The 44,128-nt window shown below is 65.3% G+C and carries 38 protein-coding genes and 1 pseudogene; 25 read left to right on the forward strand and 14 right to left on the reverse strand.

The genetic code is table 11. The features are described 5' to 3' along the window. Positions 1–531: 531 nt before the first annotated feature. Positions 532–1,329 carry a sigma-70 family RNA polymerase sigma factor gene (locus QMG52_RS17195; RefSeq protein ID WP_283561650.1) on the reverse strand — a complete coding sequence of 266 codons (798 nt, stop codon included), beginning with the start codon at positions 1,327–1,329 and terminating at the stop codon, positions 532–534. 255 nt (positions 1,330–1,584) lie between these two features. Here QMG52_RS17195 and QMG52_RS17200 point away from each other — a divergent pair, with 255 nt between their 5' ends. The 3 genes from QMG52_RS17200 to QMG52_RS17210 are packed head-to-tail and all read left to right on the forward strand — an operon-like array spanning position 1,585 to position 3,955. Then, positions 1,585–2,619 (forward strand): iron-containing redox enzyme family protein, encoded by a 1,035-nt coding sequence (locus QMG52_RS17200; RefSeq protein ID WP_283561651.1) that lies wholly within the window; start codon positions 1,585–1,587, stop codon positions 2,617–2,619. 6 nt (positions 2,620–2,625) lie between these two features. After that, on the forward strand, positions 2,626–3,714 hold the full coding sequence (locus tag QMG52_RS17205) for a glycosyltransferase family 2 protein (protein WP_283561652.1): 1,089 nt from the start codon (positions 2,626–2,628) through the stop codon (positions 3,712–3,714). Continuing rightward, a complete protein-coding gene (locus QMG52_RS17210; protein ID WP_283561653.1) occupies positions 3,707–3,955 on the forward strand; it encodes a CDGSH iron-sulfur domain-containing protein in 249 nt (82 codons plus the stop codon). Before QMG52_RS17205 ends, QMG52_RS17210 begins: the two co-directional genes overlap by 8 nt. 94 nt (positions 3,956–4,049) lie before the next feature. Here QMG52_RS17210 and QMG52_RS17215 read toward each other — a convergent pair whose 3' ends face one another. The 3 genes from QMG52_RS17215 to QMG52_RS17225 form a co-directional block, all read right to left on the reverse strand. Then, a complete protein-coding gene (locus QMG52_RS17215; protein WP_283561654.1) occupies positions 4,050–4,406 on the reverse strand; it encodes a hypothetical protein in 357 nt (118 codons plus the stop codon). 287 nt (positions 4,407–4,693) lie between these two features. Beyond that, a complete protein-coding gene (locus QMG52_RS17220; RefSeq protein ID WP_283561655.1) occupies positions 4,694–5,317 on the reverse strand; it encodes a response regulator in 624 nt (207 codons plus the stop codon). A 4-nt stretch (positions 5,318–5,321) separates the two neighbouring features. After that, positions 5,322–6,500, reverse strand: coding sequence for a sensor histidine kinase (locus QMG52_RS17225; protein WP_283561656.1), 1,179 nt, complete (start codon positions 6,498–6,500; stop codon positions 5,322–5,324). A 269-nt stretch (positions 6,501–6,769) separates the two neighbouring features. Between QMG52_RS17225 and QMG52_RS17230 the strand changes: the two genes are divergently transcribed. Next, the gene (locus QMG52_RS17230; protein ID WP_283561657.1) at positions 6,770–7,384 is read left to right on the forward strand and encodes a GlcG/HbpS family heme-binding protein; all 615 of its coding nucleotides are present in this window, start codon (positions 6,770–6,772) and stop codon (positions 7,382–7,384) included. A gap of 32 nt (positions 7,385–7,416) precedes the next feature. Further along, a complete protein-coding gene (locus tag QMG52_RS17235) occupies positions 7,417–8,283 on the forward strand; it encodes an ankyrin repeat domain-containing protein (protein ID WP_283561658.1) in 867 nt (288 codons plus the stop codon). A gap of 32 nt (positions 8,284–8,315) precedes the next feature. Here QMG52_RS17235 and QMG52_RS17240 read toward each other — a convergent pair whose 3' ends face one another. From QMG52_RS17240 to QMG52_RS17250, 3 genes are all read right to left on the reverse strand, one after another. Continuing rightward, positions 8,316–8,777: an aspartate racemase/maleate isomerase family protein gene (locus QMG52_RS17240; RefSeq protein WP_283561659.1), complete on the reverse strand. Its 462-nt coding sequence runs from the start codon at positions 8,775–8,777 to the stop codon at positions 8,316–8,318. Between the two features lie 445 nt (positions 8,778–9,222). After that, positions 9,223–12,801, reverse strand: coding sequence for a PKD domain-containing protein (locus QMG52_RS17245; protein ID WP_283561660.1), 3,579 nt, complete (start codon positions 12,799–12,801; stop codon positions 9,223–9,225). Between the two features lie 715 nt (positions 12,802–13,516). Continuing rightward, positions 13,517–14,500 (reverse strand): sigma-70 family RNA polymerase sigma factor, encoded by a 984-nt coding sequence (locus tag QMG52_RS17250; protein WP_283561661.1) that lies wholly within the window; start codon positions 14,498–14,500, stop codon positions 13,517–13,519. A 375-nt stretch (positions 14,501–14,875) separates the two neighbouring features. Here QMG52_RS17250 and QMG52_RS17255 point away from each other — a divergent pair, with 375 nt between their 5' ends. Together QMG52_RS17255 and QMG52_RS17260 are read left to right on the forward strand one after the other, a co-directional pair. Next, positions 14,876–15,343 (forward strand): YkgB family protein, encoded by a 468-nt coding sequence (locus tag QMG52_RS17255; protein ID WP_283561662.1) that lies wholly within the window; start codon positions 14,876–14,878, stop codon positions 15,341–15,343. Between the two features lie 151 nt (positions 15,344–15,494). Further along, the gene (locus QMG52_RS17260) at positions 15,495–17,345 is read left to right on the forward strand and encodes a glycoside hydrolase family 15 protein (protein WP_283561663.1); all 1,851 of its coding nucleotides are present in this window, start codon (positions 15,495–15,497) and stop codon (positions 17,343–17,345) included. Positions 17,346–17,414: 69 nt separating this feature from the next. On the opposite strand, the gene QMG52_RS17265 is transcribed toward QMG52_RS17260, so the two are convergent. From QMG52_RS17265 to QMG52_RS17275, 3 genes are all read right to left on the reverse strand, one after another. Next, a complete protein-coding gene (locus QMG52_RS17265; protein ID WP_283561664.1) occupies positions 17,415–17,600 on the reverse strand; it encodes a class I SAM-dependent methyltransferase in 186 nt (61 codons plus the stop codon). 379 nt (positions 17,601–17,979) lie between these two features. Beyond that, the gene (locus QMG52_RS17270) at positions 17,980–18,504 is read right to left on the reverse strand and encodes a peroxiredoxin-like family protein (RefSeq protein WP_283561665.1); all 525 of its coding nucleotides are present in this window, start codon (positions 18,502–18,504) and stop codon (positions 17,980–17,982) included. A gap of 328 nt (positions 18,505–18,832) precedes the next feature. After that, the gene (locus tag QMG52_RS17275; RefSeq protein WP_283561666.1) at positions 18,833–19,012 is read right to left on the reverse strand and encodes a hypothetical protein; all 180 of its coding nucleotides are present in this window, start codon (positions 19,010–19,012) and stop codon (positions 18,833–18,835) included. Between the two features lie 480 nt (positions 19,013–19,492). Between QMG52_RS17275 and QMG52_RS17280 the strand changes: the two genes are divergently transcribed. From QMG52_RS17280 to QMG52_RS17300, 5 genes are all read left to right on the forward strand, one after another. Then, positions 19,493–19,846, forward strand: coding sequence for a VOC family protein (locus tag QMG52_RS17280; RefSeq protein ID WP_283561667.1), 354 nt, complete (start codon positions 19,493–19,495; stop codon positions 19,844–19,846). Between the two features lie 297 nt (positions 19,847–20,143). Continuing rightward, complete coding sequence (locus tag QMG52_RS17285) at positions 20,144–20,671, forward strand: cytochrome P450 (protein WP_283561668.1); 528 nt, start codon at positions 20,144–20,146, stop codon at positions 20,669–20,671. A gap of 12 nt (positions 20,672–20,683) precedes the next feature. Beyond that, a complete protein-coding gene (locus QMG52_RS17290) occupies positions 20,684–21,010 on the forward strand; it encodes a 2Fe-2S iron-sulfur cluster-binding protein (protein WP_283561670.1) in 327 nt (108 codons plus the stop codon). A 17-nt stretch (positions 21,011–21,027) separates the two neighbouring features. After that, complete coding sequence (locus QMG52_RS17295) at positions 21,028–22,275, forward strand: NAD(P)/FAD-dependent oxidoreductase (RefSeq protein ID WP_283561671.1); 1,248 nt, start codon at positions 21,028–21,030, stop codon at positions 22,273–22,275. Between the two features lie 142 nt (positions 22,276–22,417). Then, on the forward strand, positions 22,418–23,818 hold the full coding sequence (locus tag QMG52_RS17300) for an MFS transporter (RefSeq protein ID WP_283561672.1): 1,401 nt from the start codon (positions 22,418–22,420) through the stop codon (positions 23,816–23,818). 257 nt (positions 23,819–24,075) lie between these two features. On the opposite strand, the gene QMG52_RS17305 is transcribed toward QMG52_RS17300, so the two are convergent. Both QMG52_RS17305 and QMG52_RS17310 read right to left on the reverse strand, forming a co-directional pair. Next, the gene (locus tag QMG52_RS17305; RefSeq protein ID WP_283561673.1) at positions 24,076–24,540 is read right to left on the reverse strand and encodes a hypothetical protein; all 465 of its coding nucleotides are present in this window, start codon (positions 24,538–24,540) and stop codon (positions 24,076–24,078) included. Beyond that, positions 24,515–26,455 carry a primary-amine oxidase gene (locus tag QMG52_RS17310; protein ID WP_283561674.1) on the reverse strand — a complete coding sequence of 647 codons (1,941 nt, stop codon included), beginning with the start codon at positions 26,453–26,455 and terminating at the stop codon, positions 24,515–24,517. The genes QMG52_RS17305 and QMG52_RS17310 overlap by 26 nt, the downstream gene beginning before the upstream one ends. Before the next feature lie 144 nt (positions 26,456–26,599). On the opposite strand from QMG52_RS17310, the gene QMG52_RS17315 reads away from it, so the two are divergent. The 4 genes from QMG52_RS17315 (at position 26,600) to QMG52_RS17330 (ending at position 31,642) form a co-directional block, all read left to right on the forward strand. Then, positions 26,600–27,205: a TetR/AcrR family transcriptional regulator gene (locus QMG52_RS17315; RefSeq protein ID WP_283561675.1), complete on the forward strand. Its 606-nt coding sequence runs from the start codon at positions 26,600–26,602 to the stop codon at positions 27,203–27,205. Positions 27,206–27,385: 180 nt separating this feature from the next. Next, on the forward strand, positions 27,386–28,366 hold the full coding sequence (locus QMG52_RS17320; RefSeq protein WP_283561676.1) for an AraC-like ligand-binding domain-containing protein: 981 nt from the start codon (positions 27,386–27,388) through the stop codon (positions 28,364–28,366). A gap of 165 nt (positions 28,367–28,531) precedes the next feature. Continuing rightward, on the forward strand, positions 28,532–29,941 hold the full coding sequence (locus QMG52_RS17325; protein WP_283561677.1) for an aldehyde dehydrogenase family protein: 1,410 nt from the start codon (positions 28,532–28,534) through the stop codon (positions 29,939–29,941). Positions 29,942–30,139: 198 nt separating this feature from the next. Then, positions 30,140–31,642: an APC family permease gene (locus QMG52_RS17330; RefSeq protein WP_283561678.1), complete on the forward strand. Its 1,503-nt coding sequence runs from the start codon at positions 30,140–30,142 to the stop codon at positions 31,640–31,642. 16 nt (positions 31,643–31,658) lie between these two features. Here the strand turns inward: QMG52_RS17330 and QMG52_RS17335 are convergent. Next, positions 31,659–31,899: pseudogene (locus tag QMG52_RS17335) on the reverse strand (MFS transporter); the annotation flags it as partial. Positions 31,900–32,229: 330 nt separating this feature from the next. Here QMG52_RS17335 and QMG52_RS17340 point away from each other — a divergent pair. From QMG52_RS17340 to QMG52_RS17375, 8 genes are all read left to right on the forward strand, one after another. Further along, the gene (locus tag QMG52_RS17340) at positions 32,230–33,732 is read left to right on the forward strand and encodes a fumarylacetoacetate hydrolase family protein (RefSeq protein WP_283561679.1); all 1,503 of its coding nucleotides are present in this window, start codon (positions 32,230–32,232) and stop codon (positions 33,730–33,732) included. Further along, positions 33,729–34,463 carry a GntR family transcriptional regulator gene (locus QMG52_RS17345; protein WP_283561680.1) on the forward strand — a complete coding sequence of 245 codons (735 nt, stop codon included), beginning with the start codon at positions 33,729–33,731 and terminating at the stop codon, positions 34,461–34,463. Before QMG52_RS17340 ends, QMG52_RS17345 begins: the two co-directional genes overlap by 4 nt. Positions 34,464–34,492: 29 nt before the next feature. Then, positions 34,493–36,013, forward strand: a complete 1,521-nt coding sequence (gene hpaE / locus QMG52_RS17350) for a 5-carboxymethyl-2-hydroxymuconate semialdehyde dehydrogenase (protein ID WP_283561681.1) — start codon at positions 34,493–34,495, stop codon at positions 36,011–36,013. A gap of 43 nt (positions 36,014–36,056) precedes the next feature. Beyond that, the gene (gene hpaD / locus QMG52_RS17355; protein WP_283561682.1) at positions 36,057–37,130 is read left to right on the forward strand and encodes a 3,4-dihydroxyphenylacetate 2,3-dioxygenase; all 1,074 of its coding nucleotides are present in this window, start codon (positions 36,057–36,059) and stop codon (positions 37,128–37,130) included. A gap of 12 nt (positions 37,131–37,142) precedes the next feature. Further along, positions 37,143–37,928 carry a 2-oxo-hept-4-ene-1,7-dioate hydratase gene (gene hpaH / locus QMG52_RS17360; RefSeq protein ID WP_283561683.1) on the forward strand — a complete coding sequence of 262 codons (786 nt, stop codon included), beginning with the start codon at positions 37,143–37,145 and terminating at the stop codon, positions 37,926–37,928. Beyond that, positions 37,913–38,722 (forward strand): HpcH/HpaI aldolase family protein, encoded by an 810-nt coding sequence (locus QMG52_RS17365; RefSeq protein ID WP_283561684.1) that lies wholly within the window; start codon positions 37,913–37,915, stop codon positions 38,720–38,722. The genes hpaH and QMG52_RS17365 overlap by 16 nt, the downstream gene beginning before the upstream one ends. 107 nt (positions 38,723–38,829) lie before the next feature. Then, positions 38,830–40,308, forward strand: coding sequence for an NAD-dependent succinate-semialdehyde dehydrogenase (locus tag QMG52_RS17370; RefSeq protein ID WP_283561685.1), 1,479 nt, complete (start codon positions 38,830–38,832; stop codon positions 40,306–40,308). A 114-nt stretch (positions 40,309–40,422) separates the two neighbouring features. Beyond that, complete coding sequence (locus QMG52_RS17375) at positions 40,423–40,713, forward strand: antibiotic biosynthesis monooxygenase family protein (protein WP_283561686.1); 291 nt, start codon at positions 40,423–40,425, stop codon at positions 40,711–40,713. Positions 40,714–40,833: 120 nt separating this feature from the next. On the opposite strand, the gene QMG52_RS17380 is transcribed toward QMG52_RS17375, so the two are convergent. Continuing rightward, positions 40,834–42,735: an FAD-binding monooxygenase gene (locus QMG52_RS17380; protein WP_283561687.1), complete on the reverse strand. Its 1,902-nt coding sequence runs from the start codon at positions 42,733–42,735 to the stop codon at positions 40,834–40,836. Positions 42,736–42,928: 193 nt separating this feature from the next. Between QMG52_RS17380 and QMG52_RS17385 the strand changes: the two genes are divergently transcribed. Further along, positions 42,929–43,837 (forward strand): LysR family transcriptional regulator, encoded by a 909-nt coding sequence (locus QMG52_RS17385; protein ID WP_283561688.1) that lies wholly within the window; start codon positions 42,929–42,931, stop codon positions 43,835–43,837. Positions 43,838–44,128 lie beyond the last annotated feature (291 nt).

Genomic DNA, 44,128 nt, shown 5'->3' on the forward strand with positions numbered 1-44,128 from the left:
CCATGCCAATACCATACTTTAGGTCATACATATCTGGGTGACATGAAGGCCCCGACACGCCGCAACTTACGCGGTTTCTATTTCGCCGGGGCCCTCAAAAACAAAATAACCGGGAAACTCCCGCTAGGTCATACACGCGCCCGCTCGTGAGGAAAAAACTGTCCAAATGCAGATTCGTCCCCCTGCGCAATCAGGTGGGGCAGCGTTGACAGTTGGTCGCGCTCTCCCGTTACAGAAGAGGCAATTCTCGCCCCGCCTTGCTCGCTCGCTAAGTCATCAAGAGTCGTCGTGGAGGTGACCATTAAGGTTAGGCATAAAGTGCTGAAGTCTGAACGCGAATCGATCCCCTGGCCAGACCTAATAATTTTGTTGGGATGGCAATCTTGTTGGGATGGCAAAAAGTGCCGATCGTTCCGCCTTTGGACTCACTGTCGGCTTCCGAGCGATTACCGGTCAGGAGGCGGGAATGCAGGAGGCCTCGTAGATACCAAAATCATCATGAGGTGCCCTTCCAGCAGGTGACATCCAGTGTTAGGCGGATTTTGACTGCCTTCTGCGGATTCGGGTTTCCTGCAGTGATTCGTCCTGGAGGCTGCGTTGGAGGTTCGTGAGGACGCGGGACAGCAGGCGGGACACCTGCATTTGCGTCATTGCCAGATGTTTGCCGATCTCTTCCTGGGTTTCTTCCTGAAAGTACCGCCGATACAGCAGCTGCTGTTCCTGTGCAGGGAGCCTGCGGATGGCGCCGCGGAGCATTAGAATTTCCTCGATCCTGTCAGGCCGGTTGTCCCTGGCCGTAATGATCTCTGACAAGGTGACCGCGGTCTCGTCCATCGGCGCCTCCAGAGATTCCGGGTGGAGACTGCTTTGACAGTTCAGGGCTTCGGCTATGTCCTGCTCGTCGTAGCCGAGTTCGGCTGCGAGTTCGCACAGGGTTGGTTCCCTGCCGAGCTGCTGGGCCAACGCCGGCTGTGTTTTGGAAACGGTAGTGCGCAGGTCCTGTAGATGCCGGGGCGGCCGCACCATCCAACTGCTGTCGCGCAGATAGCGCTTCAACTCCCCTCTGACCGTCGGCACGGCGTAGGCCAGAAAACTCGTTCCCCTGTCCGGATCGAAGCCGCGCACCGCCTTGATCAGACCCAGCGAAGCAATCTGCTTCAGATCATCCAGATCCCGTCCCGCTATGACATACGCACGGGCCGCCGTGTCGGCGATGTCCAGGTGGCCAAGAACCAGCTCATCCTCGATGGCCCGCCGCAGTGAGCCCTCGGACCGTCGTGCCTTGCGGAATGACTCCAGGGCCTGGCCGTGGCCCATGACTGGGGACATGATGATCTCCGCTCCATTTAGTGGACGGCCGCTTGGGCTTCCTCCCAGAGAATCAGAAGCATGCTTCCAATACAACAGATTTTCCAAAAAATTCGTGCGGCAAACTTCTACTCCCGCGAAGCAGAAGGTATAAGCCGGTCCTCCGAAGATGTTTGGTGGCCAAACCAGTGACGTGTCAGCGCTCCGGGAAATCATCAAGCATACTTATCGTAAGGTAGGGCCATGATCCGCGGCCCTTAGGTCAGGAGAGCAGCCATGAAGTTTCCCTCAGCCCGCGGCCCGGTCAGCATTTTCCTGTTTGACCTCCTCCGCGCCGGGCCGGAAGGTACCGCCGACCAGACGTACGTCTTACGGACGCTGGCGGCACGGAGTGTGGCGTCGACGGAGAATGTCATCAATGATGAGGATCTTCAGCTGGCCATGTTCTGCCTGTACGAGCTTCACTACGGTGGGCTGGCCGGGGCGGATGAGCGGTGGGAATGGAATCCCGGTCTTATCGCCATCCGGCAGGAGATCGAGGAGGGTTTTGAGCGCGCCCTGCGCGCCGCCGTCGAACTTCCTGCCCTCGATGCTGCAGACAGCGACAGCGTGGCCAGCGTCCTCTTCGGCCTTGCAGCCGCGGATAACGGCCCGTCCATGTCGCGCTACGTCGCCAAGGAAGCGTCCTTGGAACAGCTGCGGGAGTTCCTGATCCACAAATCCATCTACCAGCTCAAGGAAGCCGATCCGCACACGTGGGCGATTCCCAGGCTGAACGGCCGCCCGAAGGCTGCGATGGTTGAAATCCAGGCTGACGAGTACGGCGGAGGGCGCCCGCAGCGCATGCATTCCGTCCTTTTCGCCCGGACCATGCGCGGGCTCGAACTCGACGATGTCTATGGCGAATACGTCGACGCCGTACCGGCACTCACCCTCGCATCCACCAACATGATGTCCATGTTCGGGTTAAACCGACGGCTGCGCGGCGCCATCGTGGGGCATCTGGCGGCCTACGAGATGACGTCGTCCCAGCCCAACCGGCTGTACGGCAACGGATTCCGCCGCCATGGCTTCAACGAAGATGTCACCTGGTACTTCGACGAGCATGTCGAAGCCGACGCCGTACACGAGCAGATCGCCGGCCGGGACCTGGCCGGCGGACTCGTCGAGGCCGAGCCTGCGCTCCTGGAAGACGTGTACTTTGGCGCCGCCGCGGCCTTGGCCGTCGACGCGTTGCTGTCCGCCCAGACCATGGCGGCATGGAAAACCGGGACGTCCTCGCTGCGGATTCCGCTGCCGGCCGGCGCGTAACCGGGCGTGGAGTCCGCCGGCCTGTTACAGGGTGCGAGCTACATTCTGCCGCTGCGCTGGGAGGCGGATGAGGGGCTGGAAGAACTGGCCGGATACCTGCTGCGGCTCAGCGGCTGGCTGTCGGTGATCGTGGTGGACGGTTCGCCCTACGCGCTGTTTTCCTGCCATGCACTGGCGTTTCCGCCTAAGGTCCGTCATGTTGCCCCGCAGCCGCGGCAGGGCGCGAACGGCAAGGTGGCCGGTATCATGACGGGAATCGCGCTGGCCGAGGACGAGCTGCTGGTGCTGGCCGACGACGACGTCAGGTACGACCGCGCGACGCTGCAGCAGGTGCTCGGCCTGCTCGAGGACGCAGACGTGGTCCGCCCGCAGAATTACTTTCTGGCACTACCGTGGCACGCCCAATGGGATACCGCAAGAACACTCGTGAACCGGGCCTTCTCGGCGGACTACCCCGGCACGCTGGCGGTCCGACGGTCGGCGCTGCTGGCCACCGGAGGCTATGACGGCGACGTCTTGTTTGAAAACCTCGAACTCCTGCGGACCATCCGGGCGGCCGGCGGACGGGAGCTGTGTGCCAAGGATGTATTTGTGGGACGGATTCCTCCGCGGACCGGACACTTCCTGCGCCAACGCGTCCGGCAGGCCTACGACGACTTTGCCCAACCGGCACGCCTGGCCGTTGAGCTGTCGGTATTGCCGCTGATCCTGGCCACCGGCTACCAGGCGGTCCGCCGCGGGTCGGCCCATCACGGGGCTGGCCACTACCTGGCCGCCCACCACAGGGCCGGCCGCCGCCGTCGTCCCGTGGCGGCCCTGACGATCCTCGCCGCGGTTGCCGTCGCCGCGGCCGAAACCGGACGCAGGAAAGACGGCGGCCAGCACTTTTTTGGTCCATCCGCCGCGCTCTGGGCCCCGCTGTGGCTGCTGGAGCGCTCCGTCTGCATTTGGGCCGCCGTCGCCCTTCGCTGTACGGGAGGTGTCCGGTACGCCGGGACCCGTCTTCGCCTCGCCGCCAACTCCCCGGCAACACTGCGTGAACGGTACGCCGGAAAAATCAGCACATCGCGAACAGAAAAGAGTGACCATGTCTGACGAATTGTCCCCGCTGCACCGGGACCGGGAACCGAAGGATGCTATCGTCGTCTGCCCGGACGGACCACTGCTGGTGCGTGGAGACTTCGAGATCGTCTCCACCACGGGCGAAAAGCTCCCCCGCCAGCGCAGGACCGTCGCCTTGTGCCGGTGTGGTGCTTCCGGCATCAAGCCATACTGTGATGGCACCCATAAGCTGATCGGCTTCCGCACCGATTTCCCGGACCGCAAGGCAACGTAGCGTTCGCCGGCCGTCGGCAGGACATCCATCTACTGTCGACGGGATTCCCGCTGTCTGATCGTGAAACATCCCCTACGTGCTGCCGTGAAAGGCGTCACTGCCGGTCTTCGCTGGCGCCGCCGGGGAAGTCGATGCCCAGCACACCGGCTTCATCGCCGTGATTCGTCGACTGGACACTCGTAGGCTTCCCATCGTTTTGCTCCCGCTGCCGGGCGTTGATCCAAATACCAGTCTGGTCACCCTCGCCGTCGGCGGCATTGACGCCGACTCCAACGGTGTCCTCGCCGCTTGTGCACCCGATCCGACGTCCGTCGCATGCACAGATGCCCTGAACGCGAGCCAGGCGCGGATAGTCGAACTGCCCGCGAAACTCCTGAGGACCTACGCCGCGGTGGCGGTCGCAGTGCCCCGCGCCCGTATCGCGATGCTCGGCTACCCCACGTCTTTTCAACGCGGGAAACCCCTTTGTCGACAAGATCAACCAAGCCACAGATGTCCTTAATCAAGTCATCTCCGGTGCTGTAGCCACTGCCGCAGCCACGAACAATCCCAGAATCAGCTTCGTTGATGTCAGTCAGGAATTCCTGAACCACGGCTTCGGCGCTGCCGTCCCCAACATCAACTACAACCCAGCAGACCCGATGGCACCGGCCTCCGGCCGGGCACAGCAGGCAACAGCGGTCAGCAACGTCCAGCGACGTCCGGCAACTTGTGAGTCTGCAGGAGACGGTCACCGCTTCAATGCCGCATCCCGTTCCTGCCGATGGCAGCCGCAACGGCGGCGGAGCGGGATTCCACGTCCAGCTTCGCGTAAATGTGGGCCAGATGAGTCTTTACCGTGGCTTCGCTGATCAGCAGACGCTTACTCAGTTCCCGGTTGCTGAGCCCCTGGGTCAGCAGTGCCAGGAGTTCCGCCTCGCGCGCGGTCAGCGTCTCCTCGGGGTGCTGCATCTGATGGAACAGCCGGGACGCAACCGGCGGTGACATCACACTGCGGCCGGCCACCGCGCCCCGGATAGCAGCGAAGATTTCCTCCGGCACCGAGTCTTTGAGCAAATAGCCCATGGCTCCGGCATCCACGGCGCGCACCAGGTCAGCGTCCGAGTCGTAGGTGGTGAATACCAGCACCGCTTGCGCCGGCCGCACCCGGCGGATCTGCGCGATCGCGGCAATCCCGTCCATCCCGGCGCCCAGGGCCAGATCCATCATCACCACATCGGGCCCATGCAGCTGCGCCGCCTCGACGCCGAGCTCCCCGGTTGCAGCCTCTGCAACGACCCGCAGATCGGGCTGGGAGTCCAGCAGCGACTTCAGACCCGCCCGAACCACCATGTGATCGTCGACCAGCAGCACCGAAATCATGGCATCACGTCTCTGCTCGGATCGTCCGCTGCGCCAATGCCGCGGCCGGAAGCTGGGCCGCGATAATGCAGCCTTCGCCCGGTGTGCTTTCCACGAACAGCACACCGCCCAATTGCTCCACCCGCTGACGCATCGCGCGCAGGCCGTAACCCCCGGCGGCCGTGGGCTCCGGGACTGCCGCCGGGTCGAAGCCGGCGCCGTCGTCGAAAATGTCAAGCGATACAGAGTCCGGCAGATAGCTAACGGTCACACTGACCGTCAGTGCATGTGCATGGAGCTTGATGTTCGCTGCGGCGCTTTGAGCGACGCGCAGCAGAACGTGCCGGATATCGGGCGGCAACGGCCGCGGCGTTCCATTACTGAAGAACCGGGCGTCCGGAAGATACAGCAGGACCGCTTGCTGCAGTGCCTCCCCGAGCGGCAGCGCGTCCGCCGGAGAGGACAGAGTGTGTACCAGGTTCCGGGTTTCGGACAAATTGCTGCGCAGCAGAACGGTCGCCGCCGCCAGATTTCTGCGCGCTACCCCGTCAGGCTGTTCCCAGGACTGCTCCGCTGCTTCCAGATGCAGCAGGCTGCTGGTCAATCCCTGCGTCACGGTATCGTGGAGCTCACCCGCCAGCCGCTCCCGCTCGGCGATGATTTTCGCGTCGTGCTCATGCCCGGCCAGCTGAGCCTGAGCCGCAGACACCTCATGCAGTAGCCGAGTGCGGGTTCTGGCATCGCGCTCGATCCGTTCGTAGACCAGCAACAGCAGGACGCCGGCGGCCAGCGGCCCGAGCAGCATCGCGTAGTCCGTTCCACCACCGAGCAGAAACAGCCCCAGGGCCGCGGGAACGACGACTCCTGCCACGCCCACGTATCCGGCCCGGCCGGAGAACGTACTGCGGCAGACGAAAAACAGGGAAAAAGCACACCATGCGAAACTCGGGGCGTTCAGGACCAGCCCGGCCCACAACAGCACCAGCAGCCACACCCAGCCCGCGGTTTTGTCGTGCCGCGGAGCCGCGGCAATAACCCCATAGACCCCGGCCAGCGCGAGGCTGAGCACCAGCACCAGCTGCCAGCGCTGATCCAGTCCATGATGGGTCAGATAGCGGACCGCCGAAGCACCGAGCAGGAGCAGGAAACTCAGATGCACCACCCGCCCGGCGCGCCCCGGAAGCCCGGCCAAGTCCGCAGGCATGGCGGGTTTCTTACCCGGCGCCGCTGTGTTCATTTCGCCTGTCCGTCCACCGAAAATCGTCCCGCCAGTTTATCCGACCAGCGGTCCGGGCGGCTCATCCCATTGGCGCAGGCTCCACGCCAAAAGGATGAGCTACCCGGGAACCAACGGTCGATGCGCAGCGGGACAAACGCTGCCAGCATGGAAGTGCGGGACGCTGACCACTGGCATGCGTTCCGTTCGCTCCGGACGGAACCGTCCCGCAGCGTTCCGTCAAATAAGGAAGTCCCATGAAAATCACCCGCCCGATACTTTTCTCCGCCGTTCTGGCGTCCGGCGCGCTGGCCCTGTCCGCGTGCGGCGCCCCGCAGTCCGCACCGTCCTCGCCTCCCTCGGAGGGAATTGCGTTAGCCGCGGCCGTGGGCGCCGTCAACGGCCAGCCCGTCGGCGGTCAGACCATCGGCACCGTACCCGTTGAGAACACCGTGCAGCAGAACAGGATTTCGGACGAAAAGTCCGCCGCAGCCGTGCTGGCCGCACTGCAACAGTGCAAGTCGGACCAACTGCCGTTCGTGTCTGTTGCCCTGGTGGACCGCTTCGGCACCGTGCAGGCCCTGCTGCGCGGTGACAACGCAGCCCAGCACACCATCGAGTCCGCTCAGCAGAAGGCCTACACCGCGGCTGCCTTCGGGTCCCCCACCAGCGAACTCGCCAAGCGGATCAGCGGCAACGGCCCGGGAATCGACGATCTGCCCGGAACGCTGTTCCTGGCCGGCGGCGTCCCCCTGAAGGTCGACGGGGTGTCCGTAGCAGGCATCGGCGTCGGCGGCGCGCCCGATGGAGCCCTGGATGAGAAATGCGCCGCGGCCGGAGCCACCGCTCTCAGCCAAGCCGTGGCCAAGTAGAGCCCGACGGCGGGATCAGCAGGGAACGCAGCGTGCCCACCGGCTCAGCAGATGCCCGTGCAAAAATATGGACAGGCGCCCTGACAGGGGCGCTGATGGCCCTCGCTTTGGTGTCCTGCGCAACGCCGTGGCCCGCCGGAGCTCCGGTCGTCGGCACCGGAGCCTCCGCCTCATCACCTGGCCCTGCTGCACCCAGCGTGGTGCCGCCGTCGTCGTCCCCAACCACGTTCCTTCCAGCCGTCACACCGCCCGGCATCCCATCCGGCGCCGCGCCTGGCACTCCCCGCCCGGCCGGGGAGCTGGCCGGGCTCAATGCGCGCCTGCTGCAGGCATCAGCCGCCAACGATGCCGCCGAAGTCACAGCTCTGCTGGACCGCGGCGCGGAGTTGGAGGTCCGCAATGCGGACGGCCGGACACCTCTGATCGCCGCCACCAAAACCAACGGTGTGGGAGCCGTCGGTGTGCTGATCGCCGCTGGGGCCGATGTCAATGCCAAGGACGTGATGGCCGACTCAGCGTTTCTCTACGCAGGCGCCGAGGGGCTCGATGAGATTCTGCTATTGACCCTCAGCCATGGCGCGGACGTGGCCAGCATCAACCGCTACGGCGGAACCGCACTGATCCCGGCCAGTGAACACGCCCACGTACGGACCGTGCAGATCCTGATCACGGCGGGAGTGCCGGTAAACCACGTGAACAATCTCGGTTACACCGCCCTGCTGGAGGCCGTCATGTTCGGCACCGGCAGCACCGATTACCAAGCGACCATCGGGCAGTTGATCGCTGCCGGAGCGGAAGTTGACCGGGCGGACAACGCCGGCGTGACAGCGCTCCGGCACGCCGAGCTTTTACGGCAGAGCGGCGTTGCCCGGATCCTGCGCGACGCCGGGGCACGCTGACGGCCGGTCCATCGTCATGCCAGCAGACGGCCTCAGCGCGGGTCGAGACCGGCGGCTCCGGTCATGGCCAGGCACTGCCACAACGTGACGGCAACCGAGTCGAGCACGGCGGCATCCGATTGTTGCTCCACCTGCTGCACCACGGGTGCTCCATAGAGGTTGGTGCAAAGGTAGATCAACGCTTGCGGCCAGCTGTTCCCCGACCCGTCCGCCAACTCGGCCGAAGGTGCCAGAAGCTCTGAAGGTTCCACCCGGGCGAAGTATTCGTTGATGCTAAGACCAAGATGGCGTTCTCCGGTGATCGTCATTCCTTCGGTGCGGTAGCCGCGGATGATGGCGTCGTTCACGTCTTGGGTATACGGGCTGACTAAACCGACCCGCGAGATCCCGAAGGCTTTGAAGGCGTCCAGGTAGGCCAGCGTCGAGGTCGTGGCCGGGATTCCGGTCGCCGCACTGATCTGGCTGACCATGTCCCGGGTCGTGATCGGCTCCAAGCCAAGAACCCGCGGTGCCGTTCTAGTTCAGCAATCGCACAGTGCCTTCGACCGTCACGACACCGAGGCGGCAAATGCGGCCAATGCGGCGTTCCACGACGAGATCATCGACTTTTCCGGGAATCTGGCACTCCGACACCCCTCATGGGCCGGCTGCACTGGCTCTTCGGCCAGATTTCGGATTTCGATCAAGTGTGCCGGGAGCATGCCGTCCTGTGTGCCGCGATCGAATCCGGTGACCCCGTGCTGGCGGCTAAGGAAGCCCAGAAGCACGTACTTTCATACCGGAAACAGACCCTTCAGTACCTTTTCGAGAAAACGGCTTAGTCCCGCGGGACAGGGGGTGTGATTCTACGCAGGAATCCCCGCCGGCGTACGTCTCCGGCGGGGAATCTTTGCTGCTTGTGGTGGCCTGCCGGCGTGCATCGCCGGCGGGGGCGCCGTGCTACTTGGTGGCTCCGGCCCACAGATCGTCGAAGGCGACGGTCAGTGGGGTCGGTGTGCCGGTGGTGCTGAGGTAGCTGTACAGGCCGATCGCGCCGGCTGCCTGCAGACCGGCGGTGGAGTCGGTGGTGGTCAGCTGCCAGTTCGCCGGTTCGGCGGTGCCGACCTTCCAGACCTTGGCCTGGACGGTGGTCGGTGAGGTCCCGGTCACCTGCAGCCGGAGCTGGAGCTTGTCGCCGGAGTTGAAAGTCAACCCGGAGATCGTGGCGGCCTTCAGGATCGTATCGGTGTTGCGCTGCAGGTTCAGTTGTACCGATCCGGTGGAACTGACCACGACGCGGGCACCATAGCTGGCAGTACCGACGCGGCGCCCGATCAGACCCGCATAGATGCTGCTCGCCGTCGGCCGGTTGAAGCCGATATTGGCCCGCACCTCCGTATCACTGGAGGAGACGCCGTTGAGGTAGGCGTAACGGTTGGATTTGGCCGGGCTGGCGACGGTGGCGGCGCTGCCGTTGACCGCGAAATCGGCGACGGCGCCGGAGATCGTCCAGGCCCCGCCGGTTTCGGCCGTTCCCAGGCCGCCGCCGACGGTGCGGGTGAATGTGTCCTGCGCCAAGGCTGTCCCGGCTGGCGGCGTTGTACTGGTCACGGTGACCGGATGATTCACCGTTCCCGTGGCGCCGCCGTTGTCCGTCACGGTCAGGGTGACCGTGTAAGTTCCTGCGGTGGCATAGGTGTGCTTCGCGCTCACGCCGGTTCCCGTGCCGCCGTCTCCGAAGTTCCAGGCGTACGAGGAGATCGTGCCGTCGGGGTCCTTGGAACCCGAGGCGTCCACGCTCGCCGCCAACCCGTTCACACTGCTCGTAAACGCGGCCGTCGGAGCCACATTCGGCGGCGGGGTTGTGCTGACGGTGACCGGATGGTTCACCGTTCCCGTGGCGCCGCCGTTGTCCGTCACGGTCAAGGTGACCGTGTAGGTTCCTGCGGTGGCATACGTGTGATCCGCGCTCACGCCGGTTCCCGTGCCGCCGTCTCCGAAGTTCCAGGCGTACGAGGAGATCGTGCCGTCCGGGTCCTTGGAACCCGAGGCGTCCACGCTCGCCGCCAACCCGTTCACACTGCTCGTAAACGCGGCCGTCGGAGCCACGTTCGGCGGCGGCGTCGTGTCGACGGTGTTCGTTAGACCCGGCGTGCCGTCCGTGGTCGACGCAGCCCTCCAGTTCGCCGCCACGGCATTGTCCGCCGTCGGCGATACCAGCTCAAGCGACGGCCCCGTGCCGTCAGCTGCAGCCGGCCACGGCGCCTGGTTTGTGTACGTCACCGAGTCGACCACCCCGCCTGTGTTGCGGAGCACAACCGCCTCACCGGCGTCGTCGAGGGACCCGGTGAACTGGCCTCCCACCAGCCGGTTTGCGCCGGTGTAGGCCTGCCGGAATGCCTTGTCGTTCGCCACAAACACGACCTGGCCACCGGCCGGGATCACCGTACCGGCTTGGATCGTCAAACCAACGGCGTCGATCGCCCAGCCGGAGATGTCCACCGCGGTGTTGCCCGGGTTCGACAGCTCGATGTATTCCCCGCCGGTGCCGGACGGGTGGTACTGGATCTCGTTGATGACGACGCTCGCGTCTGCCGCCTGCGTGGTCGGCACCGGCTTCCCGGCACCGGTGTTGTTGTTGATTGCGTTGCGGCGGTCCGTCAGCCCGTTGACGAAGGCGCTCCGGGCATAGGCGGGCGTGTAGCCGCGCCACTTCGCATAATTCAGGTTCCAATCCGGAGTTGTCTTGGCCGAGATGGCGTCCCACTGCGCCTCGTACTGGCCGGCCGGCAGGAACTGGTCAGCAAGCGTGCGCAGCCGGCGGTAGAACATTTCCTTGATCTCGGGGTAGGCGAGCATGGCCTGCGTGAAGTGGTTCGATGTGTCCGGAGTCAGGAAGAGTCCCTTGCCGTCGGAGGCCGCGGTCGTGAAGATCCAGTTGAGATCCCACTGCCACATTTCCCAGCGGCCGGTTCCGTCGGTGTCGCGCGACAGCCACCAGTTGTACCAGCCGCTGTCCTGATGCCGGATGATCGAGTTGATAGCCATGTAGTTGACGAGTTCTGGAACGTTCACGTTCTGGTAGATCCAGGCCTGCTGCGCGGCCGACGGCGCCGCGTCGACCGTGTTGGACAAGGTCCAGACGTCGCTGAAATCCTCGGTCTTTCGGGTTTTCTTCTCGAGCCAGCCCGACGCAGCGAGCGTGGTCGCCGACGTCGACTTGCCGACGCTGCCGCCCGCGCCCTTGTAGATCGCCCAATCCTTCACGCCCTGGTCGGCCCGCCAGGAGCCGTCCTCGGTCTCCATGATGCGGCCGAGGCTCCAAAAATCCGCGTTGCGCTGCGTGCGCACCGGAACAATGTTCAGCGCCCGGTTGCCGGCGGCCTTCACGGTCGCCCAGCCAACATCGGCAAAGTTGTCAGAGTAGTTCTGTAGCGCGAATTCGTCGAGGGGGTAGGGCAGCTGGCCGCCGAGGTCGAAGGTGTAGCCCTTTGGGAGCTCGACCTTCCAGTTCACCTTCGCGTCGGTGCGGGAGGAGTTGCCGCGGACACTCATCAGGGCGCCGTCGATGACCTGGCCTTTGTAGGACCACACAGCCGCACCTTGGACATCGTCCTGGCGGTGATTGGCGAGGATGTCATTGTAGACGGCGTCGTCCATGAACCACTCGATGACCGGAAGCTGGCTGCTGACGGTGGTGTTCACCACGACCACGCCCCGGTAACGCACGGAATCGCCCGCCGCGGGCTCGGAGTATGTTGTGCCGCCGGTCGTCGCATCGACCCGATAGCGGATCAGCTTGCCCGCACTCTGGCCGGGAATCGAACCGGAATACACGCCGTCGCCCGCGCCGCCCGGGCTGGCTGCGTCGTCGAGGAACGGCACCACAGCGTCGGCGCCGAACATTACCTTGTACGTAAGCTGAGCGGTGGAGCCGGGCTGAAGCCGGGCCGAGACCACCACCGCCTCATTGACGGCGGGACGGGCTGGATTCGCCGCCAGGCTTCCGACAGCCGGGGCGCCCCCAGCGCCGTCGATCGAGTTCCTTGCGCCGGGCGTGCCACCGGCGGCCAGGCTGGCACCCCAACTGCCGGGCAGCGTCTTGTCGGACATGAGGTCACGGAGTTCCAGCGAGGGACCCGTTCCGTCGGGCGTCGTCGGCCAGGGGGCGACGTCGGCGTAGGTGACAGTGTCGATCGTGGCGAGCGCGCCATCGACCACCGTGACGGTCTCGCCGCCGTTGCTGAGGTTCCCGCCATAGACAGCGTTCGGCGCGAAACCGTAGGTGGTCTGGAACTGGGCCGCGTCCTTTGCGACCACAAAGTAGCCATGGGCAGAAACGACGGTGCCGGCGGCGAACGTTCCCGTTACGCCGGCACTGAACGACCATCCCGAGATGTCGAGCGGAGCGGCCGACGTGTTCGTCAGCTCCAGGAAATCATCCGCGTCGAGGTCTGACCCCGCGTGGTAGTTCAGCTCCGAGATCACGAGGCCGCCCGCCGCTGCGCTCGCCGGCCCAGCCGCGGAAACCACCAACATCCCGGCCATCATCGATGTTAACGCAACAGCTGATGCTGCGTGCCATGCTCTTCCAACTGTCATTGCAGGGTCCCCTCAACGAAGATTTGGGCGCCCGAGGTGCGAAGCCGGCCGCCCACGCCGCACTGTCATGCGGTGTCAGGCACGAGTATGGATGACAGCCCGGTAATTGTCGACGCGTATTGCAGACGGTTTTTGCGGGTCCACGCCAGGTGCCCCAGCGGCCGGCAGCGATGCGCGTTCGCGGCCCGACGTCCGAACCCAAAGGGTTCCGGTATGAAAAGTCTTCCAACCGCCGTTGCCGATCCTGCCAGACGTTCCCGCCGCGGGCGGATGGTCCACCCGTCGTCCCCCGCAGGGTATGACGGAACGGCCGCCACCCGGGGGTGGATGGTGGCCATACCCACGGCCGGTGAGGCCTTGGTCTGTGAATGTCTTCTCCGCGTCACCCCAAGAGTGACCAGGGCGTTTTTCTGAGCGGTGAGGTTTTGGTCGTTGGTGGATACGCGCGTATCCGATGAGGAGTCCGGTCATGGTTCTGAATGTACCGTTTAGCCTCCGCCGTCACCGGGCAGGCAGCCACCCAGGTTGATCCGGTGCCCGGCAAGGGCGGTTTCGGTCAATCAGGTGCCTCCGATTGACGCCTCCGGGAGATCGACCCGTTATCGAACGTCACTGGACCGGCCGTGCCCCTGTAAACGCTTTCGGCGGCATCTCAGCGCCCGGTCACTCCCAGGGTGGTTATGTCCGAGCCGGTGGCATTCCTCAGGGCGGCCGCAAGCCGGGCGACGATGTGTAGTGGTGCGGTGGGGGCGAGTCCGGCTGTGAGATCGAGCATGCGCCGTACCTGGGCGACGTACCCATTGCAGTGGTGGCAGGCTGCTAGGTGTTCCTGGACGCGGTCTCGCAGCCCGGTGTCGAGCGTGCCCTCAAGGTAATCGGTCACCAGCTCGACGAGCTGGCGGCATACCACTGGTTCACGGGAGCCGGGACGAGCCGGGCGTCGTTGCACCGCTGGCTCGCTCATCCGTGCCCTGCTCGGTACCGCCGCTGCCGGGTCCGGTCGGCCGGTGCTTGTCGCTGCGTAGTGTTCGACGGCGGCCCGGACCTTGCTCCGGCCCCGGTGCAGAAGTACCCGCTGATTGCCGTCACCGAGCATGTACAGGGTGCCAACCTCTTCTCCGGAGAGTCCCAGCACGTCCCGGGCGATCATGACGGCCCGTTGCCGCTGGGGAAGCGCGGTCAGGGCGGTGTCGATGACGGTTCGCAGCTCAGCGGCGGTCAACTGTTCCTCTGGCAGCAGGTCCCAGCGCAATGGTGACGACACCCAGTGACCGGTCTGCGGATGGAACCGCCCTGGGGCGACCGCCGGATCCCACTCGTCCCCACGGTCGGCCCACCCGGTTGCCGAGAATGGAAGGGTGCGGTGCTCGCGCGCTCCGGCGCGGCGGGCGGTGTTGATGACGATCCCCATCACCCATGTACGAAGCGTGCTGCGGCCCTCGAAGCGCTCGATCCCGGTGAGCACCGTGACCCAGGCGTCTTGGACGGCGTCCTCGGCGGTGGCGTCACTGACTGTGTGTGCGCGTGCCAATCGCAGCATGCCGGGAGTCCACGCCGCCACCAGCTGCCTGACCCTGGCCTCGTCGCGAGACCGCAGGGCGGCGATGGCGGCGGGGTCATCGAATGCGACGTCCACCGGGTCAGTCTAACCGATGCCGCGAGATTTGCGGGCACTACGCAGGTTCGGGCAGCGGCGGCATGAACTACATCACCTAATCGTGTAACGAACGCGGCGCTGGCGGGACTAACTCCTGATGAAGCGATCCTGGTGCCGCTCGGTACCCGTCGGATGAATCCGTTTCTTGAGGAGCAGCAGCATGCGTACCACGTCGATCCCGGTCCTTCTCACCGCAGCCGGTGCCAGTGTGGGGCATCTCCCTGACGACGCAGGCAGTGGCTGCGCCCGTCAGCGCGCCTGCGGCACACCCTCACCAAGCCCGTCCTCGGGTCGTGACGCGTCACGGATCACCCCTGTCGCCCTAAACGAGGGTGCTCAGGCAGGGACACGAGCATGAAAACACGACACGACGCCACCCAGGCTCTTCAGTCGATCGGAACCTCGACTCTGCGCTCCGCGCTGGCGATGAACCTCCTATGGATCGGTGCACTGAAGTTTGAGGACTACGAGGTGGAGAACATCCACCCCCTGGTCTCCTCGAGCCCGCTGTTTGCTCCGGTCCTCAAGAAGCTCGGCGAGAAGAAGACGGCAAGGATCGTGGGGATGACCGAGATCGCGTTGGCATCATTGATCGCCGCGAGGCCACTCGCGCCCCGGCTCTCCGTGCTCGGCGGGCTTGGAGCAGTCGGGATGTTCGCCACAACCCTGAGTTTTCTGTTCACGACACCAGGAGCCTGGCAGGAGGGCCACGGCGCCCCGAAGCTATCCATGGTGGGGCAGTTCTTGGTCAAGGACAGCGTGTTCCTCGGCGCTTCTCTCCTCGTCACCGCCGAGTCGTTGCGCGCCGCGCGGCGACGTTGATGGAGGTTCCGGCCCGCGGAGGCCGCCAACGTTCGACGTCCCGCGTGGCGAGCCAGGGTCCGCGACACGGAGGCGATCGTGAGGACCGAGATCCGGCTTCTGCCGGGTATCGCTTCGTTTGCCGCTCTCGGTCATCGTCCGGGGTGGGCGGGTGAGTGACGTCCCCCTCGGTGAGCACGCCCTGCTGTCTGACTGCGGCACGGGTGCGTTGGTGACGGCCGGGGGTTCAGTGGACTGGTTGTGCCTTCCCCGTTTCGACAGCCCGCCGGTGCTGGGCCGGCTGCTTGATGCGCAAGCGGGGCATTTCCTGCTGGCGCCGGCCGCACGGGGCTTCGTGGCCACCTGGCGGTACCGGTCGCCGGGACTCGTGCTGGAGACCACCTGGTCCGGGCCTGGGGGTGAGTTGGTGGTGCTCGACGCGTTGGCGTTGGGCGCGGGTGAGCGGGGCCATGATCTGGGCCGGTCTGCACCGGGCGTCATACTGCGCCTGGCGAGGTGCACCCGCGGGACGGTGCCGGTGCGCGTGGAGTACGCGCCCCGCCCTGAGTACGGGTTGGTTCATCCCCGGCTGGCCCGCACCGGCGGGTCGATCGTCTCCCGCGGCGGTGCCACGGTCTTGGTGCTCAGCACCGAGGTGGACATGGACCTCACGGACGCGACGGCGTCGGCCACCGTTTCACTGGCCGAGGGTGAGGAGCTGGCGTTCGCGGTAGCGCAGTGCGACCCATGGGGACCGATACCGCCACCGTGGAGCAGGCACCAAGTCCGCCGCAGGTTGAAGGCCACCGAGGCGGGCTGGCGCAGCTGGTCTGCGCTGCATCAGCACTACGACGGGCCGCTGCGCGAACTGGTGCACCACAGTGGGGTTGTGCTCCAAGGTCTGACCTACGCACGCAGCGGTGCTCTCATCGCCGCGCCCACCACGAGTCTGCCCGAAGGAGTCGGCAGCGGCCGTACCTGGGACTACCGCTTCACCTGGCTACGGGATGCGAGCATGACGATGCAGGGCTTGTTCATTGCCGCCTGCCCCGAGGAAGCCGGACGCTTCTTCTCCTTCCTGTCCCGGGCTGCGGGCACCCAACTGGACCGCGGCCTGGATCTGCAGATCGTGTTCGGCGTCGGTGGCGAGCGGGACCTCAGCGAGCGAGAAATCCCACGCCTGTCGGGGTGGCGGGACAGCGGTCCCGTGAGGGTGGGCAACCAGGCGTGGGAACAGCGGCAGCTCGACGTGTACGGCGCCGTCCTGGACGCCGCGTACACCTTCCGCACCCACCTGGCGGACATGTCCGAGGGGACGCGGGTGTTTCTGACCGCCGCTGTCGAGGCGGCCTTCACCCGCTGGCGCCAGGATGACCAGGGCATCTGGGAGGTACGCGGGCAACCGCGGCCCTATCTGCACAGCAAGCTGATGTGCTGGGTGGCCCTGGACCGAGGTATAGCCATGGCCGAGCTGCTCCACGCCAGTGACCGCGTCGCCCGGTGGTCCGCCGAGCGCACGGAACTGCGTGAGACCATTCTGCGTCGCGGTTGGAACGCCGACGTTGGAGCGTTCACCCAGTACTTCGGGTCTGACACCCTGGATGCGTCAATCCTGCTGATGGCGACCGTGGGATTCCTCCCACCCGTCGAGCCCCGCCTCCTGGCCACCATCGACGCCATCGAAGCGGGCCTGACAGACCAGAGCGGGCTGCTGTACCGCTATCGCGGAGGCGACGGGCTCAAGGGCGGGGAAGGCAGCTTCCTGCTATGCACCTTCTGGTTGGCCCACGCCCTGGCCGTCACCGGTCAGGTAGGGCGCGCCCGGAAGGCTCTGGAACGCGCCGCCGGGTTCGCCACCAACCTCGGGCTATTCTCCGAACAGATCGACACCACCAGCGGCGAGCTGTTGGGCAACTTCCCCCAGGCCTTTAGCCATCTTGGTCTGGTCACCGCCGCCCAGGCACTCGCCGATGCTGAGCGTGCCCAATTCACCAATAGCCACACCGTCACGACGTCATCCTGACGAGGATCGGACTCCGTCATGACGGCTCATCGCACTTGACGGGGCTGAGGCGCGGATAGTCGTCCCAACCTAGGATGGGGTCAGGCTGGCCAGGTTCTCCTGCACCACGCCCATCCGGTCCGCGCCAGGCTGAGCTCGCAGCCGGGCGATCATCGCGTCGCTGGCTTCGATGCCATCCACGGACACCCAGGCACGGGCCAGCGGAATGGCCAGCCGCCGGCGCCCAGTACGGACCTCCCAGCTTCGCCTCGGCACTGCCCTGGTCAGTCCAAGCGGTGCGGCGGGCCAGAAATGCCGACAAATCCGCAACCTCGTCTAGCCCTCGGGGAAGAGATGGGTCGAAAGCGTGACGGTGCCACCGGCGCGCAGGGCGGCTGTGACCATCAGCACATTGCTAACCACGGGAAGTACACCTCGAGGTGACGCTGGAGCCCAAGACGACACCCGCAGCAGCATGCCAACGGGCGATGCGTCCTTCCCGATATTAGGCTGGGTATGGCATCCTGAAATGACCCCTCGGGGGGGGTAACGGGGGTCGAACCGTGAAAGGCGACCCGATCGGACGAATGGTTGGGACCAGCGAACGCACGGGGTGGAGGTACCGGACCGGATCCAGAATCGCTCCGGGACAGCCTCAGGCGGCTCCCCGGGCCGGGTATTCGCTCTTCTGGGCAAACTGCAGGCCGGCGAGCACGTCGTCGATAGCTGGCCGACCGAACGGCATCGAGGACACGCTGCTCCAGAACAGGGTTCCATCGGCGTCCAGGACGAACATTCCAGGCTCGTTGAACACCGGTGCCTCGCCGTCCTTGATCGCAGTGGAAATGAACAAGCCCCACTCCCGCGCGGAGGCCTCGGTGAGGCCACATGCCACCGGCAGGTTTCGCAGGTGCCACTGCTCGACCAGTTGAGCGCTGCGCTCGGGTGTCTCCATGCTGACCGCAAGAACCCGGCCCACGCCGGCGTCGTTCAGGTCAACGAGACGTCGATCGAGTTCACCGAGCTGCTTACGGCATACCGGACAGTGCAGCCCTCGGAAGAACACCACGAGGGAGAACCGTCCGCCGGCACCACTTCCCAACGCAAGTTCATCGGTGCTCCCGCCTCCAGTGAGCGGTAGCGACAGGGTGGGTGCGGTCTGGGTGGGATGGAGAGTCATGACAGATTCAACAAAGACACCACCAAAAAGTATTCCGGATCGGTGGTTGATCGTAAGGATCGGACCGTCCGCGCAGCCCAGCCGCAATTTAAGCCATGGCAATGCGGCCAAGAGGAAAAACGCGAGCTTCTGTTGCGCACCCCAACAGTGTCTCCGAGGTCGTTCTAGGCGCCATCGGCGAATACCTCCATGCCAGCTGACGAGTTCCAGCCCGCCGTTCCCCTGCCGGGACGGTGGGCTGGAACGAATTCTCTGAACTTGAGAGCGGCTCTGGAGAAGCGACTGACTTTGTCAATTAGTTTCGTTTCGGGCAGTCAGTATCGTGCAATTAGGTGTTCGCGGCCTGGCGGAGGTTCGTATGGCTCGGGCCAGAATGCGGTGAAAGCGCCGCTGCGTCGTGGTCCACGAGGAAGAACGTCAGCGCGGGAACGGTGTCGGCAAGGGTCGATCCGAACCGGGGCCAATCGCGGTCTTCCAAGCTGTCCCAGAACTCTTTGAAGATGGTCATTGGCCCAGACTATAGAAGTCGCACGCGCTCTTTGGATGAAACTCCGACAGCACCGGGGGCGTAAGCAGCGGGCACCCCTCTGCGTCGCGTTTTCCCGTGCATTGAAGTATGGGCTCTTGGCTTTTCGCCACCTGCGAGGACGGCCCAGGACGCACCCGAGGAAGAGAGCTCGACAAAGTGCTTGCCCGACAGCCGGATATGGGAGTCGGTCCGTTCGGCGTTCACCATACGGACTGAAGTTCTGTACCAGCGGGCAGCAGGCGGACAGTTCAAATGCGTCCGTTGCACATCCGCTTAAGTGTGCCAACAACGAGTGGAATGGCATCGAATGAGCGAACGAAAGGCGTGATGCCTCTGTTACCAACATCCGCGAGAGGATTCACCACATGTGTTTCGGTGCCGGACAAATCATGGCTGTCCAGAACGTGCATAGACCCTGTAGCGTTTGGACGTACATCCGATGCTGACAGGAGTACTGACATGCATGCGACAAGCATCATGGCGAACCTTAGAGTGGCTAACGTCGAGGCCGCGAAGGGGTTCTATACCGACTTCCTCGGGCTCAGTACCGAGGAGTTCAACATGGGCTGGGTGGCCCGCTACACCTCGCCCGCCACACCAGCGAACGTCCAGCTCGTCGTTCGGGACGCAACCGCACCCGAAGACGCGGTCATCTCCGTTTTGACGGATGACATCGAGGGGGCTTATGCACAAGCGCAGCAGCTCGGCTACGAGATCGTGCATCCACTAACGACAGAGCCATGGGGCCACCGCCGCTTCTTTGTCCGAGCGCCGGACGGAAACGTACTCAACGTCGGCTACCACCGGGACTGAAACAACGGCGGGCGGCAAACAACCAACCGCGATTCTGACGGACGCGGCTTTCACGGCGGCCGATGGCAGATGGCCGATCGGCTCGAGAGCGATTTGAACCGCCCTGCAACCAGTGGCAACGGGCAGCCCCGCGCGAACCCGTGAGCCTGCCGCCTCGGTGACCTTGGAAGTGCCGGCCTCGTATCGGCATTCACGAAAAGTCGCGCCCCTGGCAGCGAAACGGAAAGCCCATTTCATACTTTGTCCGAGTACTTGGGCCTTGACAACGCCACGAGACGCGGATAGGCCAATATCAAAATGACCATCGGCGGTGGTCTGAACGAGCCGAGGGATGTGCTCGGCGTGGCGGTCTGGGCCCTGCTCAACCACCCGCAACAGCTGGCCCAGGTCGTAGCCGATCCGGCACTGTTCCCGCTGACCTTTGAAGAGGCTGTCCGTTGGGTTGCCCCGATCGGCATGTACCCCCGCGAAACCACGAAATCCACTGTTCTGGACGGCATTCAACTGCCTCGGGGGGCACATTTGGGCGTAGTGATAGGCGCGGCAAACCGGGACCCGAAGGTTTTTGCCGATCCCGAATCCTTCAACATCAACCGGGAGAAGAAGCCCCATCTGGCCTTCGGCGGCGGCAATCATTTCTGCGCCGGAACGTGGGTGGCCCGGGCCTCCGTCGCCGGCGTTGCCCTGCCCGACCTCTTCAGGGAACTGCCGGGTCTCCGGCTTGACCCCGAACGTCCCGCCGTCGATGCCGGCTGGGTCTTCCGTGGCATGACTGACCTCCCGGTGACCTGGGACAGCAACTCCGCCAGCCAACTAAGCATCTAAGGAATCAGCAGCATGACAAAACTCAGCTTTCACCACTCCGACGGAAGCATCGACGTCGTCGAGACGGACTCCGAAACATCCATCATGCGGGCTGCCGTGACGAACGGCGTCCGCGGCATTGTCGGCGAATGCGGCGGCCAAGCCATGTGTGCCACCTGTCATGTGTATGTACGGCCGGAATATCTGGGCGGACTCCCCGGAATCGGTGACGACGAAGATGAAATGCTGGACTGCACCGCGGATCCCCGCGACGACGTCCGCAGCCGCTTGGGCTGCCAGATAAAACTCGGCACCGGCTTTGATGAGCTCGAAGTCGACGTCCCGGGCAGCCAGGTCTAGCTCCCATGGACGATCGGATGAACTTTTCCACGAACGCGCCGGCGCACCACGTCGTCGTTGTGGGTAACGGCCAGGCCGGAATCCAGCTTATCGATTCGCTGCGTACCGAGGGCTACAGCGGTAGAGTCACCCTCCTGGGTGAGGAGACGCATTTCCCATACCAGCGTCCCCCGCTGTCCAAGGACTATATGGCTGCGGGGAGCACACCCGAAGCGCTGCCGTTGCGGGCGGAGAAATTCTTTCCCGAGAACGACGTCGATTCCCGGCTTGGCGTCCGCGTCACGGCCATCGACCGCGCCGCCCGGACGGTAACCCTCGACGACGGCAGCACGGTGGCGTACTCCACACTGGTGCTCGCCACGGGTGCTGCCAATCGCTCGCTCAGCGTTCCCGGGAGCACGCTGGCAGGGGTCCACGGACTGCGGACTCTCGCCGACGCCGAGGCTGTCCATGCCCGTTTGGGCGATGTTGGCGCCGTCGTCGTTATCGGTGCGGGCTTTATCGGGCTTGAGTTCGCCGCGGCGGCCCGGCAGCGCGGCATCGCGGTGACGGTACTGGAATTTGCGGACCGCCCGATGGGACGCACCCTGTCCCCCGCCCTGTCACGGTATTTCGTTGGCGCGCATGAGCGCATGGGTGTCACCCTGCGCCTCGGTGAGGGAATTGCATCCTTTACCGGGAACGCCGGCCGGGTCACGAGTGTCGAGAGCACCACCGGTACGTCCTATCCGGCCGACCTGGTGCTCGTGGGGATCGGCGTGGTCCCGCGGACGGACCTGGCCGCCGCCTCCGGGCTGGCCGTGGAGAACGGGATCACGGTGGACAGCAGCCTGCGGACCGCGGACCCGAATGTCTTCGCCATCGGCGATTGTGCAAACTACCCCAGTCACCATGCTGGTACCCGAACGCGGCTGGAGTCCGTGCAGAACGCCACAGACCAGGCTCGGCACGCGGCCAAAGCTATTTTGGGCCGCAGCGGGAGCTACGCACAACTACCCTGGTTCTGGTCCCAGCAGGGTGCGCTGAAGCTGCAGATCGCGGGTTTGGTGCAGTCCGGTGACACAACGGTGCTGCGCGGAGATCCGGCGACGGATAAGTTCTCCGTCTTCAGCTTCCGCGGCGGCCGGCTCGCCGCCGTCGAATCCGTCAACAAACCCGGCGATCACATGGCGGCACGCCGGCTTCTGGATCAGGGCCGTTCGGTGTCCCCGGAGCAGGCCGCAGACCTCGGGTTCGACGTCAAGTCCTACTCCAAGGCCCAATAGGCGGAGACCCGCGTCACAGTGGGACATGAGCTGCGTCATACTTGCACCTGATTATCGTATATGATTTCATACATCATTAGCGGTTCACCGACAGCGTTCGCCTCCGGCCACAGTGAGGTGGCCACAATACTAAGGAAAACCCATGAGCACCCTGCCCCTTGCGCAGCGCAGACCGGCCCGGGATAACCGGCGGGTAGCGTTTGCCACCATCGTCGGGACCACGATCGAGTGGTACGACTTTTTCATCTACGCCAACGCCGCCGGATTGGTCTTCGCCAAGCTCTTCTTTGAGCCAGCTGGAAGCGACATAGGAATCCTTATTTCCTTCGCCTCAGTCGGCCTGAGCTTCCTGTTCCGTCCGTTGGGCGCCTTCCTCGCCGGGCATTTCGGTGACAGGATCGGACGGCGGGCCATGTTGGTGATCACCCTGATCATGATGGGAGCGGCCACGACATTGATCGGTGTGCTCCCCACCTATGAATCGGCCGGAATCGTCGCCCCGATCCTCCTGCTGATGCTTCGCATCCTGCAGGGCATTTCCGCCGGCGGCGAGTGGGGCGGTGCCGTCCTGATGGCCGTCGAGCACGCTCCCCGTTCCAGGCGCGGTCTGTTCGGTTCGTTCCCACAGCTGGGTGTTCCACTGGGCATGCTGCTTGCCTCCGGCGTCCTGGCGCTTATGTCCGGAGTCATCTCCCCCGGCCAGGCCTTCGTTGAGTGGGGCTGGCGCGTTCCGTTCCTGCTGAGCTTCGTTCTGATCATCGTCGGATACATCGTGCGGCGCAGTGTTGACGAGAGCCCCGTCTTCGAGGAAATCGCCAGGAAGAAGAAACAGACTCGTGTGCCGATCGTGGAGCTATTCAAGAAGCATTGGCTGCTGGTCATCATTGCCGCCCTGGTCTTCGCGGGAAATAACGCCGCCGGCTACATGACGACCGGCGGGTACATCCTGAATTACTCCACCAACCCCAAGGGTCTGCACATGGACCGCACCGAGGTACTGCTTGCCGTCACCGGCTCTGCCGTTCTCTGGTTCATTTTCACCCTCGTGTCGGGATACCTCGCTGACTGGATCGGCCGCAAGAAGACCTACCTGATCGGCTACTCCTGCCTGGTGGTTACCGTCTTCCCGCTCTTCTGGATGGTGAATACGGGGAACATCTGGTCACTCTTCCTGGGACTCGCCATGTTCACCGTAGGGCTTGGACTCACGTACGGTCCGCAGGCCGCCCTGTACAGCGAGCTGTTCCCGGCGTCCATCCGCTTCTCTGGCGTTGCGATCTCCTATGCCCTCGGTGCCATTCTCGGTGGCGCCTTCGCGCCAACCATCGCCACTGCGCTGGTCCAAGCCACCGGGACCACCGTTTCGGTATCCATCTACCTCCTGATCCTTGCGCTGATATCCATGGGTGCGGTCTTGCTCATTCGTGAACGCAAAGGTATTGACCTGAGCATCGACAATCAGGCCGAGCAGGAAGTTGGCGGTCTCATGCTCGACCAGCGGCGCGGCGTTTCGACCGACGATGTGGTCAAGACGAGGGCCTAACCGCACGGCAATATGAGGCAGTGAAATATGGGGCAGTCCGGTCCGGGCTGCCCCATATTTCCGCATTCATCGTCTTCGGCTCGACCCGCGGGTGACGCCTCTCTTTACGACTCTCTTTACGGCGCACGACGCCGTCACCCGATCTTGGTGAGTGCCGGCGTCGTGCGCCGTTTAACCGGTCGAGGGGACACCGTAACCCACCCTTTGCCGGTCGGCAGAGCACGGTTACGTGTCACCTCAACGGTGGGTCCGCCAAGTCATTCCGCGCCGCAGGAGCGTGCGCGCCGCATTGTCCACGCAGCCAGCATGGCCACACCCAGCTCAAGGGCGACGACGCCTAACATCGTGGCCGAGTTGGAAGCCGTACCGGTCATGCGAGTGCCGTTGGGACCCGTGGTGCCGTGCTGGTGGCCGGCCATGGAGCCGGGCGCCAAGAGAAGGGCGGCGTGCACAGCGACCATGATCAAAGCCATGGCGAAGAGGACGTGCACGGCCCTGTCATTGGTGTTGCGCCACACGGCCAGTGCACACGGGAGGCACGCGGCGGCCATGAGCAGCATCAGCCCGCTTTCCCAAGGCATCACCCGGTGCTCCCAGCCCATCCACAGGTGCGCGATGACCGAGGCAAGCGCGACGGCGGCGCACAGGCGCGCGTGCTGCCTGCCTCGGACGCCAGCCCCGATTTCGGGACGGGTGTCAGCAACGGCAGCGGTCGTCACCATCGGGTCCACTCTCATGCCGGGCCGGCCCGCTGGCCGGCACGTCCAACACTGGGCTGCGGTCAAAGAACCCTTCCGGCCGCAGCTTGAAGCCGACGGAGTCAACGGGCATGATCGGCCAATCCTCCACCCTCGGGAAATGTGTCAGCCCGAACGTGTGCCAGACTACGATGTCCTGGCCGTCGATGTCGCGGTCCGCGGCGATGTAGGCGGGCAGACCGGCCCCACCACTATGCTGGTTGACGAAGTCGCCCGTCGGGTAGTGCTCGCCCTCAGCGAACTGCGTGACCCAAAGATCCTTCGTCGCAAACGCGGCCCGTTTGGCCACCGACGACTCCGGGTCCGCCAACAGCATGGGCTGGCCCTGGGGATGGAGCTTGTAGGCCACCGGGTCCCCCAGCCGGTTGAGTGACGTCGGGTTGGATATCACCCACGTCCGGCCGCTGCGCATGTCCGCCTCCCGGACGGCCTGGGACTCCGTGGCCAGCACCGTGCGCGTGCGGCTGAAGGCGTTGCCGCGTTCATTTCCCTCGCCCATCGGCACGCGCACCACGTCCTCCTCCTCCACCCGGTTCGCCAGTCCATCCACGGCCATGTCGAGGCGCGCCCCGAACAGGTGCTGGTGGTAGGGCGCGCCAAGCCCGGGCGCCAGCTCGGAAGCGTACGGGTAACCCTTCCCGGGGTAGGCGCTGGTGAAGACGATCCCGGTGGCCTTGGCCTCAAACTCGATGGTTCCGTCCAGGTAGAGGTACCAGTAAAATCCGTAGTCGTAATTGCCGATGGTGGTGAAGAAGGAAATCACCAGGCGGCGGTTGCGGCGGGTGTAGTCGATCCCGCTCCACAGGTCCGAGTGCTTGGACAGGATCGACCAATCCTCTTCATGCATGCAGATGCCGTTGTGGATCTCGCGGGGGTTGCCGAAGGCGTCGCTGATCACCGGGCTCAGGTAGGTGATCTCACCCAGGCAGTCGCATCCGAGTTCCAGGGAATTTGCGTACTGGCCGACCAGGTATTCACCCGTGTCGAAGTAGTTTTGCCAGGACCGCACGGGCGAGGGGTCGCCGTAGGGGACCACCATCTCGGCAATGGAGGCGCGATTGATGATGGAGCGCTTCCGGCCGCCGTCGGCAAACGAGAGGTTGTGCAGGATCACGCCTTCGCGGGCGTCGAAGCCGACGTCCAGACTCCACTTCTCCCACTCAATGTGGTTGCCGCCCGCGACGGTGAAGCTGGAGCCTTCCGGCTGGGTGATGATGATCGGCTTTTGCGTCTCCCGCATCGGACCCGTCAGCTCGGGGTCGGTGTAGTTGCCGTGCTCCGCGGGAACAGAAACCGCGCCGTAGTCCAGGACCGCGTCCACAGACTTGTTGACGACGTCGACATAGGCCACGAGCCCGTCGACGGGGTGAGCCCAGGGGCTGTCCTCCGGGAAATTTTGCACAAAGGCGAGCCCGCGCAGGATGCGCCGGCCCTTTTCCTCCGGATATTCGAAGACACCTGCGGAAAGCGGCGCCACGCGCACCTTGGCAACGTCCAGGTTCCGGGCTGCGAGCGCCTTGAGCCATTCGGCGTTGGTCGAGAGTATCGCCTCAACGACCTCGAATTCCTCTGCCAGGACCGGAAGCTCCCCCATCACCGCGGTGTCAAGCTCGACGGCGGATTCGACGGCGCCCCGGGTCACCGAGACCACCACGTCCTTGGTGGCGGCTCCGGCAACGTCATGCAGGAACGCGCGGTACCGGCGGTCAACCTCAGCCGCCACGGAGTGTCCCCGCGGCGGGTCCAGCAGTCCCAGATAGGCAAATCGCACGGCGTCCCCCAGCAGGCCGGCGGTGAGCAGGATGTCCCGGACTGCGGTGATTTCTGCGGCGGAGACCAGTGAATAGGAGGAGGCTTCGACGTCCGTGGCGGCAGTCATGGCTACCCTTTCTGTGGTGCGGCGGCCATGGCAGGCCGTTGGAAAGTTTTTATTCTATGAATGTAGAGAATACTCACACGTAAGATGCACCACAAGGGGTCAGCCCCATTTTGTTTGCCGCGACGGCCCGCCAGGAGAACTTCAATGCCCAAGATTGTCGACCACGACCAGCGTCGGCTTGAGCTGGTGGATGCCACCTGGCGGATCATTGCCCAGCATGGGATTGAGGGTGCCACCATGCGTGAAATCGCACTGGAGGCAGGCTTTGCGAACGGCGCCCTGAAGCCCTACTTCCCCAATAAGGATGAGCTGATCACCTTCGCCTTTGGCCACGTCTTCAACCGGACCAACCAGCGCATCGCCGGCACCTCCGCAGGCAAGGTGGGTCTGGAGGCGCTGCGCGCCTTTTGCCAGGAGGTGCTCCCCCTGGATGACGACCGCATCTACGAAGCCCGCATCGTCATCCCGTTCTGGCAAAAGGCCCTCACCGACCCCGCCAAGGCCGAGTTGCACGAGACGTCCATGAACCAGTGGCGCTCCGCCATGGACGGATACCTGCGAGAGGCGCGGGCCCGCGGGGAAGTTACGGCATCCACAAGCAACGAAGACATCGTCAACCAATTGCTGAGCATGCTTCTGGGTGCCCAGATCGTTGCGGCCATGTCCCCCGGGGCGCACCTGCCGGCGCAATTGAGCGCCCAGCTCGACGCCTACCTGCTGCTCCTGCATGCTGAAAGTCGGGCCGCCTGAGGCTCGCATCCGCTTTTATTCGCCAATTGTCGAAAATAAGTGACAGCGGCCACACCAGCAGCTAAAGTGAAGGAAAAGTGCTGTCCGCCACACCTTCGCAGGAGCCTCCCGCGCCCCGCAGAGGCCCGTCGGGGCGGCATGCTCCCGCCACAGGCCTTCGCACCACTAGGGAATTTGCCAATGACCGTCTCCCTCGACACTTGCTCTCCCAATACCGCCGAAGCCGTCCAGACGGCCGTTGCCCACTCCTTCTCCGCCTGGCATGACCTCATCTCCGAATCCTTCGTTCCGCTGCATGTCCGCTCCAGCGACCCGACCCACTTCCACGGCCGGCTCCGCTCCCGCCTCCTGGACGAGCTGTCCATCGTCGAGGTCACGGCCACGGGGCACAGCGTGCACCGGACCCCGTCGCTGATCTCCCGATCGGACCGGCTGTACTTCAAGTTGAACCTGCAGCTTGAAGGCAGCGGGATCCTGGTCCAGGACAACCGCGAGGCCGTCCTCCTGCCCGGGGACCTCGCCGTTTACGACACCCACCGCCCCTACACGCTGGCCTTCGAATCCGATTTCCGCACACTGGTGCTGATGTTCCCGCACGACGCCCTGGACCTGCCGGCCGGTTCCGTGGGCGGGCTGACGGCGACGCGGATGGCCGCCGACCAGGGGCTGGGTCGCATGATCAGCCCCTTCATGACCCAGCTGGCCGAAAACCTCGAGGTGCTCTCCGGTCCCAGCGGCCACCGTCTGGCCCACAACGCGGTGGACTTGCTCGGCACCTTGTTCGCCGCGGAACTGGACCACCGCCAGGACGGCACCGGTCACCCGCACGAGGAACTTTTGGGCAGGATCCGCCGCTTCATCGAGGTCAACCTGGCCGACCCCGGTCTATCCCCGGCAAGCGTCGCTGCGGCGCACTTCATCTCCACCCGTCACTTGCACAACGTCTTCCAGGAGGCCGGCACGACGGTGGCCCAGTGGATCCGCACGCGGCGGCTCGAGAACTGCCGCCGCGAACTGCGCGACCCGCTTCAGGCCCATCGCGCCGTCAGCGCCATTGCGGCACGCTGGGGCTTTCTGGAAGCGGCGCACTTTAGCCGCATTTTCCGTGCCGCCTTTGGCGAGCCGCCGAGCAGCTACCGCAGGGCCGCCGCCCAGGCCTGAGCCTGAAACCGCCTTTGCACCGGGCGAGGCAGTTGTTCGCCTGGGGTCAACAGCCTTTCACTAAATGACAAGACGGCCCGGTGGCGATCGGTGAAACTGGGGGCAGCAAGGAATTACAGCATTGCCCCACAGGCAGTGCACCCACCGACTCGAAGTGGAGTTTTCATGGAAACGTATGCCGACCTCCTCACATCCATCGCACCGGCCGCCGGCCAGAGCCGAACACTGCTGGACCCGGCAACGGGTGAAGCAGTGGGCGAGGCGCCGGTCCACACAGTTAAAGACCTGGAACGCGCAATCGCCGCCGCCGCGGCAGCCCAGCCGGCCTGGGCGGCCCTGGGCCACGAGGCCCGCAGCGCCGCGCTGCTCAGGGCGGCAGACGCCGTCGAACGCTCCGCCGAGGCACTGGCCGTGCTGCTCTCCCGCGAGCAGGGCAAGCCGCTCAACGGCCCCAACGCCCGCTTCGAGGTCGGCGCCTGCGCCGCCTGGCTGCGCGCCACCGCCGCGACCGAACTGTCCCCGGAGACGGTGGTGGACGACGGCGAAACGCACGCCGAGATCCACTACCGCCCCATCGGCGTCGTCGGTGCGATCGGGCCCTGGAACTGGCCCATGATGATCTCGGTCTGGCAACTCGCCCCGGCCCTGCGCATGGGCAACGCCGTGGTCCTCAAACCCTCCGAATACACCCCGCTGAGCGTGCTGGCCCTGGTCAACGTCATCAACCAGGAACTCCCCGAGGGCCTCCTCTCGGTGGTCTGCGGCGGCCGGGACGTGGGCGCCCGCCTGGCGGAGCACCCCGCCATCGGCAAAATCATGTTCACCGGCTCCACCGCAACGGGGAAGGCCATCATCAAGTCCTCGGCCGGCACCGTCAAGCGCCTGACCCTTGAACTCGGCGGCAACGACGCCGGAATTGTGCTCCCCGACGCCGATCCGAAAGCCATCGCTGAAGACCTGTTCTGGGGTGCGTTCATCAACACCGGCCAGACCTGTGCGGCCCTGAAACGGCTCTACGTGCACGAGGACATCTATGACGATGTCTGCCAAGCCCTCGCAACCGTCGCCGCCGCAATGCCGATGGGCGTGGGGCTGGACGAGGCCAACGTGCTCGGACCGCTGCAGAACAAGGCGCAATACGACATCGTGGCGCGGCTCGTGGAAGCTGCCAAGGACTCCGGTGCGCGCGTGCTGCTGGGCGGGAACCCGGACCCGGCGCAGCCCGGCTACTTCTACCCGACCACACTCGTGGCAGACATCGACAACAACAACCCCCTGGTGGCAGAGGAACAATTCGGCCCGGCCCTGCCCATCATCCGGTACAGCACCGTTGACGAGGCGGTGGCCATGGCCAACGGCCTGGACGTCGGGCTCGGCGCCTCCGTCTGGTCCTCCGACCCGGCCAGGGCCCGCAGCGTGGCGGCGCGTATCCAGGCCGGCACCGTGTGGATCAACAAGCACGGCGCCGTGGATCCCCGCATTCCGTTCGGCGGGGCCAAACAGTCCGGCTACGGGCTCGAATTCGGCGTCGAAGGCCTCAAAGCCCTCGGCGTCCCCCAAGTGATCAACGGCTAATTCCAAGCCCGGGACCGCAGCCATCCACCTTGGCTGTGGTCCCGTCGCATGCCCCGGTCGGGCGTTTCCGGCAGGCGTCTCAGGACGTGCTGGCGACAAACTTTGCACTGGCAGTCAACGGCGGTGCCGTCAACAACAAGTCGCAGTCGGTGATTCCTGCCACACTCAAGGCATCTTTATTCTCCAATGGAGGTTTTAATGTCACACGAACAAACCCTTCCGGCCGCCGGCACCGCCGCCAGCAACGCGGACACCAGGGGCCTGAGCAAGCGCACGCTCGGCGTGCCCGCGCTCGTCTTCATGATCATCGCCGCATCCGCCCCGCTGACCGTCGTCGGCGGCGGAGTGCCGAGCAACTTCGCCGTCAGCGCCAACCTGGGCATTCCCTTATCCTTCGTCGTACTGGGCGTCTGCCTGGCCCTGTTCGCCGTCGGCTATGCTGCCATGAGCTCGCACATCCGCAACGCCGGGGCGTTCTACGCCTACATCGCCCAGGGCCTGGGCCGGGCCACCGGCGTCGGCGCCTCATGGGTCGCGCTGGTCTCCTACAACGCCATGCAGGTGGGCATCTACGGCCTGTTCGGCTTCGCGCTGTCGTCGTTCATCAACGGCAAGCTCGGCACCAACATCCCCTGGTGGGTCGCGGCTCTCGTTGGCTTCGTGATTGTTGGCTGGCTCGGCGTGAACAAGGTCGACCTGTCGGCGAAGGTGATCGGCGTGCTCGTCGCCGGTGAGTTCCTGGCCGTTATCGTCTTCGACGTGATCTCCTTCGTTGTCAGCCCGGAAGGCACCAGCGGTGCCGGATTTGCGCCCTCGGACCTGTTCACGGCCAGCGTCGGGGCCGCCCTGTCGTTCAGCATGGCCGCGTTCATGGGCTTTGAATCGGCCGCGATCTACAGCGAGGAGGCGAAGGACCCGAAGCGCTCGATCGCCCGGGCCACCTACATCGCCGTCGGCATCATCTCGGTGTTCTACGCCGTCTCCTCGTGGGCCATGATGATCGGCATCGGTCCGGGCAACATCATCGCCGAGTCCCAGAAGCAGGGCCCGGATCTGCTGTTCAACTTCCTCACCGACCATGGCGCTGTGATCGTTTCGGACGTTGCCCAGGTCCTGTTCGTCACCAGCCTGCTCGCCGCGCTCATCGCGTTCCACAACGCCGTCGCCCGCTATGTCTTCTCGCTCGGCCGGGAGGGCGTGCTGCCGCGCTCCCTGGCCCGCGTTAACCGGCGCCATGCCCCGGTGGCTGGCTCGCTTGTCCAGTCCGCGCTGGCCCTGGTCATGCTGGCCGTGTTCGCGATCGCCGGCACCGGCTCCGAGCTCGGCCTGCTGTACCCGGTCCTGACGTTCTTCACCTGGCTGACGAACACCGGCGCGTTCGGCCTGGTCCTGCTGCTCGTGATGATCTCGGTGGCCGTGATCGGTTACTTCCGCAAGCACCGCGGCGAGTACTCGGCCTGGACGCGGCTCGTCGCCCCTACATTAGCGGCCATCACACTGGGCATCGTGTTCGTATTGATCGTGGTGAACTTCAATGTACTGATTGGCTCCACCGAGTTCTCGCCACTGTCCGTGATCCTGCCGGCCATCGTGATCCTGCCCGGCATCGCCGGCGTCTTCTGGGGGCTGCGGCTGAAGAAGCACCGGCCGGACGTCTACCGGGGCATCGGCTTCGGCGGGGCACCGGACACCTCCTCCTGACACCACATTCACCGAAACCGAGGATCGCGCCGATCGCGTACCCGATGGAGATGCCCGAGTAGCGTATGTACGCCGGGAACATTTCGGCGTACATCGCCGACTGCGGCCCGTAGGACAGTCCCAAGCCGATGGTCAGGACGAACCGCTGCGAGACCCTAGCGGAAGTCGCTGCTCGCGTCGATCAGCAGGAACATGGGAATCATCCAGACGAAGATCAGCGCGTGGCCGTCCACGAACGTGGCACGGCGCCCGATCTTGGGACCTCCAGGCCCGGCCGCTGAAGTGACAGCACCTGCGGGTGTCAGGCCCGTCCACGGAATGAGAAGACAGCGCCTAGGAGTTCGCGAGCATGCAACCCTAGGATGCTGTCCTCCAAATACCCCGAATATCCGGCCACACGCAGGAGCTGTCTTCTGAATTTCGGTGCCGGCAGCCCTGGCGTGTCCCGCTCTGAATAATTCTTTCGCCCGGGCAGTTGACGTGACGGGGGCAACATGGCAAAGTTGATCGTATACGATATCGTACTTGATGGTGTGGGGTCCCCGCAGGCCCCCGCAACTCATCCATCCCCAGCCCAGGAGAGTTCCGTGGAACAAGTCACCGCAGCCACCGTCAAGCAGGCCGGCAAGGTTGTTGCCGTCCATCTGGCGTACCAGTCGCGGGCTGACCAGCGCGGGCGCACCCCGGCCAAGCCGTCCTACTTCCTCAAGGCGTCGTCGTCACTGAGCCTGACCGGTTCCGAGATCGAGCGCCCCGCCGGTTGTGAACTCCTCGCCTATGAGGGCGAGATCGCCCTGGTGATCGGCACCGCCGCACGCCGCGTCAGCGTCGAGGACGCCTGGTCCCACGTCGGGTACATCACCGCCAGCAATGATCTTGGCGTCTATGACCTCAAGTACGCGGACAAGGGATCCAACGTCCGCTCCAAGTCCGGGGACGGCTTCACCCCTTTCGGCCCCGGACTGATTCCGGCGGCCGACGTCGACCCGACCGCCCTGCGCGTGCGCACCTGGGTCAACGGCGACCCCGTCCAGGACGACACCACCGAGGGATTGATCTTCCCGTTCAGCCAGATCGTCGCGGACCTGTCCCAGCTCATGACGCTGGAACCGGGCGACGTCATCCTCACGGGCACCCCGGCCGGCTCCTCCGTCGCCGTGCCCGGCGACGTCATCGAGGTGGAAGTCAGCTCCCCCGCCCCGGGAGCGGGCACTGCAGAATCGAATACGGCAGAATTGAGCACCGGGCGGCTGCGCACCGTCGTCGTGCAGGGGGAAACGCCATTCGCGGACTTCGGCAGCGGGCCCATGGCCACCGACGCCGACCGCGAGGACGCCTACGGCTCCGCAGAAGCCGCCGGCCTGACACCAAAGGGGCTCAGCGCCGAGCTCAAGCGAAAGCTCACCAGTGTCGGCACGGCCACGCTGAGCGCGCAGCTGCGCAAGCGCGGGTTGAACAACGTCAGCATCGACGGGCTGAAGTCCACCCGCCCCGAGCTCCGAATCGCCGGCACCGCCCGCACCCTGCGCTATGTGCCCAACCGCGAGGACCTGTTCAAGGCGCACGGCGGCGGCTACAACGCCCAGAAGCGCATCATCAACACGCTCAACGACGGCGACGTGCTGGTCATGGAGGCCCGCGGCGAGCCCGGCACGGGCACTGTGGGCGACATCCTGGCCCTGCGCGCCCAGATCAAGGGCGCCGCGGCCATCGTGACCGACGGCGGCGTCCGAGACGTTGCGGCTGTGGCCGCCCTGGACATGCCGACCTTCTTTACCGGCGCCCACCCCGCGGTCCTGGGCCGCAAGCACATCCCCTGGGACACGGACCTGACCATCTCCTGCGGCGGTGCCACCGTCCAGCCCGGCGACATCATCGTCGGCGACGCTGACGGGGTGCTCGTCATCCCGCCGTCGTTGGCGGAAGAGGTGGCCGACGACGCCATCACCCAGGAGCACGAGGAAATCTACATCGCCGAAATGGTCGCGGAAGGCAACAGCGTGGAGGGACTGTACCCGATGAACGCGGCCTGGAAGGCCAGGTTCGCCGAATGGGCCACCACGCATCCGAACCCGGCGGCACAACCGTGAGCAGCACAACCGCGAGCAGCGAAACCGGCAGCAGTGAAACCGGCAGCAAGTCCGAGCGGGCCTACGCCGCCATCAAGGAAAAGATCCTCGGCGGTGAGTACACCCCCGGCTACCGGCTGGTACTGGCCAAGCTGGCCGATGACCTCGGTTTCTCCGTGGTGCCGGTGCGCGAGGCCATCCGCCGCTTGGAGGCCGAAAGCTTCGTCACCTTCGAGCGGAATGTCGGCGCCACGGTGGCCGGGATCGATCCCACCGAGTACCTGTACACGATGCAGACCCTGAGTATCGTGGAGGGTGCCGCCACGGCACTGTCCGCTCCCCTGATCACCGGCTCCGACATCGCCAGGGCCCGGGCCGTCAACGCCGCGATGCGCGAGTCGCTGGAACATTTTGACCCCATCCGCTTCACAGCGCTGAACCAGGAGTTCCACAGCGTCCTGTTTGAAAACTGCCCTAACCCGCACATCCTTGACCTGGTCCACCGCGGCTGGAACCGGCTGCAGGCCCTGCGTTCCTCCACGTTCGCCTACGTCCCGGGCCGGGCCAGCGAATCAGTGGCCGAGCACGAGGCGCTGCTGAAGCTGCTGGAGAGCGGGGCCAAGGCCGACGACGTCGAACGCGCCGCCCGCGCCCACCGCGCTGCCACCTTGGACGCCTACCTTGCCCGCAACGCCCGTGACCAGCCGGTGGCCCTATTTCATGAACACGCCCCGTTAGCCCCCTCTCACTAGCACCACAACAGAAGAAAAGGACATCTTCAATGGCTGAGCACTACCTCCCGGAGAACCTCCCCACCCACATCCAGCACTACATCGACGGCAAGAAAGTCGATTCCATCGGAGGGGCGACCTTCGACGTGCTGGATCCCGTCTCCAACACCAACTACGCAACGGCCGCCGCCGGCCAAAAAGAGGACATTGACCTCGCCGTGGCCGCCGCCACCAAGGCCTTCAACGAGGGCCCCTGGCCGCGCATGAAGCCACGCGAGCGGGCCCGCATCCTGAACAAGATCGCCGACGCCGTCGAGGCCCAGGAGGCGCGGCTCGCCGAGTTGGAAACCTTTGACTCCGGCCTGCCCATCACCCAGTCCCGCGGCCAGGCGCTGCGTGCCGCGGAGAACTTCCGCTTCTTCGCCGATTTGATCGTGGCCCAGTTCGACGACGCCATGAAGGTCCCCGGCGCCCAAATCAACTACGTCAACCGCAAGCCGATCGGCGTCGCCGGGCTCATCACGCCCTGGAACACGCCGTTCATGCTGGAATCCTGGAAGCTGGCCCCCGCGCTGGCCTCCGGCTGCACCGTGGTGCTCAAGCCCGCCGAGTTCACGCCACTGTCCGCGTCGCTGTGGGCCACGATCTTCGAGGATGCCGGCCTGCCGCACGGCGTGTTCAACCTGGTCAACGGCCTGGGCGAGGACGCCGGCGACGCGCTGGTCAAACACCCGGACGTGCCGCTGATTTCCTTCACCGGCGAGACCACCACGGGCCAGACCATCTTCCGAAACGCCGCCACCAACCTCAAGGGACTGTCCATGGAATTGGGCGGCAAGAGCCCCTGCGTTGTCTTCGCCGACGCCGACCTCGACGCCGCGATCGACTCCGCCCTGTTCGGCGTATTCTCCCTCAACGGCGAGCGCTGCACCGCCGGCTCCCGCATCCTGGTGGAGCGCGCCATTTACGACGAATTCTGCGAAAAGTACGCCGCCAGGGCCAAAAACATCGTGGTCGGCGACCCCCACGACTCCAAGACCGAAGTCGGTGCGCTGGTCCACCCGGAGCACTACAACAAAGTCATGTCCTACGTGGAAATCGGCAAGTCCGAGGGCCGCCTGCTCGCCGGCGGCGGCCGCCCCGAGGGCCTGGACACCGGCAACTATGTGGCCCCCACCGTCTTCGCCGATGTGAAGCCGGAGGCCCGGATCTTCCAGGAGGAAATCTTCGGCCCCGTTGTCGCCATCACCCCTTTTGAGAACGACGACGAGGCGCTGGCCTTGGCGAACGGCGTCAGGTACGGACTGGCCGCCTACATCTGGACGCAAAACCTCACCCGCGCCCACAACTTCGCCCAGAACGTCGAGGCCGGGATGGTGTGGCTGAACAGCCACAACGTCCGCGACTTGCGCACCCCGTTTGGCGGGGTCAAGGCGTCCGGTCTGGGCCACGAGGGCGGCTTCCGCTCCATCGACTTCTACACCGACCAGCAGGCCGTGCACATCACCCTCGGCACCGTCCACACCCCCAAATTCGGCAGCGTGGAAGCCGCCGCCACGCTCGAGGGCTAGTCCGGCTTCCCCTCCCCTACTTACTCAAAGAAGAGAGAACCCCATGACCGACTTCATCACCACCCCCACCATCCCGGCCCCGGACATCGTCCGCTGCGCCTACATGGAAATGGTGGTCACCAACCTGGCCAGGTCCCGCGAGTTCTACGTGGACGTACTGGGCCTACATGTCACCGAAGAGGACGAGAACACCGTCTACCTGCGCTCGCTGGAGGAGTTCATCCACCACAACCTCGTGCTGCGCCAGGGCCCTGTCGCAGCGATCGCCGTCGCCGCATTCCGCGTCAAGTCCCCGGTGGAAGTGGACGCCGCCGAGGCCTACTACAAGGAGCTGGGCTGCCGCACCGAGCGTCGCAAGGACGGCTTCGTCAAGGGCATCGGCGACGCTGTCCGCGTGGAGGACCCGCTGGGCTTCCCCTACGAATTCTTCTATGAGACCACCCACGTGGAACGCCTGACCCAGCGCTACGACCTCTACAACGCCGGCGAGCTGGTCCGACTGGACCACTTCAACCAGGTCACCACTGACGTGCCGAAGGGCCGCAAGTACCTGGAAGACCTGGGCTTCCGCGTCTCGGAGGACATCAAGGACTCCGACGGCGTCAGCTACGCGGTGTGGATGCACCGAAAGCAGACCGTGCACGACACGGCGCTGACCGGCGGCGACGGCCCCCGCATGCACCACATCGCCTTCGCCACCCACGAGAAGCACAACATCATCCAGATCTGCGACAAGATGGGTGCCCTGCGCATCTCCGACCGGATCGAGCGCGGCCCCGGGCGGCACGGCGTCTCCAACGCCTTCTACCTGTACATCCTTGACCCGGACGACCACCGGGTGGAGATCTACACGCAGGACTACTACACCGGAGATCCGGACAACCCCACGGTCACCTGGGACGTCCACGACAACCAGCGCCGCGACTGGTGGGGCAACCCCGTGGTCCCTTCCTGGTACACCGAGGCCTCCCTGGTCCTGGACCTGGACGGTAATCCGCAGCCCGTCATCAAGCGCACCGACGCGTCGGAGATGGCCGTCACAGTCGGTGCCGACGGCTTCTCCTACACCCGGGAACCGGGCGAGGAACGCGGCTTCAAGATGGGCAACCAGCTCTAAGGGAGACAGAACATGCTTGATGATGACACCATTGCGCGCATTGCCGACGAGCTGGTGGAGGCCGGCCGGAGCCGTGTTCCGGTGCCCCGGCTGACGCAGCGGTACCCGGAGATGACGGTGGAGGACTCCTACCGTGTGCAGAACTTGTGGCGGCAGCGCGGCGAGACTGCCGGACGGGTGCTCGGCGGGCACAAAATCGGCCTGACGTCCAAGGCCATGCAATACGCCACGGGCATCACGGAGCCGGACTACGGGATCATCTTCAAGGACATGATCCTGGAGAACGGCTGCACGGTTCAGTGGGACCAGTACTCGCACCCCCGCATTGAGGTGGAGCTGGCGTTTCTACTCAAGAATGACGTCAGCGGCCCGGACGCTTCCATTTTCGATGTCCTCCGGGCCACCGAGTACGTGGTGCCCGCCCTGGAGATCCTCGATTCCCGGATCGAAATGGAGGGCCGAACCATCGTGGACACCATCAGCGACAACGCCGCCATGGGCGCCATGGTGGTGGGCGGGACCCCGGTGAAGCCCGACGACGTCGACCTCCGCTGGGTCTCCGCCATCCTGTACAAGAACCAGACCGTGGAAGAAACCGGGGTGGCGGCCGGCGTGCTCAACCACCCGGCGTCGGGCGTGTCCTGGCTGGCGAACAAGATCGCCCCGCACGGTGACGTGCTCAAGGCCGGGGAGCTCATCCTCGCCGGCTCCTTCACCCGCCCCATGTGGGTCCATGCCGGGGACACCGTCTTCGCCGACTACGGAAAGCTGGGCACCATCACATGCCGCTTCGAATAAAGCCCGCTCCGTCGTTCAAGGACGCGCTGGCCGCCGCGGACCGCCCGCTGGCCGGCATGTGGGTGTGTTCCGGCAGCCCGCTGGTCGCGGAAGTCTGCGCCGGGGCCGGGCTGGACTGGCTGCTGATCGACGCGGAGCACAGCCCCAACGGCCTTGAATCCATCCTGGCCCAGCTGCAGGCCGTGAACGGCTACCCGGTCACGGCCGTGGTGCGCCCGCCGGTCAACGACGCCGTGGTGATCAAGCAGTACCTGGACCTGGGCGCGCAGTCGCTGCTGATCCCCATGGTCCACACGGCCGACGACGCTGCTGCCGCGGTGGCCGCCGCCCGCTACCCGCCGCACGGCGTCCGCGGCGTCGGTTCCGCCCTGGCCCGGTCCGCGCGGTGGAACCGCATCCCGGACTACCTTGCAACGGCAGCGGAAACCATCACCCTGATGGTGCAGATCGAATCCACCCAGGCCGTGGAAAACGCGGCCCGGATCGTGGCCACAGACGGGATCGACGCCGTGTTCATCGGGCCGTCGGACCTGGCCGCATCCATGGGCGTGCTGGGACAGCAGGAACATCCCGACGTCGTCGCCGCCGTCGAACACTGCATCAAGGTGGCCAAGGCGGCCGGCAAGCCGGTGGGGGTGAACGCCTTCGCCCAGGAAACCGCCCACCGCTACCTCGATGCAGGCGTGGACTTCATTCTGGTCGGCGCCGATGTCGCCCTGCTGGCGCGGGGCAGCGAAGCCCTTGCCAACACGTACGTCCCGGCGTCCGACGCCGGGCCAACCACCAGCTACTAATCCCCACCTCCTCCCACGTTAACAGCGCTAGAGCGCTGAACACGCGGGGCCCTCGGAGCTGTGGGCCCACCCACGCCATCCCACAGACTTTTTCAAGGAGCACATTCATGACCATCACAGTTGACCGCGAAGCGAACCTGCTTGCTTCCGTCCCCACCGGGCTGCTCATCAACGGACAATGGCGCCAGGCCTCCGGCGGCAAGACGCTGGACGTCCACGACCCCGCCACCGGCAAGGTGCTGGCGTCCATCGCGGACGGCACCGGCGAGGACGCCCTGGCGGCGCTGGACGCGGCATCCGCAGCACAGGCCGGCTGGGCCCGGACGGCACCGCGGGTGCGCGCCGAAATCCTGCGCAAGGCGTTCGAGCTCATCACGGCACGGACCGAGGACTTCGCCCTGCTGATGACGCTGGAAATGGGCAAGCCGCTGGCGGAGGCCCGCGGCGAGGTGGCCTACGGTGCCGAGTTCCTGCGTTGGTATTCGGAGGAGGCCGTGCGCGACTATGGCCGCTATGTGACCTCGCCGGAAGGCAAAAACAAGATCCTGGTCCAGCACAAGCCGGTGGGCCCGTGCCTGTTGATCACGCCGTGGAACTTCCCGCTGGCCATGGCCACGCGCAAGGTGGGTCCGGCCGTAGCCGCGGGCTGCACCATGGTGCTCAAGCCCGCGAAGCTGACCCCGTTGACCGCGCAGCTGTTCGCCCTGGTCATGCAGGAAGCCGGCCTGCCCGACGGCGTCCTAAACGTCGTCTCCAGCTCCAGCGCCTCCTCCATCTCCGGGCCGCTGCTGAAGGATTCGCGGCTGCGCAAAATATCCTTCACCGGTTCCACCGCGGTGGGTAAGCAACTGATGGCCGCCGCCACCGAAAACGTGCTGCGCACGTCGATGGAACTCGGCGGCAACGCCCCGTTCATTGTCTTCGGCGACGCGGACCTGGACGACGCCGTTGACGGCGCCATGGCCGCCAAGATGCGCAACATGGGCGAGGCCTGCACGGCCGCCAACCGCTTCCTCGTCCACACGTCGGTGGCCGAAGAGTTCACGGCGAAGCTGGCCGGGCGCATCGGAGCCCTGACCGTTGGTCGCGGCACCGAGGCCGGTACTGACGTCGGTCCCATGATCGAGGAAAAGGCACGGACCGGCATCCACGCCCTGGTCACCGAGGCCGTGGCCGCAGGTGCCACGGTCCTGGCGGGGGGCAGCGCCGTGGATGGTGACGGCTACTTCTACCGGCCCACGGTGCTGGGCAATGTGCCCAACGACGCAGCGATCCTCCAGCAGGAAATCTTCGGCCCCGTGGCCCCCGTGACAACGTTCACGGACGAGGACGACGCCATCCGCATCGCGAACTCGACCGAATACGGCCTGGCCGCCTACCTGTACACCAAGGACTTCTCCCGGCTGCTGCGCGTGAGCGAACAGCTGGAATTCGGCATGGTCGGCTTCAACGCCGGCGTCATCTCCAACGCGGCCGCCCCCTTCGGCGGGGTCAAGCACTCCGGCCTGGGCCGTGAAGGCGGCTCCGAGGGTATTGCCGAATATACCGCAACCCAATATATCGGCATTGCGGATCCGTACGCGTAAGCCATGAAGGCAGCCGCAAGGCTGCGGAACGCGCCCCCGCGTTACTGCTCGGGCCGCCGCGCGGTAGCGTTAAAGGACAGGCGGCCCGGCGGTTCCGGGCCCGGAAGGAGCATCGTGTCCATCGTTGTCATTAACGCACTCAAGGTCCCCGTCGAGGCCGGGTCCGAGCTGGAAGCGCGCTTCGCTGCCCGCAAGCACTCGGTGGACGGTTCCCCGGGCTTCGAGGGGTTCCAGCTCCTGCGCCCGGTCGCCGGGGAGGACCGTTACTTCGTCTACACGCAGTGGGCCACCCGGGCAGACTTTGAGAACTGGCGGGCCCAGCGGCCCGGCCACGACAACTCCGCGCAGGCCCCGGTGGCCAGCGGCATGGACCTGCTCGAGTTCGAGGTTGTGGACCTGGGGTAAGCAAGGCACGCAGTTGGCAGCAAACGGGCCCCGCAGTGAAATCGCTGCGGGGCCCGTTAGTGCCCGCGCGGATATGCCGCGGGCACTACGTCGGGTGATCCGTAGGTGGCCGGGCTTGGGTCAGGCCCTCTTGGCCTTGCTCCCCGACAGCACGGGAGCGAAGAACTCGGCCAGTTCAGCAGTTGCGGGCAGCGGCTGGATGTTCGCCACGTACTGGTCCGGGCGTACGACGACGACCACGCCGTCGCGGGACAGCCCGCGCGCCTCGAAGATGTCATCGGCCTCGACAACGCCGTAAACCTTCTCCAGATCCGTGAGCTGGTACGGGCCAACCTCGGGCTTAAACACGTCGGGCACGGCGTTGATGTCGATGTCCTGGTGCTTTTGCTGGTAGATGACCTTCACGTCGAACCAGGCATCGGCGTCGAGCCCCTGGGGGGTGGCGGCAAGCGGTGATTCCGGAGCGTTCGCAAGCCACTGTGCCAGGTCGGCGGTGGGCGACGCGGCACCGGGCTTGGCCGCATCGGCGAAGACGTAGATACGCCAGCGGCCGTCCGCGGTGGCCTGGTGGCCGAGGTGCAGGGTGTTGGTGTCGCAGACGCGGGAGACGCGGGCGGACTTGAAGCGCTTGCCAAGCGGGAACCCCGTGGCCAGGTCCTGGTGGGCGTCCCCGGAGGTGAGCATCGAGCGCGTGTACTGCGTCATGAACCCTGCCGGGAACTCGGCAGTGCGAACGTAGAAGTCCTCCAGCTCCGTGGGGTTGGCGAATTCCTCAGGCTTCTTGGCCATCATCGTCGACCATTGCTTGTCGAAGTCGATGAGGTTCTTCGCAACGACCTGGCGCTCGGCGGAGTAGGTGTCCAGCAGCGACTCGGGGCTGCGGCCCTCGAGCACGTGGCCGAGCTTCCAGCCGAGGTTGAAGCCGTCCTGCATGGAGACGTTCATGCCCTGGCCGGCCTTGGCGCTGTGCGTGTGGCAGGCGTCGCCGGTAATGAAGACGCGCGGGCTGCGGGTGCCGCGGTCCTGCGCCAGAACGTCGTCGAACCGGTCGGTGAGGCGGTGGCCAACCTCGTAGACGCTATGCCAGGCAACGCTGCGCACGTCCACGGTATACGGGTGCATGATCTCGTTCGCCTTGGCAATGATCTGCTCGATGCTGGTCTTGCGCACGGCGCCGCGGTCGTCTGCAGGCACCTCACCCAAGTCCACGTACATCCGGAAGAGATGGCCGCCTTCGCGCGGGATCAGCAGGATGGATCCGCCGTCATGCGACTGGATGGCGCACTTGGTGCGGATGTCGGGAAAATCAGTTTTGGCCAGCACGTCCATGACGCCCCAGGCGTGGTTGGCGGCGTCGCCGGCGAGGGTGCAGCCGATCGAGGTGCGGACCTTGCTGCGCGCGCCGTCGCAGCCGACGACGTATTTGGCGTGAACGATGCGCTCGGTGCCCTCGTCCGGTCCGGCGCTGCGGACCAGCGTGACCTTCACGGGGTACTCGCCCTCGTCGGTGACCTCGAGCGACTGGAAGTCCCAGCCAAAGTCGGGGGTGAGGCGGCTGGGTGAGTTGGCCGCGACCTCGGCAAAGTAGTCGAGCACGCGGGCCTGGTTGACGATGAGGTGCGGGAACTCGCTGATGCCCATCTCGTCGTCGACTGCGCGGCCGCCGCGGACGATGTTCTTGGGGTCCTCGTCGCCCGGGCGCCAGAAGTTCATCTCGGTGAGCCAGTAGGCCTCCGCGGTGATCTGCTCGGCGAAACCGAACGCCTGGAAGGTCTCGACACTGCGTGCCTGGATGCCGTCGGCCTGGCCGAGCTCCAGCCGTCCACCGCGGCGTTCCACGAGGCGCGTGGTGATGTCCGGGAACTGGGCAAGCTGGGCAGCGACGAGCATGCCAGCCGGGCCCGAGCCCACGATGAGCACGTCCACGTCGTCGGGAAGTACCTCGGGGCGGTCGATGCCGACGCCGGCGGCCGGCTGGACCCTCGGGTCACCGGAAACGTATCCATGGTGGTGGAACTGCACAAGAATCTCCTCATTGCACTGTGGCGGCGCGTTCACCACCACTGAATTTAATTCACTATTTGAATATACAGTTCTAATAGTGCACACTAAGCATAATTGTGTGCGCCATCTCACGCAAGCCTGTGAGCTGGGCTGCCCTGGACGGCTGAGTTATATTCCGCGCCCGTTTCCGCATGGTCGGTAGAATTCCAGCATGTTTCGCTACACCCTGCGGCAGGTGCTCCACTTTGTCGCCATCGCCGACCATGGCTCGATCCGGGCCGCTGCCGAGGCCACCCACGTCTCCCAGGCCGGGTTGTCGCTGGCCCTGACGGAACTGGAAAAGGCCCTCGGCGTTCAGCTGGCGGTCCGGCAAAAGGCGAAGGGCATCACCCTGACCAGCGCGGGGCACAGGTTCCTCGCCGACGCCCGCATGCTGTTGCGCCGGGCGGACGATCTCCAGGCGACCACCGCGGAATCACCGGACGCCCTGGCGGGCCCCTTGGACCTCGGCTGCTACAGCACGCTGGCCGACTTCTGGGTTCCGCCCATCACGGCAGGTTTTGCCGCCGCCAACCCGCACTTGTCACTGACCATAACAGAGGGCCCACCGCTACAGCTCCAACTCGACATGCTCGAGGGCAGGCTTGACGCCGTCCTCACCCATACCCGGCACGTGGTCGACGGCGCCGAATACCAGGTCATCAGGGAGGGCCGGCCCTACGTGCTGGTGGGTGCCATGCACCGCCTGGCGGGGCGCAGCGGCGTCCGGCTGGCCGAACTGGCTGACGACGACATGGTCCTGCTCAACATTCCCACCGTTCGCGACAACCAACTGCCCAATCTGCGCGCGTCCGGCCTGGACCCGAAAATTGCATGGCGGTCCACCAGCTTTGAGGCCGTGCGCGGCATGGTGGCCCGTGGCCTGGGCTACACCGTCCTGGTCCAGCGCCCACCCCTGGACGTCAGCTACGAGGGCCTTCCGGTGGTCCCTCTGCCCATCGAGGGCCCCATCGGGCACAGCGACATCTGCTTCGCCTACCCCGCCCGGCAAAAGCCCAGCCGCAAGCTGCAGGCGCTCATCGACTACTGTGCCGCGTATTCCCCACCAGTTGGCCCGTAAAGCGCTGGCGCGCTTTTCGGGAACCTAACCAGCGTGGCCCCACCCACCAGTTGGCCCGTAAAGCGCTGGCGCGCTTTTCGGGAACCTAACCAGCGTGGCCCCACCCACCAGTTGGCCCGTAAAGCGCTGGCGCGCTTTTCGGGAACCTAACCAGCGTGGCCCCACCCACCAGTTGGCCCGTAAAGCGCCGGCGCGCTTTTCGGGAACCTAACCAGCGTGGCCCCACCCACCAGTTGGCCCGTAAAGCGCCGGCGCGCTTTTCGGGAACCTAACCAGCGTGGCCCCACCCAC

The organism is Paenarthrobacter sp. PH39-S1 (assembly GCF_030063245.1).
Taxonomy (GTDB): Bacteria; Actinomycetota; Actinomycetes; order Actinomycetales; family Micrococcaceae; genus Arthrobacter_M.

Bases quoted from the DNA above. Each gene is read 5' to 3' on its own strand.
- QMG52_RS17385 (WP_283561688.1), top strand. From the start codon at position 42,929: ATGTTTCGCTACACCCTGCGGCAGGTGCTCCACTTTGTCGCCATCGCC.
- QMG52_RS17210 (WP_283561653.1), top strand. From the start codon at position 3,707: ATGTCTGACGAATTGTCCCCGCTGCACCGGGACCGGGAACCGAAGGAT.
- hpaD (WP_283561682.1), top strand. From the start codon at position 36,057: ATGACCGACTTCATCACCACCCCCACCATCCCGGCCCCGGACATCGTC.
- QMG52_RS17270 (WP_283561665.1), bottom strand. From the start codon at position 18,504: ATGACTCTCCATCCCACCCAGACCGCACCCACCCTGTCGCTACCGCTC.
- QMG52_RS17255 (WP_283561662.1), top strand. From the start codon at position 14,876: ATGAAAACACGACACGACGCCACCCAGGCTCTTCAGTCGATCGGAACC.
- QMG52_RS17230 (WP_283561657.1), top strand. From the start codon at position 6,770: ATGAAAATCACCCGCCCGATACTTTTCTCCGCCGTTCTGGCGTCCGGC.
- QMG52_RS17295 (WP_283561671.1), top strand. From the start codon at position 21,028: ATGAACTTTTCCACGAACGCGCCGGCGCACCACGTCGTCGTTGTGGGT.
- QMG52_RS17220 (WP_283561655.1), bottom strand. From the start codon at position 5,317: ATGATTTCGGTGCTGCTGGTCGACGATCACATGGTGGTTCGGGCGGGT.
- QMG52_RS17275 (WP_283561666.1), bottom strand. From the start codon at position 19,012: ATGACCATCTTCAAAGAGTTCTGGGACAGCTTGGAAGACCGCGATTGG.
- QMG52_RS17320 (WP_283561676.1), top strand. From the start codon at position 27,386: ATGACCGTCTCCCTCGACACTTGCTCTCCCAATACCGCCGAAGCCGTC.
- QMG52_RS17300 (WP_283561672.1), top strand. From the start codon at position 22,418: ATGAGCACCCTGCCCCTTGCGCAGCGCAGACCGGCCCGGGATAACCGG.
- QMG52_RS17285 (WP_283561668.1), top strand. From the start codon at position 20,144: ATGACCATCGGCGGTGGTCTGAACGAGCCGAGGGATGTGCTCGGCGTG.
- QMG52_RS17310 (WP_283561674.1), bottom strand. From the start codon at position 26,455: ATGACTGCCGCCACGGACGTCGAAGCCTCCTCCTATTCACTGGTCTCC.
- QMG52_RS17195 (WP_283561650.1), bottom strand. From the start codon at position 1,329: ATGTCCCCAGTCATGGGCCACGGCCAGGCCCTGGAGTCATTCCGCAAG.
- hpaH (WP_283561683.1), top strand. From the start codon at position 37,143: ATGCTTGATGATGACACCATTGCGCGCATTGCCGACGAGCTGGTGGAG.
- QMG52_RS17245 (WP_283561660.1), bottom strand. From the start codon at position 12,801: ATGTTGGTGGTTTCCGCGGCTGGGCCGGCGAGCGCAGCGGCGGGCGGC.
- QMG52_RS17305 (WP_283561673.1), bottom strand. From the start codon at position 24,540: ATGGTGACGACCGCTGCCGTTGCTGACACCCGTCCCGAAATCGGGGCT.
- QMG52_RS17280 (WP_283561667.1), top strand. From the start codon at position 19,493: ATGCATGCGACAAGCATCATGGCGAACCTTAGAGTGGCTAACGTCGAG.
- QMG52_RS17315 (WP_283561675.1), top strand. From the start codon at position 26,600: ATGCCCAAGATTGTCGACCACGACCAGCGTCGGCTTGAGCTGGTGGAT.
- QMG52_RS17200 (WP_283561651.1), top strand. From the start codon at position 1,585: ATGAAGTTTCCCTCAGCCCGCGGCCCGGTCAGCATTTTCCTGTTTGAC.
- hpaE (WP_283561681.1), top strand. From the start codon at position 34,493: ATGGCTGAGCACTACCTCCCGGAGAACCTCCCCACCCACATCCAGCAC.
- QMG52_RS17225 (WP_283561656.1), bottom strand. From the start codon at position 6,500: ATGCCTGCGGACTTGGCCGGGCTTCCGGGGCGCGCCGGGCGGGTGGTG.
- QMG52_RS17325 (WP_283561677.1), top strand. From the start codon at position 28,532: ATGGAAACGTATGCCGACCTCCTCACATCCATCGCACCGGCCGCCGGC.
- QMG52_RS17290 (WP_283561670.1), top strand. From the start codon at position 20,684: ATGACAAAACTCAGCTTTCACCACTCCGACGGAAGCATCGACGTCGTC.
- QMG52_RS17370 (WP_283561685.1), top strand. From the start codon at position 38,830: ATGACCATCACAGTTGACCGCGAAGCGAACCTGCTTGCTTCCGTCCCC.
- QMG52_RS17330 (WP_283561678.1), top strand. From the start codon at position 30,140: ATGTCACACGAACAAACCCTTCCGGCCGCCGGCACCGCCGCCAGCAAC.
- QMG52_RS17365 (WP_283561684.1), top strand. From the start codon at position 37,913: ATGCCGCTTCGAATAAAGCCCGCTCCGTCGTTCAAGGACGCGCTGGCC.